Here is a 56,154-nt window from a genome sequence, read left to right as displayed (position 1 = left end):
AGACGGGCAAGGAAATGCGCGAGCGGCTGAACCGGGTTTAGCCGTGGAACCGGCTGAAAGGCGTCCGGCATGATCAAGAGCATCGTCAACTGGCTGGTCCTGGTGCCCGTCGCCATCGTCGTGGTGGTGCTGGCCGTGGCCAACCGGACGCCGGTCACTTTTTCGCTCGATCCGTTCTCGCGCGACATGGCGGCTGCGGCCGTGACCGTGCCGCTGTTCGTGCTGGTTCTGGCCGCCGTCGCGCTCGGCGTGCTCATCGGCGGCATCGTCTCCTGGTTCAAGCACAGCCCGCAGCGCCGGCTGGCCCGCAAGGCCGAGGCCGACCTCGCCGCCGCGCGGGCCGAGATCGAACGCCTGCGCGCGGAGATCGCCCGGGCCGGCGGGACACCGCCCGTCTCGCACGGCGGTCCCCTTTCCTTCTTCGGCCGCCCGGCCGCGTGAGCTGACATGCGCATCATTTCTGCCGCCGACATTGCCGGCCTCCTCACCCATTCCGCGCTGGTCGATGCCCTCGGCGAGGCCTTCCGCACGGAGATCAGCGTACCGCTGCGCCACCATCACCGCATTCCGCAGGCCGACGGCTCGCCCGAGGCCATGCTGCTTCTGATGCCGGCCTGGACGGCGAGTGCCGGGCGGCAGTTCGTCGGCACCAAGATCGTTTCGGTCTACCCGGGCAACGGCGCCCGCAACCTGCCGGCGATCTACGGCAGCTACATCCTGTCGAGCGGGGAGACCGGCGCGCCGCTCGCCGTGCTCGACGGCACCGAGCTGACCGCCTGGCGCACCGCCTGCGCCAGCGCCCTCGCCGCGCGCTCGCTTGCCCGCAAGGATGCTGTCCGGCACGTGATGGTCGGCGCCGGCGCGCTCGCCCCGCATCTCATCCGCGCCCATGCCGCGGTTCGGCCGATCCGCCATGTCGCGGTGTGGAATCGCTCGCGCGAACGCGCGGCTCACCTCGTCGAAGGGCTGAAAGGCACCCTGCCGGGCGTCACCCTCACCGTTGCGAGCGATCTCGAAGGAGCCGTGCGCGAAGCCGATATCGTCTCCTGCGCGACCATTGCGACCAATCCGGTCGTTTCCGGCGACTGGCTGAAACCGGGAGCGCATCTCGATCTCGTCGGCGGCTACACCCCGTCCATGCGCGAGACGGACGATGCGGCGGTCCAGCGCGCCAGCCTGTTCGTCGACACCCGCACCGGTGGCCTCCACGAGGCCGGCGACATTGTCGACCCGATCCGGCGCGGCGTGATCACCGAGGCCGACGTCAAGGCCGACCTGTTCGATCTCTGCCGCGGCAAGCATCCCGGCCGCGGCGCCGACGACGAGATCACCCTGTTCAAGTCCGTCGGCACGGCGCTCGAAGATCTTGCCGCCGCCATGCTGGTCTGGCGCTCACTCGACCGCTGAACGATGAGCGCGCGCGGCCGCATGTGCTATAGGGGCAAGGGCCCGGCCGGCCGCCAGCCGCGGCCTTTGCGGCTTGCCAGATGCCGGCGCCCCGGCTATGCGGCTGTCTCGATGACGCCGACCGACGACCCGACCGCGGATCATCCGGCCATGCCCATGCCTTGCGGCAGGGACTGGCGGCCGATCCGCCGATCGCCTGCCCCGGGAGCCTGAGATGCGCCGTATCGTCGTCACTGGACAGGGCCTCGTTTCGCCGCTCGGCTGCGGCGTCGATCTCGCCTGGTCGCGCCTCACGGCCGGCCGCTCGGGAATTCGCGCGCTGCCGGAGGCGATCGCGGCCCAGTTGCCGGCCAAGATCGCCGGCCTGGTTCCGGACCGCCAGCAGGATCCCGAGGGCGGATTCGACCCGGACCGCGCGGCGCCGCCCAAGGACCAGCGCAAGATGGATCGCTTCATCCTGTTCTCGCTGCTAGCGGCGGAAGAAGCGATCAATCAGGCCGGCTGGGTCGCCGAAACGCCGGCTCAGCAGCATCGCACCGCGACCATCATCGCCTCCGGCATCGGCGGCTTCCCCGCCATGGTCGAAGCGGTCCGGACCGTCGACACGCGCGGCGTGCGCCGGCTCTCGCCGTTCACCGTGCCCTCCTTCCTGGTCAATCTCGCTGCCGGCCAGGTTTCGATCCGCCATGGCTTCAAGGGACCGCTGGGCGCGCCGGTGACCGCCTGCGCGGCCAGCGTCCAGGCGATCGGCGATGCCGCACGCATGATCCGCGCGGGCGAGGCCGACATCGCCCTGTGCGGCGGCAGTGAAGCCTGCGTCGACGTGGTCAGCCTCGGCAGCTTCGCCGCCGCGCGGGCGCTCTCGACCAGCTTCAACGACACACCGGAGCTTGCCTCGCGCCCGTTCGACAGCGACCGCGACGGTTTCGTCATGGGCGAAGGCGCGGGCATGCTGGTCATCGAGGCTCTCGATCACGCCCTTGCGCGCGGCGCGACGCCGATCGCCGAACTCGTCGGCTACGGCACGTCGGCCGACGCCTATCACATCACCTCCGGCCCGGAGGACGGCGACGGTGCCCGCCGCTCGATGGAGGCTGCGCTGGCGCAGGCGGGCCTCACGCCCGCCGACATCCAGCACCTCAACGCCCATGCCACCTCCACGCCGGTTGGCGACCAGGGCGAACTCGAAGCCATCAAGACCCTGTTCGGCCGCGACAAGCGCGTGGCGGTCACCTCGACCAAGTCGGCGACCGGCCACCTGCTCGGCGCGGCCGGCGGGCTGGAGGCGATCTTCACCATTCAAGCCCTGCGCACCCAGACGGTGCCGCCGACCCTCAACCTCCACAATCCCGATCCGGCCGCGGAAGGCGTCGACCTCGTCGCCCGCACCGCCCGCCCCATGGCGCTCACCCATGCCATGTCGAACGGCTTCGGTTTCGGCGGCGTCAATGCCAGCGTGATCTTCAAGCGCTGGGCGTGAGCCGCGGGCGGGACCGGCCCCCGCGAGGAGCCGACGCCCGCGCCTGGGGCACTGGCGCGCGCTCGCGGCAGTCTCTAAATAGCCGCATGCCCTTGCTGGTGAAGATCTGCGGGATCACGACGATGCCCGCCATGGAAACGGCGCTCGACGCCGGCGCCGACATGGTCGGGCTGGTGTTTTTCGAGAAGAGCCCGCGCAATGTCTCGCTCGCGACCGCCTGCACCCTGTCGGGCCGCACCTGCGGGCGGGCCGGCGTCGTGGCGCTGACCGTCGATCCGAGCGACGATTTCCTCGCCGACGTGATGGCCAATCTCAAGCCGGACCTCATTCAGCTTCACGGCGCCGAAACGCCCGAACGGGTCGCCGACATCAGGCAGCGCTTCAAGGTCCGCGCGATGAAGGCCATCGGCGTCGCCGAAACCGCCGATCTCGCGCCCGTGCCGGCCTATGCCGCGGTTTCGGAGCTGATCCTGCTCGACGCCAAGCCGCCGAAGAGCGAAACTGCCCTGCCCGGCGGCAACGGCCTGACATTCGACTGGCGCCTGGTCGCCGGCCTTGACCCCGGACGCCCGGTCATGCTTTCCGGTGGCCTCGATCCCGCGAACGTCGCCGATGCGATCAAGCTGACCCGTCTTGGCGGCGTGGACGTCTCGTCCGGCGTGGAAAGCGCCCCCGGCGTCAAGGATCCGGTGAAGATCAGGGCCTTCGTGGCCGCCGCACGCCAGGCCGCGGCCGAGATGGCGGCCGGCGCAGGAGACAAGCGATGAACAGCCAAGTCAAACCGAATTCCTACCGGTCCGGTCCCGACGACCGCGGGCGGTTCGGCGATTACGGCGGCCGCTTCGTCGCGGAAACGCTGATGCCGCTGATCCTGAACCTCGAAAAGGCCTATGCCGAGGCCAAGGCCGATCCGGCCTTCGCGGCCGAGATGTCCGGCTACCTCAAGCACTATGTCGGCCGGCCGAGCCCGCTCTATTTCGCCGAGCGCCTGAGTGAGCACCTCGGCGGCGCGCGCATTTACCTCAAGCGCGAGGAGCTGAACCATACCGGCTCGCACAAGGTCAACAATGTGCTGGGCCAGATCATGCTGGCGCGCCGGATGGGCAAGAAGCGCATCATCGCCGAGACCGGCGCCGGTCAGCACGGCGTTGCGACCGCGACGCTGTGCGCCCGCTTCGGCCTGCAATGCGTCGTCTATATGGGCGCTGTCGACGTCGAGCGGCAGGCCCCCAACGTGTTCCGCATGAAGATGCTGGGCGCGGAGGTCGTGCCGGTCCAGTCGGGCGCCCGCACGCTCAAGGACGCGATGAACGAGGCTCTGCGCGACTGGGTCACCAATGTCGGCGACACCTTCTACTGCATCGGCACCGTCGCCGGCCCGCACCCCTATCCCGGCATGGTGCGCGACTTCCAGTCGATCATCGGCAACGAGACGCGCAGCCAGATGCAGGAGGCCGAAGGGCGGCTGCCCGACAGCCTCATCGCCTGCATCGGCGGCGGCTCCAACGCGATCGGCCTGTTCCATCCCTTCCTCGACGACCCCGGCGTCGAGATCTACGGCGTGGAAGCGGCCGGGCACGGCCTGACCAAGCTGCACGCGGCATCGATCGCCGGCGGCCGGCCCGGCGTGCTGCACGGCAACCGCACCTATCTGCTGATGGACGAGGACGGCCAGATCCAGGAGGCTCATTCCATCTCCGCCGGGCTCGACTATCCCGGCATCGGGCCTGAACATGCCTGGCTCAACGATACCGGGCGCGTCACCTATCTCTCGGCGACCGACGACGAGGCGCTCGCCGCCTTCCAGCTGCTGTCGAAGATCGAAGGCATCATCCCCGCGCTCGAATCGGCCCATGCGCTCGCCAAGGTCGCCGAGCTCGCCCCGCAAAAGCCCCGCGACCACCTGATGGTCGTCAATCTCTCCGGTCGCGGCGACAAGGACGTCCCGCAGGTCGCCGAAATTCTGGGAACCAAGCTGTGAGCACCCGCCTCGACACCCGCTTCGCCGATCTCGCGCGCGAAGGCCGCGCCGGCCTCGTCACCTATGTGATGGCCGGCGATCCGGACCGCGAAAGCGCGCGCTCCATCCTCAAGGCCCTGCCGGGGGCCGGCGCCGACGTGATCGAATTCGGCATGCCCTTCACCGATCCGATGGCCGATGGCCCCGCCGTGCAGGCCGCCGGCCTGCGTTCACTCGCCGGTGGCCAGACGCTGAAGAAGACGCTCGAGGACATCGCCTGGTTCCGCCAGGGCGACCAGACGACCCCGATCGTGCTGATGGGCTACTACAATCCGATCTATATCTACGGCGTCGAGGCCTTTCTCGCCGATGCCAGGGCTGCCGGCATCGACGGCCTGATCGTCGTCGACCTGCCGCCGGAAGAAGATGACGAGCTCTGCCTGCCCGCGTTGAAGGCCGGCCTCAACTTCATCCGGCTGGCGACCCCGACGACCGACGACAAGCGCCTGCCGACCGTGCTGAACAACACGTCGGGCTTCGTCTACTACGTCTCGATCACCGGCATTACAGGCATGGCGACGCCGAACTTCGACCAGACGGCGCAGGCCGTCGCCCGGATCAAGCGCCATACCGCACTGCCCGTGGCGGTCGGCTTCGGCGTCAAGAATGCCGACCATGCCGCGGCGGTCGCCCGGAGCGCCGATGCCGTGGTCGTCGGCTCGGCCATCGTCGATACCGTCAAGGCCTCGCTCGACGGCTCCGGCAAGGCGGGACCGCGGACCACCGAGGCCGTCGCCGAGCTCGTCGCGGCGCTGGCCGCCGGCGTGCGCGGCGCCCGGCGCGCCGCCGAATAGCCGCAGCCGGAAGCGGCGCCGCCTCGCGGACGCCGCACCGCCCTCCTATATTGGTGCCGCCCACCGCCCGTGGCGGCCGTCTGGCCGGAACAACAAGGTATCGGACCCTGCCATGAACTGGATCACCGACGTCCTTCCCCCCAAGATCCGCTCCTTCCTGAAGCGCGATACGCCGGAAAACCTCTGGATCAAGTGCCCGGAAACCGGCCAGATGGTGTTTCACAAGGACCTGGAGAGCAATCTCTTCGTCATCCCGGGCTCGGGCGTTCATATGCGCATGGGCTCGACGGCGCGGCTGAAGTCGGTCTTCGACAATGGCACTTGGTTCGACGTGCCGCTGCCCGAGGTCGCGCTCGATCCGTTGAAGTTCCGCGACGAGAAACGCTACGTCGACCGCATCAAGGATGCCCGGGCGAAGACCGGCATGAACGATGCGATCAAGGTCGGCTACGGCAAGCTCGAAGGCCTCGCGGTCACGGTCGCCGTGCAGGACATGGACTTCATGGCCGGCTCGCTCGGCACCGCTGCAGGCGAAGCCATCGTCAAGGGCATGATGACCGCCGTCGAGAAGAACACGCCCTTCATCATCTTCACCGCGTCGGGCGGCGCGCGCATGCAGGAAGGCATCCTGTCGCTGATGCAGATGCCGCGCACGACGGTGGCGGTGCAGGCGCTGCGCGACGCCAGGCTCCCCTATATCGTGGTCCTGACCAATCCGACCACCGGCGGCGTGACCGCGAGCTATGCCATGCTCGGCGACGTGCATCTCGCAGAGCCCGGCGCGCTGATCGGCTTCGCCGGTCCGCGCGTGATCGAGCAGACCATCCGCGAGAAGCTGCCCGAAGGCTTCCAGCGCTCGGAATATCTCAAGGATCACGGCATGGTGGACATGGTCGTTCACCGGCACGACCTGCGCGCAACGCTCGCCCGCCTCTGCCGGGTCCTGACCAAGACGGCGCCCGCCGGCGAAGCCGAGGCCGCCTGACATGATTGCCGTCGCCGGAGCGCGCCAGCAGAGCGCCGGCGGCTGAACTCCAGTCCGTCCAGGACGGCGCAATCCGGCCCGCGAGCATGTCCGCCATGACCCCCATCGACGCCATCCTGGAACGGCTGACCAAGCTGCATCCGAAGCTGATCGACATGTCGCTCGACCGGATGCACCGCGTGCTGAAGGCGCTCGGCAATCCCGAACAGCACCTGCCGCCGGTGATTCACGTGGCCGGCACCAACGGCAAGGGATCGACCACTGCCTTCGCCCGCGCCCTGCTCGAGGCCTCCGGGCGCACGGTGCATGTCTATACCTCGCCGCATCTGGTGCGCTTTCACGAGCGCTACCGCATCGGTCGCCCGAGCGGGGGGCGGATCGTCGACGACGAGACGCTCGCCGCGGTCCTGCTGGAGGTCGAGCGGCTGAACGGCGGCGAGCCGATCACCCAGTTCGAGATCACCGCTGCCGCCGGCTTTCTCCTGTTCGCGCGCAATCCGGCCGATGCCGTGATCCTCGAGGTCGGTATGGGCGGCCGGCTCGACGCGACCAATGTCATCACCCGGCCGGCCGTCACCGTCATCACCCCCGTCTCGATGGACCATGCCGACTATCTCGGCGACACCGTCGCCAAGATTGCGGGCGAGAAGGCGGGCATCCTGAAACGTGGCCGGCCCTGCGTCGTGGCGCGGCAGACACCGGAAGCGCTCGCCGTCATCGAAGCCATGGCGGCGAGCCAGCGTGCCAGGCTCCTGGTCTCCGGCCTCGACTGGGTCTCGCGCGAGGAGAACGGCCGGTTCGTCTACCAGGACGAGGACGGCCTGATCGATGCCGCCCCGCCGAAGCTGATCGGCGCCCACCAGTTCGAAAACGCCGGCACGGCGATCGCCGCGGTGAAGACCGCGGGCTTCTCGCTCAACGCAGCGGACATCGAGCGCGGCCTGACCACCGTGGAATGGCCGGCGCGGCTGCAGAATCTGACCAAGGGCCGGATCGCCAAGGCCCTGCCGGCGCAGTGCGAGGTCTGGCTCGACGGCGGCCACAATCCCGGCGGCGGCGAGGTGCTGAGCGAAGCGGTCCGGCGGATGGCCGCCCGCGATCCCCGGCCGCTGGTGATGATCATCGGCATGATGTCGACCAAGGACCCGCGCGGCTTCCTGGCGCACTTCACCGGGCTGAACCCCACAGTGTTCACCGTGCCGTTCAGCCATCCGGCTGCGCTGACGGCCGACGATCTTGCCGCGGCGGCCCGCTCGATCGGGCTCGACGCCACTGCGACCGGCAGCCTCGCCGAGGCGCTGGCCGCCGCATCGGCGCTTCCCTCCGGTCCCCTGCCGCCGCGGGTCCTGATCACCGGCTCGCTCTATCTCGCCGGCGATGTCCTCGCCGAGGATGGCTGGCAACCGCACTGACGGCCGGCCCGATGCCGGCATGCCCATGGTCGCGACGGGCCTCCCACGAAAAGTGCTGGAAACAAAGGACCATTACCCGGTGCTGGCCTTTGCGCCGCAGATGACGGCACACGGAACGGGAGGTGAAGCATGACATGGCTCAGCCGCTGGAGCGCTCTGGTTATCGCGGCCATCGTCATGGCGGCAGGACCGGCCCGTACCGAGGTCTCGCCCGGCGCGGTCTCGGGTTTCAATGCGAATTATGCAGCGTTCGAAGCCCTGCTCGCCGAGACGCGCGCACGGGGTACGCTACCGCGCCTTGCAGTGCCACGGGAGGCTGAGGTCCTGAACCGCCTGTGGGACGTCGGCATGCTGTTTGGCCGCCCGCCTTATACGCTCGCCGATCTTTCACCCCTGCTCGACGTCATGGACAAGCAGCATGTGGTCCTGCGGACCTATCTTACCCACGCCAGCGATCCCGCGGCCCGCCCCAATCTCGCCGCCAATTTCGTGACCTTCCAGGATGAAGTGGCCCAGGCCCTTGCCGCGCAGATCAATGGCTGGGGTGCGGTCATTGCCGCACGCGGTGACATGGTGCGCTACCCCTCGCCCGAAACCCTCGCACCCGACGACCAGACCAAGCTCAGGGACTTCCGCGACAGCGTCCTCGAAGTGATCGGCCGTGCGGCCCTGCTGCTGCGGGTGCCGGAGATCCGGCCGGCGGCCCAGGTGACGATCGCGACGGCACTTGGCGACAACGCCGATGCGATTGCCGGGCTCATGACCCGCCGCAACCGTGTCATGCTGGCGACGGCGATGGAAACCGCGCTGCCGTCGCTGCCGGCGGAGGCGCAAAGGCCCGCGAAGCTCTTGATGGCGGCGGCGCGCGAAAGTCCCTGCCGCGGGCTATGCGCGCTCGACTGACGGAGCGAGGGCCGCATCCATCCGCTGCAACCAGAGGTGGCTGGACCTTCCGGGGCGATGCCGGCACCGTCCGACGCGGCCCCCGTCGCGCCGGTCCGCGCAAGGGGACGATTTGCCGGAGGATGAAAGCGCATGGCCCGACGGGTTGCGATCGCTTTTCTTGCCGCCGCGATGACCGCCTTCGCGACCGGTGCCGCGACGCGGGCCGAGGTACCGCCATCTGCCCCGGCCGAGCTCGCCGCCGCCTCGGCCGCCTTCGACACCCTGGTGCGTGAAGCGCGCCAGCGCGACACCCTGCCGCGCCTGTCGGTTGCGGGCGATGCCGCCATTCTCCAGCGCCTCTGGGACGCCGATGCCCTGCTCGGCCGGCCTCCCTATGCGGCCGCCGACGTGCCAAGGCTTCTCGCCATCGTCGAGCGGCAGAGCAGAATCATCAAGACCTACGCCCTGTTCAGCGCCGATCCGGCGGCCGCGCCCGATACCGCACGCAACGTGGCGACATTCCAGGATGAAATTACACGCGCGCAGGCCTTTCTCATCATGGTCTTCGGGGCCGCCGCTCCGGCCTTGAACGACCTCGTCAGCCGTCTTCCGCCCGGCCAGTTCGACGAAACGCGCAAACAGGGCCTGCGCCAGATGCGGCTTGGCATTCTCGAATATGTCAGCGGCATCGTCCTCGCCCTGCGGAGTCCCGCCCTGTCGCCGGCGAACCGGCAGCGCGTCACCCAGGCCTTCGCCGACAATGCGGTGGCTCTCGCTGCTCTCGTGAGCGGCGACGACCGGGTGGCCCTGAGCGCGGCGATGATAACGGCCCTCCCCGCGCTGACGGGGGAAGCCCAGGCATCGGCCAAACGGTTCATCGCTGCGATGCAGGAGACCCCATGCGAGGGGCTGTGCGCGCTCCGTTAGCCGCTTGCAGGGCGCCTGCGCGCCGCCGCCAGCAGCACGACCGCGATCATCCCGGCGAGCCCGGCGCATAGCATCGCCATCTGGAAGCCACCGGCGACCGCGGCTTCCGCCATGGCCTGGAAGCGGCCGGGGTCGACGGCGAGGCCCGCGGCAACCTCGTGGCGGACGAGCGCGAGGTTGGCCACATGAGCCGCATCGGCAATGCCGGCACGCTCAAGCGTCGCTGTCAGAAGCCCGACGGCCTTCAGCGTCATGACCGTGCCCAGCAGGGCGACCCCAATGGTCATGCCGGCCTGGCGCAGCGCGTTCATGGTGGCCGACGCCATCCCGGAGCGCCGGCGGGGCACCGATAGCATGATCATCGCGCCGGTGGCCGGCACGGCGAGCCCCATGCCGACGCCGAGCCCCGCCAGCAGCAGCGCGAGCACGAGATACGGCGTGACTTCCGTGATGGTCGCCATGCCCAGCATGGCGAACCCGACCAGGGCATAGCCGAGCATCATCAGCCGGGCGACGCCGTGGCGCGCCGCGAGCCGGCCGAACAGGGCGGAGACGCCGGCCATCAGGACGAATTGCGGCGCCATGGCCCAGCCGGCGCCGGTCGCGCTCCAGCCCTGGGCGCGCTGCAGCAGCAGCGAGATGAAGAACAGGCTGCTGTAGCCGGCGAATCCGAGGATGAACGAGGCGACATTGGTGGCGGCGAAGGCCGGGTCGCGGAACAGATCGAGCGGCAGGAGCGGCCTTGCCGCCCGCGTCTCGACCGCGACGAACCCCATGAAGGCCAAGAGGCCCGCCGTGAGGGCGACCCATGTGGCCGTGCCGGTCCAGCCGGCGCTGCCGGCGGTGATCAGGCCGTAGGTCACGAAGCCGAGCACGGCCATGCTGAGCACCTGCCCGGCCGGATCAAGGGCGGCATGGTCGGGGTCGGCACTCTCGGCAATGCCGGCAAGGCCGCAGCCAAACGCGACGAAGCCCAGCGGCAGGTTGATGAGGAAGATGCTCGGCCAGCCCCAGTGGTCGACGAGAAGCCCGCCGAGGATCGGGCCCAGAACCAGCGAGATCGCGCTGAACGAGGACCAGCCGCCAATGACGTGCGCCCGCTCGGCAGGCTCCGGAAAGGCCTGCGTCAGGATCGACAGCGCGCCCGGAATGAGGAAGGCGCCGGCAATCCCCTGGATCGCGCAGCCGGCCACCAGCACCAGGAGGTTCGGGGCGGCCGCGCAGACCGCCGAGCCGGCCATGAAGATGACGACGCCCGCGAGCCATGCGCGCTTGCGACCATAGCGATCGCCGATCGGTCCGGCCGACAGCATGAAGGCGGACAGGCACAGGGCATAGGCGCCGACCACCCATTGCAGGCCGGCGAGGTCGGTATGCAGCGCGGTCTGGATCGATGGCAGGGCGACGCTGACGATCGAAATGTCGAGCGCCGCCATGAACGTGCCGAGATAGACGGCGGCGACCAGCAGGAAGCGGTTGGATTGGGTCATGACGGCTCTGCGAGAAGGGTAACGAGCCGCTTGAATAGATACTGACCGACCGTCAGTCAATTGATCCGATGTAGTTGAGATCAATTATAAATCATGGCACCAAGGGCGGTGCGCTCGACAAGGCCGGGCGCGATGACGGAGTGGCGATGATCAGGCAGAATCGGGGGATGAAGCGCGACAGGGCCACGGCCGTTCCACGCACCAAGCCGGCCGAGGAGCGGCGCGACGACCTGATGGACGCGGCCGCACGGCTGTTCATCGCACAGGGCGTGGAGGCGACGACCGTCGACGACATCGTCGCGGCGGCGGGAGTCGCCAAGGGTACCTATTATCACTACTTCCCAGCGAAGACGGATGTCGTGCTCGCCCTGCGCGACCGGTTCACCGCAGGGTTTCTCAGCCGTATCGCAGGGGCCCTCGCAGCCGCGCCCGCGGAGCCTGCGGATGCGCGGCTGACGGCCTGGATCCGGGCCGCGGTTGCAACCTATCTCGACAATGTCGCCCTGCACGACGTCGTGTTTCACGACTTTCGCCATGACAACCGGCGCTCGCGCGAGAAGGACGCCGTGCTGGAGCAGTTGCAGGCCGTGCTGATGGCCGGCCAGGATGCCGGCTCCTGGCGGCTCGGCGACGCGCGCGCCGCCGCCATCGTCCTGTTCGAAGGCATGCATGGCGTCGTGGACGATGCCATCGCACGCGCAGCCGCCGAACACCGACCCGTCGATCGCGCCGCCATAGCCGAGACGCTCGCCGGCCTGTTCCTGCCCATGCTCGGACAGCCGGATCCTGGCAGGCCCCACCCCTGACTCGACGGCCTTGCGCAAGAACCGGACGCGTGCGCTGATCCCGCCATGCGCCCATCCCTCGTTCCCATCCTGCTGCTTGCCGTGCTGTCGCCGGCGAAGGCCGTCGAGCCCTTCACATCCCAGGAGTTGGCCGCCATCGACCGCCTGTGTCGAACGACGGCCGCCCTGCCGCCCTCCCCGCTGGCCATCGAGGTCGCGGCGACCGCCGTGCGCGAGCACGAGGCTTTCGGCGGTCACGTCATCGATCGCGACGGCCGCTTCCTGCGTTTCGGCGCCGTCGAAGCCGAGGCCTTCCGGAACGACCCTGCGGGCCACGGCGCGCCCTGGCGCCAGGTGATGCGCTACTGGCAGACCCTCGGCGCCCTGGAGCGCCTGCCGCTCGAGGTCAGGCGCCTTCCGGGCCTGATCGACAACCCGGCGGCGACGACGGCCGGCGTCGCCGTGCCGCTGGCCGGCCTGAGGGAGGCCGCGGACCAGGCTGGGGGTTCGGCAGAGGACCGCGAGGCCATGCTGCAATCGGCGATCCGCGCCGCCCTCGTCGACGTGCCGTGGTCCGCGGCCTTCGCATCCCATGTCGCGCTGAGCGCCGGCGTCGCGCGCTCGCGCTTCGCCGCCAGCCAGGCCCATGTCGACTATGTCGCCGAAGCCGCCGGCCGCTCACGCGAGGAGGCCGCCGGGCACGCAGCGACGGCCTTCTATCGCGCCTGCGATCCGCGCCGCACTCCCATGCGTCCAGGCGATCTCATCTGCAACCATCGTCACCCGCCAGCGGAGATCGACGCGCTCGGTCTTTCCGGCAGCCTGTTCGCAAGCCTTGCCGGCGCTCTCGCGCGCGGCGAGCGGCCGGTCTGGAACCTGCATTGCGACATCGTGATCGGCGTCGACCGCCCCGGACGCGTCGCGACGATCATCGGAGGCAATGTGCTGCAATCGGTCACGCGGCGTGGCCTGCGCGCCGACCGGCGAGGGGCGCTGGCGCCGGCCAGGCAGCGTCCCGCCTGTCTGGACAATGCCGAGCCCGGCCCGGTCTGCCGCCCGGAGGCCGCGCCCTGGTTCGTGCTGCTGCAATCGGTCGACGCGCCGATGCCGTGACCGTTAGGCCGCGCACGCCGCCAGCCGGTGGTTGTCCGGCCGGACCGGAGGCACGATCGCCGACGCGCTCACCACCTGGTCGCGGCCCCGCGCCTTGGCTTCATAAAGGCATTCGTCGGCCCGCCGCATGATGAGGTCGGGCCTCGCCCCCTCGGCCACCATCGTAAAGGCGCCGACGCTGACGGTGACCCGCCCTTTGGGGCTCGACCTGTGCGGCACGGCAAGCCGCGCCACCGCGGCGCGGATCTCCTCGGCGACGGCGGCGGCACCAGACGCATCGGCCGCCGGCACCAGCACGACGAACTCCTCGCCGCCGTAGCGGCTGACGAAATCCTGACGGTCCGGGCTGACCCCGATCAGCGCCAGCCCGACCGCGCGCAGGCAGAGATCACCGACCTGGTGACCATAGGTGTCATTGTAGCTCTTGAACCAGTCGATATCGATCATGATCACCGAAATCGCCTGGCCCGATCGGCTGGCAAGCCCCCACTGTTCCGCGAGCTGCTCGTCGAAGTGGCGCCGATTGAAAAGCTGCGTCAGCCCGTCGCGTTCGGCGAGGCGGCGGAGCACTTCGTTGGCCTTGGCGGCATTGAGATAGAGCCTCGTGATCTCCAGGCAAAGCGCGGCCAGCACCGCCACCGACGCCGTCAGGCCGAAGACCTTGGCGGCATACCAGCCGGCCGAATATTGCGGGCCGCCGTAGAAGCTCAGCCAGATGTCGAGGCAGGTCGCCCCCAGGCCGACGGCGAGGCCGGCATCCTCGGCCGTGTGCGCCCGCTGGACGGACAGGACGAAGCCGGCGAGAGCCAGCGCCAGCAGCGATACCGGCACCAGTTTCAGGGCCGGCGAGCCGAAAGCGACGCCGTCGACGAAGATGTCCGGCAGGCGCTCGGCCCCGAGCGTCACACCGACGACGGTGGCGGCGGCAACGGCGAGCGTGCCGAGAAGGATCGGCCCGGCGCGATAGTGGTCCGCGCCGGACCGGGTCAGATACCAGACGGCGGCAAGCCCGAAGCCGTAGTGCCAGGCGATCCAGAGGTAGATCGCGCTCATGCGGTTGCCGATGATCGAGCCCGCGACGATGGCGTCGGGAAAACTGAAGACCGCCGGCATCATCATGAGCACGACGAAAATATAGGCCGCGGCGAGGATGTTGAGCCGGCTCTGGCCGCTGGCGGTCGCCTTGCACAGGAACAGCGTCGCGAGCAGAGCGTTGAGCACCACCATGGTCACGCCATAGGCCAGCATGAAGGCCGGCAGCCGGCTGACCGGCCGGGCCGCCAGGGGCATGATCAGCGCGCCGATGGCGAGCAGAAGCGCGAGCGCGCCAAGGCTCCAGGTCAGGCGAAGGCGTGGCGCCGCCTGGATCCGAATGGCCGATGCCTTGAGAAAGTCCATGGTGCGCCCGTGCCGCCAGCGGACCGTATTTCACGGCGCACGCGCTAAAATTTCCTCAACGTTTTCGGTCTCCTGGCCTTTTTCTACCGCAAGGGAAGCGAGGACCGGCGATCGACGAGCAGCATGCAGGCCCAGGCGCCGATCGCCGCGGCCAGAATCAGGGCCACCATCGGCGTCGCGCTGACATGAAGGCCGACCAGGCTGCCGGCAAGCTGCGCCGCCACCGCCCCGAGGCCCATCTGGGCGAAGCCGACAAGGCCCGAGGACGAGCCGGCGGCCTGCGGATTGATGCTGACCGCCCCGGCCACCGCGCCGGGCAATTGCAGGCCATTGGCAAAGGCGATGCCCGCCTGTGGCAGGAACAGCATGGCGGGGTGGGTCATCAGGCCGGTCAGGGCAATGCCGAACTGGATGAGCGCCGCGCCGATCATCAGGACGCAGCCCCAGGCGATCAGCCGGTCGCCCCCGAAGCGCATGGAATAGCGGCCGGACACGGCATTGCCGATCATGTAGCCTGCGGCATTGGCGATGAACCAAAGCCCGTAGGTGGTCGAGCTTTCGCCCATGACGCTGACCACGACATGCGGCGCGCCGCCGACAAAGGCGAAAAAGGTGACCGACGACACTGCCCCGATGCCGAGATAGCCGAGAAAGTTGCGATCGGCGAGGAGATGGCGCGCGTCGCGCAGGATCTCGCCCGCGGAAGGCGAGGCCGCGCCGGCACGCGTTTCCGGCAGGCCGACAACGGTGGCTGCGAGGGCCAATCCGGTGATGACGGCGGTCGCCACGAAGATCCAGCGCCAACCGACGGTCTCGTTGAGCACGCCGCCGATCGAAGGCGCGACCATGGGTGCGACCATCATGGCCATGGTGACCCAGCCGATCATGGAGGCGGACCGGTCACGATCGAATACGTCCCGGATCACCGCCCGGCCGACGACGAGCCCTGCGGAAGCGCCGAGCGACTGCAGCACCCTTGCCGCGATCAGCCAGCCGATGCTGGCGGCAGCCGCGGCCGCGAGGCTCATCACCGTCGTCAGCACCAGCGCGCCGATGATGACGGGGCGCCGGCCATAGCGGTCGGACAGGGGTCCGTGCAGCAGCTGCGCGCCGGCCATGCCGGCGAGGTAGAGTGTGACGGTGAGCTGGACGAGCCCCGGATCGGCGTCGAAATAGCGGGCGAGCGCCGGCACAGCCGGCAGCGGCAGGTTGAGGGCGATCGGGCCGATCGCCGTCAGGATCACCAGGAGCGGCACGAGGATGCGCGGAGACAGGCGGGGATCGGACATGGACTGCTCCGCGTCGAGACGGTCATGTCGCCCGCGAGGCGCCCGAGGTCAAGCGGCGAGGACGCCGCTCCGCCATGCAGCCCGCCTGCGTCACTGCGCCGCGCTGACCCCGGCCGCGCGGATGACCCTGCCCCATTTGGCGACCTCGCGCTCGAGCTGCGCACGCGCTTCGGCGGGCCCGCGCCGGCCGCGCGGATAGACGACCGTGCCGAGCTCGTCGAACCGGGCGAGGATCAGCGGATCCTCGAGCGCCTTTTCCAATGCACCATGGAGCGCCTCGACCACCGGTCCGGGCGTGCCCCGCGGCGCGTACATCGCGTGCCAGACCGTCACGTCGAAACCCTGCAGACCCGCCTCCTGCAAGGTCGGGATTTCCGCGAGCTGCTGGACTCTCTCCGGTACCGTCACGGCATGGGCGCGGATCCGGCCGCCGCGGATCTGGGGAATGGAATTGGTGGTCTGGTCGCACATCATGTCGATCTGGCCGCCAACGAGATCGTTCATGGCCGGACCGGCGCCGCGATAGGGAATTTCGTTGACCTTCACGCCGAGCATCGCCTGCAGCAGCATGATGCACAGATGCGAGCCCGCACCAACGCCCGAATGTCCCATCCGGACGTTCTCGCGGTTGGTCCTGACATAGGCGAGCAGCGCGCCGATGTCGCGCGGCGGCAGATCCGGCTTGGAGACGATCACATAGGGGCCGGAATTGACGAGGCCGATCGGCGCGAAGTCGGCCAGCGTGTCGTAGCTCAGGCGCGGATAGAGCGTTGCTCCCGCGGCAAGCGCCAGGTGATGGATCAGCAGCGTATAGCCATCGGGTGCTGCCCGTGCGACGCGGCTCGCCGCCACCGTGCCGCCCGCCCCGGCCGCATTCTCGACGATGACCTGCTGGCCGAGGGTCTGCGACATCGACTGGCCGACGAGGCGGGCGAAGACGTCGGTCGAGCCGCCGGCCGCGAAAGGCACGATCAGCGTGATCGGCCGCTCCGGATAGCTGCCGGCACGGGCCGGCGCGCCTGCAATCGTCGCCGCGACGAGCGCGGCGGCCAGACAACGCAACATCCGATCCTCCCCAACGGCAGAGCGCCCGGCCCTTCTTCAAGGGGCCTGGCGCCGATGCTGCGTCATGGGACGCGATCTGTCACGGGGTCAGTTGGCGACGACGCCGGCCTCGCGGATGACCCGGCCCCATTTGGCGACCTCGCTTTCAAGCTGGGCCCGCGCCTCGGCCGCTCCGCGCCGCCCCTCGGGATAGGGCGTCGTGCCGAGATCGGTGAAGCGGGCGAGCACCTGCGGATCCTTCAACGCCGCCTCCAGCGCCGCGCCAAGCTTGGCGAGCGCCGGCGCCGGTGTTCCCCGCGGTGCATAGAGGGCGTGCCAGATGGTGATCTCGAAACCGGCCAGGCCCGCCTGCTGCAGCGTCCGCAGGTCGGGCAGTTGCGCGACACGCTCGGCCGAGGTCACGGCATAGGACCTGACCCGGTTGCCCTGGATCTGCGGCATCGAATTGGTCGTCTGGTCGCACAGGACATCGACCTGGCCCGCGAGGAGATCGTTCATGGCCGGACCGGTGCCGCGATAGGGAATCTCGTTGACCTTCACCTGGAGCGCCGACTGGAGAAGCATGTTGCACAGATGCGCGCCCGAGCCGATGCCGGCATGGGCGAGCGAGACGCTGCGGCCATTGGCTTTCAGATAGGCGAGGAGTTCGGCAATGTTGCGCGGCGGCAGGTCGAGCTTCGAGATCATCACGAAGGGCCCCTGATTGACGAGGCCGATCGGCGCGAAATCCTTCAGCGTGTCATAAGGCAGGTTCGGATAGAGCGTCGCACCTGCCGCCAGAGCCACGTGATGGATCAGGATGGTGTAGCCGTCGGCCGGCGCACGCGCCGCGCGCGCGGCGCCGGTCGTTCCGCCGGCGCCGCCGACATTCTCGATGATGACGGTCTGGCCGAGCGTGCGCGACATCGACTGGCCGATGAGACGGCCCAGCACGTCCGACGGTCCGCCGGCGGCAAAGGGCACGATCATGGTGATCGGGCGGTCCGGATAGGTCTCGGCCACAGCGGGTGACAGAAGACCGGCCAGGGCGGCCAGGGCGGCACCCAGAACAGCGCGACATGACGCGCCGATCATTTCACGACAAAGCATTCCTTCCTCCAAAAACTTGGACGGTATTGTCTTTCGTGAATGTCCGGCCCGTCGATCCGGCACTCATCGTAGATCCGATAGATAATGAAAGCTGTCGGATCGGCATAAAGAGACACGCCATTCTACGGGCGCGCCCTGAACGTCGGCGGCGATGCGGTCGATCAACAGGACCGGCGCGCCGGGATCGAGGCCGAGAAGGGCCGCATCCTCCGCCGGGCAGGCGATCGCCTTGAGGCTTTCGGTGGCCCGCGCGACCGGCACGCCGTAGCGCGCGGCGTAGAGGCCGTAGAGATTGTTCGGCATGGGCTCCTCGCGCTCGAGCCCGGGAAAGCGCGCCGCCGGTACGACGATCGCCTCGGAAATGGCCTTTTCGCCGCCGAGCGAGCGCACTCGCCGGATCGACACGACCGAGGCCCCGGCCCCGAGCGCCAGCTTCGCCCGCATGGTGGCGTCGGCGCGCTGGCGCGCCACCGCATGGACCTCGCTGTCCGGAAAGACGCGCGCACCGCCGTCGCGCGACAGCTTGAAGAACTGGAACAGCACCCGGTCCTCATCGTGGGACGCGACGAAGGTGCCGCGGCCCTGGCGACGCACGAGCAGGTTCTCGGCCGTCATCTCGTCCAGCGCCTTGCGCACGGTGCCCTGGCTCACCGCCAGTTCATGAGCGATCTGGAATTCGCTCGGGATGATCTGCCCCGTCTGCCAGCGGCCGTCGGCGATACGCCTGACCAGCATGTCCTTGACCTGCCGATAGAGCGGCCGAAAGCCGACGACATCGCCGTCGCCACCGTCGCGCTCGTCCCGTTCGTGAGCCATCGGCCTGCCTCGCTTCCGTTGACACTGTATCTGCTCTTATGTCTTATACAAGACCTATGCGCGAAGAGCGCGACAGCGGCGAGGAAGGCTGGCAATGGCAGGCACAACGGGCGCCCCCCATCTCCTGGTGCACGAAAAGAAAGACACGGTCGGCGTGGTCGTCGTGGAAGGCCTGAAGGCCGGTACCGACATGCTCGCCGTGGTCACTCACGACAATTCGGATTTCCGCATCACTGCGAAGCAGGACATTCCGATCGGCCACAAGGTGGCGCTGAAGAACATCAAGAAGGGCGACACGATCTGGAAGTACGGCCAGGACATCGGCAAGGCCGTCGCCGACATCAAGGCCGGCGAACACGCCCACGTGCACAACATCAAGACCAAGCGCTGGTGAGGACTTAAAGACATGTCGCTGATGGTGGCGAATTTCGAACTCGTCCAGCGCAAGCTGAAATCGGTCAAGGGCCGCAGGATCGACGCCGAGGGCTTCAAGGCTCCGGTGGTCAAGCGCCCGAGCGGCCGCTCGCTCGACAGCTTCATGGGCTGGCGCCGCGAGAACGGCCGGGTCGGCGTGCGCAATCACGTCCTGCTGCTGCCGCTCGACGATCTCTCCAACGCCGCCTGCGAGGCGGTCGCCAACAATATCAAGGGCACGCTCGCCATTCCGCACGCCTATGGGCGCCTGCAGTTCGGCGAGGACCTGGACCTGCATTTCCGCACTCTCATCGGCACGGGCGCCAATCCGAACGTCGCCGCCGTGGTGGTGATCGGCATCGAGGACCAGTGGACCAAGCGCGTGGTCGACGGCATCGCCAGGACCGGCAAGCCGGTCGTCGGCTTCGGCATCGAAGGCCATGGCGACATCGCCACCATCGCCAAGGCGAGCTATGTCGCCAAGGAATTCGTGCAGTGGGCCACCGAGCTCGCCCGCGAGAAATGCGCCATCGAGGAATTGTGGATCTCGACGAAGTGCGGCGAGAGCGACACCACGACCGGCCTGTCGTCCTGCCCGACGGTCGGCAACATGTACGACAAGCTGATCCCGCGCGGCATCTACGGCGTTTTCGGCGAGACCTCCGAGATCACCGGCGCGGAACATCTGTGCAAGGCCCGCGCGGCGACGCCCGAAGTCGGCGAGCGCTGGTACAAGATGTGGAAGGCCTATCAGGACGACGTCATCGAAGCGCACAAGACCGACGATCTGTCCGACAGCCAGCCGACCAAGGGCAATATTGCCGGCGGCCTGACGACGATCGAGGAAAAGGCCCTGGGCAATCTCGAGAAGATCGGCCGTGAATGCCGCTACATCGACATTCTGCAGCCGGCCGAGACGCCGGCGAGCGGCGCCGGCCTCTACTATATGGACACGTCCTCGGCGGCGGCCGAATGCGTGACGCTGATGGCCGCCGGCGGCTATGTCATCCACACCTTCCCGACCGGCCAGGGCAATGTCATTGGCAATCCGATCGTGCCGGTCATCAAGATCTCGGGCAATCCGAAAACCATCCGGACCATGCCCGAACATATCGACGTGGACGTGTCGGGTGTGCTGAAACGGACCATGACGATCCCGCAGGCCGGCGACGCCCTGATCGAGAACATCGTCCGCACGGCGAACGGCCGCCTGACCGCAGCCGAGGCGCTGGGCCACCGCGAGTTCTCGATGACCAAGCTCTATCGCTCGGCCTGATCATTCCCTGTTCCGGCGCGCCGCCCGGCGCGCCGGACTGCCCCGATGGCAGCCATGGCCGCAATGCCGCTCACCCTCGTCGCGCCGAGCCTCGACAAGGTCGAAGGCTATGTCGATGCCCTGCGCCAGGGCTGGTCTCCGAACAATCTGCGCGACGTCAGCGCCGAGCAGATCACCGCCTATGAAGCCGACCCGGCAGCCTTCGTGGCGAGCCTGACCAGCCGCGAGGGACTGATCCTGCTGCCGGACGGATCGCGCGTGCCGAAGCTGCCGTTCATTGCGCGCTGGCTGTGGGACGGTGAATTTGCCGGTGTCATTTCCCTGCGCTGGCAGGAGGGCTCCGATGCCCTGCCCGCCCACGTCTCCGGCCATGTCGGCTATGCGGTCGTGCCATGGAAACGCCGGCGCGGCTATGCCCGCGCGGCGCTCGCCGCGATCCTGCCGGAAGCGCGCAGCGTCGGCCTCGACCAGGTCACGCTGACCTGCGATCCCGACAATGCCGCCTCGATGGGCGTGATCGAGGCCAATGGCGGCCTCCTCGCCGCGCGCATCGACGCCTCGCCGCACCGCGACGGCCCGACACTGGTCTATGCGATCCGGCTCGGTCCCATTCTCGATACGGAGCGGCTCGTGCTCAGTCCGATCGGGCTCGGCGATTTCGATCAGCTCGCGCGCCTCAATGCCGATCCCGAAGCCGGCGGCCGGCTCAAGCATGGCGTGCTCGATGCGGCGGCGACGCGCGATCAGCTCGACGGCTATCGGCGCATCTGGGTCGACCACGGCCATGGCATGTTCGCGATGCGCCGCCGCGACACCGGCGCCTTTGTCGGCATAGCCGGCCTCTGGCAGCACGACGACGGCCTCGGCCTGGCCCTGCGCTATGCCGTCATGCCGGAACAGCGCGGCCAGGGCTTTACGCTTGAAGCCATGCGCGCCGTGCTCGACTTCGCCGCCCGGCGTGATCTTGGTCCGGTCGTCGCGGTCACCCGCGAGACCAATGCCGCCTCGCGCAGGATTCTCGACGCGCTCGGCTTCACCCTGCGCGAGGTGCGCCAGCGCGACGACCGCCGCTCCCTCGTCTATGCGCAATCCGCCGCACTCGACGCCACGGCGCAGCGGCGCAGGCAGGCCCCCTCATGACGCTCGTTTCTCCCGCCGCCGCACGGCCGCTGCTGCCCGGCATGGCGCTCGCATCCGCCGTCTCGATCGCCGCCGTGTTCGCCGAGCCGCTGGTCCGGACGGCGAGTGGCGGACGCCTCGCCCTGCCCGGCATGGTCATCGCGCTGATCATCGGCATAGCCCTGCACGGTCTTGCCGCCCGACCGCTGTTCGAACCCGGCCTGACCTTCGCCGTGAAGAAGCTGCTGCGCTGGGCGATCGGCCTGCTTGGGCTACGGGTCGCGCTGGGCGACATTGTCGGGCTCGGCGCCGGCACGCTGGTGCTCGTCGTCACCGCCATGGCGGTCACCATCGCAACCGGCATCTGGCTCGCCCGCCGGGTCGGAGCCCATGACGGCTACGGGGCTCTCGCGGGCGCGGCGACCGCGGTCTGCGGCGCCTCGGCAGCCCTCGCCACCACCACGGTGCTGCCGCACTACAAGGCGCGCGCCGCCGACACGGCCTTCACCGTCGTCGCCGCCAATGCGCTGTCGACGCTGGTCATGCTCGCCTATCCGCCGCTCGCCATCCTGGTCGGCTTCGACGCGACCAAGACCGGCATCCTTCTCGGCGCCACCATCCACGACATGGCGCAGGTGGTCGGCGCCGGCTATGCCGTGTCGGACCCGGTCGGCAACACGGCCGTGGTGGTCAAGCTGTTCAGGGTGTTCCTGCTGCTGCCCGTCGTCCTCGTCATCGGCTGGTGGTTCATGCGCCGCGGCGAAGCGGCCCACGAAGCCAAGGTGCCCGTGCCGGTCTTCGCGCTGGTCTTCCTCGCTCTCGTCGTTGTCAATTCGATCCTGCCGAACACGGCCCTCGCCGCCCCCTATGCGCAGGTCAAGGGCTGGCTCGTCGCCATCTCCAATGCCGGCCTTCTGATCGCCATCGCCGCGCTGGGCCTCGGTACGTCGATCACCGCCATCCTGTCGATCGGCTGGCGCCACGTCGCCGTCTTCATCGGCACCACCGTCACCATCCTGGCCGTCGTCATTGCCGGCCTTCTGATCAGCTAGCGCGAGCGGACATGGCCGATATCGTCATCAGCGAGTTCATGGACGAGACGGCCGTGGCCGAGCTCGCGAACCGGCACACGGTCGTCTACGACAAGACGCTCGTCGACCGGCCCGAGGAACTGCTGCGCCATGCCGCCGCCGCGCGGGCCCTGATCGTGCGCAACCGCACCCAGGTGCGCGGCCCGCTGCTCGAAGCGGGCCGCCGCCTCGTGGCCATCGGCCGGCTCGGCGTCGGGCTCGACAATATCGATGTCGCCGCCTGCAAAGCGCGCGGCATCGCCGTGCTGCCGGCAACCGGCGCCAACGACATAGCCGTCGCCGAATGGGCCGTGACGACCATCCTGATGCTGCTGCGCGGCGCCTATGCCGCCAGCGCCGAGGTGGCCGGCGGCACCTGGCCGCGCGAGCGGCTGATGGGCCGGGAGGTTTGCGGCAAGACACTGGGCCTCGTCGGTTTCGGCGCGATCGCCCGCGAGACTGCGGCACGGGCGCGCGCCTTCGGCATGACCGTCATGGCCGCCGATCCGTTCGTCGCCGACGGCGACCCGGCCTGGCGGGCCCACGGTGTCGCCAAAGTCGGTCTCGACACGCTCGTCGGCTCGGCCGATGCGGTCAGCCTGCATGTGCCATTGACCGAGGAGACCCGTGCCCTCTTCGACGCGGCGCGGCTCGCGGCCATGAAACCCGGCGCGGTTCTGGTCAATGCCGCACGCGGCGGGGTGGTCGACGAAGCGGCGCTGGCGGCCGCGCTCACGGCCGGCCAGCTCGCCGGCGCCGCGCTGGACGTGTTCGACACCGAGCCCTTGAAGGCGGGCTCGCCGCTCGCCGGCGTGCCCAATCTCATCCTGACGCCGCATATTGCCGGCGTGACCGTCGAGAGCAATGTCCGGGTCTCCGCCGTCACGGCGGCGAATGTCCTCAAGGCTCTCGAGGAGTGCCCGTCATGAACCGCGTTTCCATTGCGGCCGCCGAGGCCTATGTCGCCCGCATCTTCCGCAGCCACGGCGCCTCCGCGCTCGCCGCCGCCTCCGTGGCTCGCGCTCTGGTCGGTGCCGAGGCCGACGGCCTCAAGGGCCATGGCCTGTCGCGCATCCCGACCTATCTCGGCATGCTTGCCGCCGGCAAGATCCGCGGCGATGCCGTGCCCACCGCGGCGCGGATCCGGCCGGCAACGCTGATGATCGACGCTGCTGACGGCTTCGCCTATCCGGCCATTGATCTGGCCTGCGCCGAGCTCGCCGTCATCGCGCGCGAAACCGGCATCGCCGCGGCGGCGATCACCCGCTCCAACCATGCCGGAGCGCTCGGCCATCATGTCGAGCGTCTCGCCGAGCAGGGCCTGATCGCGCTGTTCTTCGCCAATACGCCGGAAGCGATCGCGCCGGCGGGCGGCACCCGCGCCGTCTACGGCACCAATCCCATTGCCTTCGCCGCGCCGCTGCCGGGACGCCCGCCGGTTGTGGTCGACCTCGCGCTCTCCACCGTCGCACGCGGCAATATCGTCGCCGCCAGGCAGAAGGGCGAAGCGATCCCGGAAGGCTGGGCGCTGGATGCCGAGGGCCGGCCGACCACCGACGCCGGAGAGGCGCTGAAGGGGACCATGGTGGCGCTCGGCGGCGCCAAGGGAACGGCGCTCGCGCTGATGGTGGAGGTGCTGGCGGCCGCCCTGACCGGCGCGCATCTGTCGATGGAAGCCTCCTCCTTCCTCGACGACAAGGGGCCTCCGCCCGGAACCGGGCAGACGATTCTCGCCATCGATCCGGCCGGCTTCGGCCACGCCGCGCTCGGGGCGCGCATGACGGCGCTTGCCGCCGCCATCGAGGCGCAGCCTGGCGCGCGGCTCCCCGGCCAGCGGCGCCTGGCGCTGCGTGCCGCAGCAGCTGGCGGCGGCATTGTCCTTCCCGATGAACTGGTTGCGCGCTTTGGTGCTATAGGGTGATCCGGCCGGGCGACGCGAATACGGCTTCATCGGTCGAATCCGGCCCTGTCCGAGGAGTTGAGATGACCAAAGCCTTTGCCAACGACCTGAAGAGCAATACGCGCAACGCCATGATCGCCCTGCTCAACAAGCGGCTTGCCGATGCCGTTGATCTGAAGCTGGCGATCAAACAGGCCCACTGGAACATCAAGGGCCCCGGCTTCATTGCCGTGCACGAGCTGTTCGACGCGGTGGCCGCCCGCATCGAGGATCACGGCGACACGCTGGCCGAGCGCATCGTGCAGCTCGGCGGCATTGCCGCCGGCACGACGCAGGCGGCGGCGGCAGCCACGTCGCTGGCCGCCTATCCGCTGGACGCCAGCGCGCAAGCCGACCATCTCAAGGCGGTGAGCGACCGGCTCGGCGCTTTCGCCAAGTCCTGCCGCGAAGGGATCGACGAAGCCGATACGGCGGGCGATGCGGTCACCGCCGACATCTTCACGAGCGTTGCCAGGGCGGTCGACAAGGACCATTGGTTCGTCGGCGCGCACCTCGCCTGAGCCGCTGCCTCGAAACAGCGCGGCCCGGACTCTGCCAGCCCGGGCCGCCTTCACGTGAGCAGGCGGTCAGGCGACCTTGATCACCAGCTTGCCGAAATTGCGGCCCTTGAGCAGGCCGATGAAGGCCTCCGGCGCATTGTCGAGCCCTTCGACGACATCCTCCCGGTACTTGACCTTGCCGTCGCGTATCCAGGCCGACATGTCGGTGAAGAAATCCTTCGCCTGATCGGCGAAGTCGCGCACGATGAAGCCGCGGAAATTCAGGCGCTTGGTCAGGATGTCGCGCAGGATCAGGGGCGTCCGGTCCGGCCCGTCGGGCAGGCTGGTGGCATTGTACTGTGCGATGACGCCGCAGACCGGCACCCGGGCGAAGAAGTTGAGCAGCGGGAAGACGGCGTCGAAAACCGCCCCGCCGACATTCTCGAAATAGACGTCGATGCCATTGGGGCAGGCCGCCTTCAGGTCCGCCGCAAAGGTCGGCGAGCGGTGATCGACGGCCACGTCGAAACCAAACTCCTCGATCAGCGCCCGGCACTTGTCGGCGCCACCGGCAATGCCGACCGCGCGCGCGCCCTTGATCCTGGCGATCTGGCCGACCGCCGAGCCGACCGGACCGGTCGCCGCGGCGACCACCACGGTCTCGCCGGCCTTCGGCTGGCCGATGGTCAGAAGCCCGGTATAGGCCGTCATGCCGGGCATGCCGAGCACACCGAGCGCCGTCGAGATCGGCGCGGCCGACGGGTCGATCTTGCGCAGCGTCTTGGCGTCGGCGACAGCATGGGACTGCCAGCCCGAATGCGACAGGACGATGTCGCCGGCGCGGAAACGGTCGCTGCGGCTCTCCACCACTTCGCCGACGGTGCCGCCTTCCATCACGCCGCCGATCTCGACGGGCGCGGCGTAAGACTTGGCATCGCTCATCCGGCCGCGCATATAGGGATCGAGGGAGAGGTAGCGGATCTTGAGAACCACCTCGCCCTCGCCCGGCGCGGCGACCGGCGCCTCCTCGATGCGAAAGTCGGAGGGCTTCGGTTCACCATGCGGACGGGCGGCGAGAACAATGCGGCGGCTAACGAGACTGGTCATCGGACGGCTCCCAGGGGAACGAGGTATCGCGTGAAGTGCTAGCCCGGATTTGCCGTTCCGGCTACGCCACGACCGCAGCGCGACACGCTGCGTAACGCACGAAACAACGACGAGTTCCCGCCGTAGAGTGCATATGTTCTATTCGCCGGAAGCGCGCGTCGAACCCTGTAACACTGCTTATCCGCCGGCCATCCCATCAATGCCGCGTCTTGCTTCAATATCTGAGAAATTTCAACTGATTGACGCAAGAATTAAGCGAGGAAACAACGTCCTTCAACCAAATAGGCCATACGGAAATTAACGCGATGGGGTTGACGGGAACGGCAAGTTACAGCATTTAAAGCAAACATCGTCGTGATAGCGCTGCGCCGCCTTTGTTAGTTCCCGGGCGTCGATAACCGGAGATCGGTGCGACAACGAGTCTGATCCGCCCCGGCGCGCGGCTCATGACCTCCAGACTGGGGACCGTAGAGACGGTATTTCCGGTAGACTTGAAAGACACATCTTCTTGAACTCCTCTGATTTCGTTTCGCTCGGCCTGGCCGAGCCGCTCTTGCATTCTCTGAAGGATCACGGCTTTACCCGCCCGACGCCGATCCAGGCGAAAGCTATTCCTCACCTCCTTGAAGACCACGACCTGATCGGCATCGCCCAGACCGGCACCGGCAAGACCGCCGCCTTCAGCCTGCCCATCCTTCAGCATCTCAGCGAGGAGACGAGCCGCCTGCCGGCCAAGGGCGTGCGCGCCCTGATCCTCGCCCCCACCCGCGAACTGGCGCTGCAGATCGGCGATACCATCGCCAAGCTGTCGCGCCGGACCAAGCTGCGCCACACCGTCATTTTCGGCGGCGTCGGCCAGAACCCGCAGGTTCAGGCCCTGGCACGCGGCATTGACATCCTCGTCGCGACTCCCGGCCGGCTCATCGACCTGTCGAACCAGGGCGCTGTGCGGCTCGATACCGTCACCCATCTCGTCCTCGACGAAGCCGACCGCATGCTCGACATGGGTTTCATCCATGACGTGATGAAGATCATCAACAAGCTGCCCGAGCAGCGTCAGTCGATGCTGTTCTCGGCGACCATGCCGAAAGAGGTGGCCAAGCTCGCCCGCACCATCCTGTGGGAGCCGGTGAGCGTCGAGGTGACCCCGGAAGTCGTGACGGTCGAGGCCATCGAGCAGCACGTCTATCACGTGTCGACGGCCGACAAGCGGGCGCTGCTGGAGAGCCTGCTGAAGGATCCCGGCCTCGCCCGCGTCGTGGTGTTCACGCGCACCAAGCACGGGGCCAATCGCCTGGCCGGCCAGCTCGCCAAGGCGGGCATCGCGGCCGATGCGATCCATGGCAACAAGAGCCAGAACGCACGCCAGCGCGCGCTGGCCCAGTTCAAGGCCGGCAACGTGCGCGTGCTGGTGGCGACCGATCTGTTCGCCCGCGGCATCGACGTCGCCGAGATCACCCATGTGGTGAATTTCGACCTGCCCAACGAACCGGAAAGCTATGTCCACCGCATCGGCCGCACTGGCCGTGCAGGTCGGGCTGGCATTGCCTACGCTTTCTGCGATCCTTCCGAGCGCAGCTACCTGACCGCCATCGAAAGGCTGACGCGCGTACCGTTGACGGTGGTGCCGCATGCATCGCAGGCCCCGCGGCGCGACCCGCGCCCCGTGGCCAACCAAGCTCGTCCGCAGCCCAAACGCCGGGCTGCGTGACATCCCATCCCTCCACCGCCAAACATGAGGAGCTTCCATGGCGACCGGGACTGTAAAGTGGTTCAACCCCCAGAAAGGCTACGGCTTCATCCAGCCCGCCGACGGCGGCAAGGACGTGTTCGTGCACATTTCCGCCGTGCAGCGCGCCGGTCTCAACGACCTGCGTGAAGGCGAGAAGGTGTCGTACGAGCTCGCCACCGACCGCCGCACCGGCAAGCAGTCGGCAGACGACCTGAAACTCGACTGACGCAAACGACTGATTTGGGCTCGAAGCGACACGTGTGAAACAGCGTCGCTGTCCTCAGGCGATCCGGCGGGGTCGCCTCGTGCGACAGCGGCCTGATACTTCAGACCTTTGGCCTTGCATCAATGGACCGTCGCGGTGGCACTTGCGAGCCCCGCGCCGATCTGTTCCAGAACGACGATTTCCGGATCCTCGTCGGCCCGCGCCGAGGAGACCGAAAGAATGATCACCCCCGGTCGCTTCCGGGCAACGAACTTGGCGACGACCTGCGCCTGTTCGTAGGTATCGAGGTAATGAACATCCTCGGCCACCATGCGAGACCCCCGCTGAACGAAGGGCACGACGGCAAAATTCCGTTGGGGCATGGCCTGCTCCCCCTGAGACGACAGGGGCGAGTATAAGCCCGAAGCCGAGCGGCTGTGATCGGGCATCTCCCCATCGTGTCATTCCCTATACGCGCCGCATGCAGGGCTGGCGCCCGGCAGCGCTTACCGCGGCCCGGGGGCTGGCCCTGTCTTCGACGCGACGCCGGCCAGCGCCTTCCAGCAGCCGTCGGCCGCCTGCCGCGCCGGGCCGGAAGCGAAGCGGACGCCGGGTGTCCGGCGCCCTCGCCGCGACCGTGTCAAAGGGCGTGGCGCGCCTTCCATTCATGCATCGCCTGCGCGTCGCGCGGCGTGATGTCGGGATAGGCGGGGTCGGCGGTCTCCGGGTCGAAATATTTCCAGCTCCGGGCGCATTTGACGCCCGGCGCCTTGACCGGCACGACCGCGACGCCCTTCACCTCGTCGAGGCGGAAGGCGTCCGCCGGCCCCTCGCCCGCTGCGATGGTCGCGCCGGAAGTGATCGCCACCTCGGCCATGTCGATGCCTTCGAGGGCGGCGGCGAGATCGGCATCGGCCACGTGGATGACCGGCGCCGCTTCCAGCGACGATCCGAGCCGCTTGGCCGCCCGCTCGACCTCAAGCGCGCCGGTGACGACGCGTCGGACCTTGCGGATCTTGTCCCATCTCGCCGCCAGGTCCGGCGCGAGCCAGGCCGGGTCGGCGGCATAGAAGCCTGCGAGATGAACGCTGCCCTCGCGGCCATAGCGCTCCCACCAGGCCTCTTCCGTGGTGAAGGACAGGATCGGCGCGAGCCAGGTCGCGACCGCGCGGAACAGCTCCTCGATGACCGCAAGCGCCGTCCGGCGCACCGGCGAGGAATAGGGATCGCAGTAGAGCGTGTCCTTGCGCACGTCGAAATAGAACGCCGAGAGATCGACCGTCATGAAGTGGCTCAGCAGCGCGAAGACCTTCTTGTAGTCGTAGGCGCGATAGGCCTCGTGCACCGCCGGCGACAGTTCGGCGAGCCGGTGCAGCATCAGTTGCTCCAGCTCCGGGACACCGCTTGCCGGCAGGGGCGCGCCGTCGTGATGCTTCAGGGCGCCCAGCATCCAGCGGATGGTGTTGCGCAGCTTGCGATAGGTGTCCGAGGTGGTCTGCAGGATCTCCTTGCCGATGCGCAGATCGTCGGAATAGTCGGAGGCCGCGACCCAGAGCCTCAGGATGTCGGCGCCGGACTGCTTGATGACGTCCTGCGGCGCCACGGTATTGCCGAGCGACTTGGACATCTTGCGGCCGTCACCGTCCAGCACGAAGCCGTGCGTCAGCACGACGTCGTAGGGCGCCCGACCGCGCGTGCCGCAGCTTTCCAGAAGCGAGGAGTGGAACCAGCCGCGATGCTGGTCCGAGCCTTCCAGATACATGACCGTGTCGTTGCCGCCGTCGACCTTGCGCTTCAGCCCGGCGAAGTTCGGGAAGGCCTGCGGATCCTCGAGCGTGAAGGCGTGGGTGGAACCGGAATCGAACCAGACGTCGAGCACGTCGTCGATCTTGTCCCACTCCTTCGGATCATATTCGGGCTGCAGGAAGCGCGCGCCGTCGGCCGAAGCGAACCAGGCATCCGCGCCCTCCTGCGTGAAGGCGTCGCGGATGCGGTGGTTGACGACCTCGTCCTTCAGGATCTCGTTCGTGCCCTTCCTGACAAAGACGGCGATCGGCACGCCCCAGGCACGCTGGCGCGAGACCACCCAGTCCGGGCGGTTCTCGATCATGCCGTTGATGCGGTTCTCGCCCGAAGCCGGCACCCATTCGGTGTCGCGGATCGCCTTCAGCGCACGTTCGCGCAGCGTCGTGCCATCCGCATAGGGCTTGTCCATCGCAATGAACCATTGCGGCGTGTTGCGGAAGATCACCGGCTTCTTCGAGCGCCAGGAATGCGGATAGGTATGCTTCAGCCGGCCGCGCGCGACGAGCCGGCCGGCCGCGGCAAGCGCCTCGATCACGGCGCCGTTGGCATCGCCCTTGTCGCCCTTGTCGGTGATCACCTGGCGCCCGGCGAAGCCCGGCGCCTCTTGCGTGAAGCGGCCGTCGCCATCGACGGTATAGGGAATCGCCGTGTCGATGCCGCGCGCGGCAAGCGCCCGGCCATTGGCCATCCAGATGTCGAAGTCCTCCCGGCCATGGCCGGGAGCGGTATGGACGAAGCCGGTGCCGGCATCGTCGGTGACATGATCGCCGTCGAGCATCGGCACGTCGAAATCGTAGCCTCGGCCGCGCAGCGGGTGGGCCGCGGTGTAGCCGGCAAGCTCGGCCGCGGTGACATCGCGCAGCCGCGCGAAGCCCTCGACCTTGGCTGCCTTGAACATGTCGGCGGCGAGCTTGTCTGCAACGACATATTTGGCGCCGACCTTGGCCCAGTTCGTCTCCGGCGCGGCCGTGACCTCATAGAGGCCGTAGGCGACACGCTTCGAATAGGAGATCGCCCGGTTGCCGGGGATGGTCCAGGGCGTGGTCGTCCAGATGACCACGGCGAAATCCTGACCGAGGACCGGGAAGGCAGCGAAGATCGTGTCGCTCTGGTAGTCGTGATATTCGACCTCGGCCTCGGCCAGCGCCGTGCGCTCGACCACCGACCACATGACCGGCTTGGACCCGCGATAGAGCTGGCCGTCAGCCGCGAACTTCATCAGCTCGGTGGCGATCTGCGCCTCCGCCGCGAAGCTCATGGTCTGGTAGGGATGATCCCAGTCGCCGATCACCCCGAGCCGCTTGAACTCGCCGCGCTGAACGTCGAGCCAATGACTGGCGAAAGCCCGGCACTCCTTGCGGAACTCGACGATGGGCACGTCGTCCTTGTTCAAGCCCTTGGCGCGATACTGTTCCTCGATCTTCCATTCGATCGGCAGGCCGTGGCAGTCCCAGCCAGGGACATAGTCGCTGTCGAAGCCCGCCATCTGCTGCGACTTCGTGACCATGTCCTTCAGGATCTTGTTGAGGGCGTGGCCGATATGGAGGTGGCCGTTGGCATAGGGCGGGCCGTCATGCAGCACGAAGCGCGCACGTCCCCTCGCCTCGCGCCGCAGCCGGCCGTAGAGGTCCATCGCCTCCCAGGCCTTGAGGATCTCGGGCTCCTTCTCCGGCAGGCCGGCGCGCATCGGAAAGGCCGTCTCGGGCAGCAGCAGCGTCTTCGAATAGTCAAAGGGTTCGGACATCGGTCTCGACCGGATCAAGCGGCGGCCAGCGCCGCGCGGGGAAAAGGCGTTCGTCTTGGCTGAGAGAACCCGGACCTCCGGGCGCGCGTCACCGCGGCCTTGGGGAGGCCGGGCCGGTAATTCGCGAGGCGGCCGATGCCGCAGGGCGCAGACGACAGAGCATGCGGTCTCTTAAGGGGAAGAGGGCAGCCATGGCAAGCGCTTCGCGCGACTGCGGCCGCCCGCCCACGGATGGAGAGCGCCGTCGCCGGCCCCAAAAAGACGAGGCGGCTCGAAGGCCGCCTCGTCTCGATCATCGTATCGCCGCGCCTATTCGGCGGCCTCGGCATAGGGCGCCGGGGGTGTCCAGCGCAACACCGGGTTGCGCGCGGCCCGCGTCTCGTCGAGACGCCGGCGCGGAGCATGGTAGGGAGCCCCCTTGAACCGCTCGACGTCGCCCTTGACCGCACTCATGGCGAGATCGCGCAGGGTGGCGATGAACAGGTCGAGGGACGCCTTCGATTCCGATTCGGTCGGCTCGATCAGCATGGCGCCGTGGACGACCAGCGGGAAATACATGGTCATCGGGTGATAGCCCTCGTCGATCATCGCCTTGGCGAAATCGAGCGTGGTGACACCGGTATCCTTCAGCCAGGTATCGTCGAACAGTGCCTCGTGCATGCAGGGCTGATCGCCGAAGGGCAGGCTCATCAGGTCCGACAGGCTGGCCCTGATGTAATTGGCGTTGAGCACGGCATCTTCGGACGCCTGCTTCATGCCGTCGGCGCCGTGCGACAGCATATAGGCGAGCGCACGCACGAACATGCCCATCTGGCCGTGGAAGGCGGTCATGCGGCCGAATGGCTGCTCTCCCTTGGCGATGCCGCTCGCTTCCTCGACCAGCTCGAAACGCTCGCCGACATGGACGAAGGGATAGGGCACGAAAGCGGCGAGCCGCTCCGACAGCACCACCGGACCGGCACCCGGACCGCCGCCGCCATGCGGCGTCGAGAAGGTCTTGTGCAGGTTGATGTGCATGGCATCGACGCCGAGGTCGCCGGGCCGGGCCTTGCCGACGATGGCGTTGAAATTCGCGCCGTCGCAGTAGAAATAGGCGCCCGCCTCGTGGATCGCGGCCGCGATCTCGACGATCTCCTTCTCGAAGATGCCACAGGTATTCGGGTTGGTCAGCATGATCGCGGCGACTTCGGGCGTCAGCGCCGCCTTGACGTCGGCAACGTGCACCGTGCCGTCGGCCTGGGCCGGCACCGCCTTCACCTCGAAGCCGATGAGCGCCGCGGTCGCGGGATTGGTGCCATGCGCCGATTCCGGCACCAGCACGATCTTGCGGTGGCCCTCGCCCCGCGCCTCGAGCGCGGCCTTGATCGCCATCATGCCGCACAATTCGCCGTGGGCGCCCGCCTTCGGGCTCATGGCGACCGCCGGCATGCCGGTCAGCTCCTTCAGATAATGGGCGAGCCGGTCGATCAGTTCGAGCGCGCCCTGCACGGTCGACTGGGGCTGGAGCGGATGGACGTCGCCGAGGCCCGGCAGCCGCGCCATCTTCTCGTTGAGGCGCGGATTGTGCTTCATCGTGCAGGAGCCGAGCGAGAACAGCCCGGTATCGATGCCGAAGTTCTTCTGGCTGAGCCGCACGTAGTGACGCATCGTCTCCGGCTCTGAGAGGCCGACGAGACCGATGGCCCCCTCGCGCGCGAGGCCGCCGAGGCGCGACTTCGCGGCCTTCGGCTCGGGCAGGTCGACGCCGGTGGTCTCGGCGCGGCCGATTTCGAACAGCAGCGGCTCCTCGATCTCCAGGCCGTAATTGCCGGTGAAGGTCGGGTGGGCCTGGGCGGAGGCATCGCCTGCGGCGGTGGGGCGGCCCTGACGGTTCATCATGATCTCGCGTCCTTCAGTTCGACGGCCGAGTGGAGTTCGCCTGGCAGCGGTGCCAGCGCATCTGATAGCTCATCTCGCCGCGGCGGCCGTAGCACCAGCCGAGCGCGGCAAGGCGCCGGCCGTAGCCCTGGCGGCGATCGCAGGCCTGGCGGGTCGCGGGCGCATCGCCGCTGCCGCCACGGCAGAGGGTGTTGGCCTCGGTCCAGAGGCGGACGAGGCCGCGGGCATCGCTGCGCGGGCCGGCGGCGGCATGGCCCGCAAAGCCGGTGCAGACGACGGCAGCCGCCGTCAAGGCCAGGGCGCCCCTCATGCGAGCGCCGCCTGGAGCGCCGCGACGAAGGCCGCGCGGTCCTCGTCGGTGTTCACTTCGGTGCTGGCGACGATGATCAGGTCCTTCTCGGCCTTGTCCGAGGGCCAGAGCCGCGAGGCCGGCACGCCGGCGAGCACGCCCTTCGCCGCCATCTTTTCGACGACCGCCGCAGCGTCGCCGGCGACGCGAATGGTGAACTCGTTGAAGAAGCTCTTGTTGAGAAGCTTGGCGCCCGCGACCCCTTCGAGCCGCTCGGCGAGGTCGCAGGCATTGGCGTGGTTGATCGCGGCGAGGCGCTTCAGCCCCGCCTCGCCGAGCAGGCTCAGGTGGATGGTGAAGGCAAGGCACATCAGCCCGGAATTGGTGCAGATGTTGGAGGTCGCCTTTTCCCGGCGGATATGCTGCTCGCGCGTCGACAGGGTCAGAACGAAACCGCGTCGGCCTTCGGCATCGACGGTCTCGCCGCAGAGCCGGCCCGGCATCTGGCGCACGTATTTCGACCGGGTGGCGAACAGGCCGACATAGGGGCCGCCGAAATTCAGGCCGACGCCGATCGACTGGCCCTCGGCCACCACGATATCGGCGCCCATGGCGCCGGGCGAGGTCAGCGCGCCGAGCGACACGACCTCGGTGACGACGGCGATCAGCAGGGCGCCCGCGCCCTGCGCCTTCTCGGCGATCGCTCTCAGGTCGTGCAGATTGCCGAACACGTCGGGTGTCTGGATGACGACGCAGGAGGTCTCGCCGTCGATGGCGTCGGCCACGGCCTTCAGGTCCGCGCCGGCATCGTCGGGATTGGCCTTGAGCGAGACGATCCGGTCGGAGGCCATGCGCGACACGGTCTCGATCGTGTCGCGGTAGTGCGGATGCAGGTTGCCGGCGAGGATCGCCTTGTTGCGCCGGGTCACCCGGTGCGCCATCAGCACCGCCTCGGCCGCGCCGGTCGAGCCGTCATACATGGACGCATTGGCCACATCCATGCCGGTCAGCAGCGCGACCTGGGTCTGGAACTCGAACAGATATTGCAGCGTGCCCTGGGCGATTTCGGGCTGATAGGGCGTATAGCTCGTCAGGAACTCGGAGCGCTGGATCAGATGGTCGACACTGGCGGGCACGTGGTGCTTGTAGGCCCCCGCCCCGACGAAGAAGGGAACCGAGGAAGCCGGCACGTTCTTCGCCGCCATCGCCCCCATGATCCGCTCGACCTCGAGCTCGCCCTTGGCGGTCGGCAGGTCGGCCAGGCCGGTCATCAGCTTGCCCTTGGGCACATTGGCGAAGAGCTCGTCGACCGAAGCGGCACCGATCTTGGCGAGCATGTCGGCGCGGTCTTCGGCGGTCAGCGGCAGGTAGCGCATGAGGCGTCGGGTCCAGTTCAGGCGATGATCGGATCGGAGGCTTCGACCACGACCTCGGCACGGACCGAGTTCGCGATGTAGCACTCCTCATGGGAGCGGTGATGCAGGTGGTCGATGTCGGCGCGGCTCGGCAGGCGGTCGCCGGAGAAGGTCACCGCCGGCCGCAGCGTCACGGTCGAAACGTAGAGCTTGCCCTTGTCGTTCGGGCTCATCACGCCTTCCGCCTTGTCGACGTAGGAATCGACTCGGAAGCCCTGCTTGGCCGCGAAGGCCAGGAAGAACAGCATGTGGCAGGACGAGACGGAGGCGACCAGCGCCTCCTCCGGGTCGACCGCGTCCTCACGGGAGAACGGCACGCGCACGCTCGACGGCGCCGACGAGGCGGGCACCGCGACGCCGCCGTCGAAGCGCCAGACATGCGCCCGCGAATAGCGGTTGTCGGTGAAGACGGCAGCCGCCTCCCGGTTCCAGGCGACCTCGGCGGTGTAGCTGTGCGCCATGACCTGCGCCCCGTGTCAGGAAATCGAGGACAGGAACGCCTGGTAGGCCGCCTCGTCCATCAGGGCGTCGAGCTCGGCCGGATCGGCGATCTTGAGCTTGACGAACCAGCCCTTGCCGGCCGGATCCTCGTTGACGGTGCCGGGGGCGGCCTCGAGCTCGGCGTTGACGGCGATCACCTCGCCGCCGACGGGCGCGTAGATGTCGGAGGCCGCCTTGACGCTCTCGACCACAGCGGTGCCGTCGCCCTTGGCCACCTTGCGGCCGATCTCGGGCAGCTCGACGAAAACGACGTCGCCGAGCTGCTGCTGGGCATAGTCGGAAATGCCGATCGTGCCGGTATCGCCTTCGACGGCGATATATTCGTGGTCCTTGGTGTAGCGGATCGTGGCCATGGGAAGTTCCTCTGGATGGCTATCATGTGAGGCACGGTGCCGGCCGGGCCGGATGCTTGAGCTTCGCCCGACGTCAGCCGCGGAAGTAGCGGTGCGGCGCGAACGGCATGGTGACCACCTTGGCGGGCAGGTCCTTGCCGCGCACCTCGAGCAGCACCGGCGTGCCCGGCTCGGCGAAACGGCTGTTGACGTAACCCATGGCGACCGGGCCGTTGACGGTCGGTCCGAAGCCGCCCGACGTGACCATGCCGATGGCGGCGCCGTCGGCCGCCTTGATCGGGGTGCCCTCGCGCGCCGGCGCCCGGCCGTCGGGTACGATGCCGACCCGGCGGCGCGACGGTCCCTCGGCAAGCTCGCGCTGGATGCGCTGGGCGCCCGGGAAGCCGCCTTCGGTGCGGCGGCGCTTCTGGATCGACCAGGTGAGCCCGGCCTCCACCGGCGAGGTGGTGGTGTCGATATCGTGGCCGTAGAGGCAGAGGCCGGCCTCCAGGCGCAGGCTGTCGCGGGCGCCGAGGCCGATCGGCTTGACCCGCGGGTCGGCGGTCAGCCTCTGCCAGATAGCAGCCGCGTTCTTGGCTTCGATGCAGAGCTCGAAACCATCCTCGCCGGTATAGCCGGAACGGGAGGCGTGGACGAACATGCCGTCGAGCTTGGCCTCGATGAAGGTCATGAACGGCGTTGCGGCAATGCCGGGAATGAGATCGTCCAGCACGGCCGCGGCCTTCGGGCCCTGCAGCGCGACCAGCGCCAGGGTCGGGTCCGGCTTCAGGCTGACACCGGCGGGAAGCCGCGCGGCGATATGGGCGAAATCCTGGTCCTTGCAGGCGGCGTTGACCACCATATAGGCCCAGCCTTCGTAACCGGCGTAACCCGACCGGGTGATCATGAGGTCGTCGAGGATGCCGCCGTCCTCGGCGGTGAGTTGGCTGTAGCGCTGCTGGCCGGGCTTGAGGTTGAGGATATCGGCCGGCACCAGCGCCTCGAGCGCCCGCGCCGTGGTCTCCCAGTCCGGTCCGACGACGAAGGCCTGGCCCATATGGCTGACGTCGAAGAGGCCGGCGTCGCTGCGCGTCCAGTTGTGCTCGGTGAGCACGCCGGTCGGATATTGCACCGGCATGTCGTAGCCGGCGAAGGGCACCATCTTGGCGCCGGCATCGACGTGGAGCTGATGGAGCGGGGTCTTGTGCAGCGGCCCGGAAACGGTCTCAGCCATTGGTCATCCTGCATCGGCGCGCGAACAGGCCCGGGGCGATGGCCCGGACACGCTCGAAACGCGGGCTTGTCGCCCGCTCGCGCCCCTCTGTCGCAGGAACCTGAGAGATTCACCGGGGCCCGAAGGCCAGAGCACCCCGGCAGGGCGCCCTATCGGCTTACTCCGTCGGTGGGCCGGGTTTGGACGCCAGGCCGCTTTCCAGAATGCCGATCCCCCGGCGGTCCTTTTGCCTGAGAGGTTCCGGGGCCGTTGCTCCTTCGGCGCCGGGAGATCTTCAGAACGTAACAAGACCACCCGGACTCTCCCGCCGGGTTCATAAGGCACACCTTGGCAATGACCGCATCGGCAGCCGGAGTCAAGGCGCGGCTGTGGGCCGCGCGCCGTTGGTCCGCAGCGCGCGGGCGTCAGTGGCCGCGGCGGGCCTGGCGGCCGCGCTGACGCTGCTGCGGCTGGGCCATCGTGTCGAAACCGACGAAGATGATGTAGTTCTGTAGCTCTTCCGGCGGCGGCAGGGCGAAGGCGACCTGGTCCTCGATCTGGGTGAAGGAGACGTTCGGCGAGCCGGCCGGCACATCGATCGGCACCGTGTAGAGCCGCGACCAGATCGGCTGCGACAGGCCGCGGGTCACCGCGATGCGGATCGGCAGGCTGAGCCGCGCGCTGCCCTCGGCCTTCGGGCCGGACAGCACGCGTCCCTCGACGCCGACCTTGACGATCATGGTCTGCCCGTCGATGCGGCATTCGCGCGCAAGATCGGTAATGGTCGCCTGGTACCGCAGCTCGGTCGGTCCATCGCCGCCCTGGCGCCAGACGTTGGAGCCGTCGCGCACTTCGATGCGCGGACACAGGTTCTCCTGCAGCGCCTGCGGGCCGGCCTGCACCGGCTGGCCGAACAGCGCATTGTGGACAGGCGAGCCGACGCCCGGCGCCGGCTGCGCCGCAGCCTCGGGCGACTGGCTCTGACCGCCGCCGAAAAGATTGCCACCACTGGTGCCACAGCCCGCGAGACCGGCCGCAAGACCCATTACCAAGGCGATTCGGGCCGTTGCCCGGCCCGTCAAACCAAATCTGCGCAGCACGTAAGGGCCCCTGATAAGCTTTTGCGACCGGGGCTTATAGCAAAGCCAGTCGGGCGGAACCAAGGCCTGATGACGGACCCCGTCCAGGAGCACCATCGCCTTTGGTGATGGACTTCCGTCGTGATTTTCATGAGAAGGGCAGCTTCGCCGCGGCTATGCTGCGCAAACGCCCTTTTTGAAAGCCAGCGCCTGCCCATGACCTCATCCCTCCTCGCCTCGCTCCGCCCGGAAGCCACGGAAGCGCCGGCCAGCGGCATCGTCGAACTGTCGAAATATGCCCGGGCGGCCGGCGACGTGATCCAGCTCTGGGTGGGTGAAGGCGACATGCCGACGCCCGCCTTCATCAGCGAAGCCGCGACCCGCTCGCTGGCCGCGGGCGAGACCACATATACGTGGCAGCGAGGCATTCCCGAGCTTCGCCAGGCGATCGCCGCCTATGCGTCCAACCTCTACGGCCGCCCCCTGTCCCCGGAGCGCTTCTTCGTCTGCGGCTCCGGCATGCAGGCGATCCAGATCGCCATGACCATGGTGGCCGGCCCCGGTGACGAGGTGATCATCCCCTCACCGACCTGGCCGAACGCGCCGGCCGCCGCGGGGCTGCGCGGCGCAACGCCCGTTCTGGTCGAGCTCACCCACGGCAATCGCGGCTGGCAGATCGACCTCGAGCGGATCGCCGCGGCGATCACGCCGCGGACGAAGGCGCTTTTCGTCAACACGCCGTCGAACCCGACCGGCTGGACCGCGACGCGCCAGGAGCTCGTCGACATTCTCGCGCTGGCCCGCAAGCATGGGCTCTGGATCATCGCCGACGAGATCTATACCCGCTTCGTCTGGACCGGCGAGGCCAAGCGCGCGCCCTCGTTCCACGACGTGCGCGAGGACGGCGACCGCATCCTGTGGGTCAACACCTTCTCCAAGAACTGGGCCATGACGGGCTGGCGCATGGGCTGGGTTGAAGCCGACCCTGCGCTCGGCGACGTGATCGAGAACCTCATCCAATATTCGACCTCGGGCTCGCCGATCTTCATCCAGCGGGCCGGCATTGCCGCGCTCGAGCGCGGCGAGAGCCTCGTCGAGCACCAGATCGCCAAGGCCCGCAGGGCGCGCGACATCGTTTCAGCCGCGGTGGAGCGGACCGGCCGCTGCCATTTCTCGCGGCCCGACGGTGCCTTCTACCTGTTCTTCGGCATCGAAGGCGTGACCGACTCCATGGCCGCCGCCATGCGCCTCGTCGATCTCGCCAAGGTCGGCCTTGCGCCAGGCTCCGCCTTCGGCGCCGGCGGAGAAGGCCATCTGCGGCTCTGCTATCTGCGCTCGCCGGAGCAGATCGAGATCGCTGCGGGCCGGCTCGCCGACGCTATCAGGCAGCTCTGATGGGTGGCCTGCCGGTGACGAGCCGCAACCAGCCCTTGCGTACATGACCTAACGGAAAATACCATGAATGCGCCTGACGCGACAGGCTCATTCGGTGTTGCGTGACATCCGGGGCCGTAGCATGCTCTGCGCGCTGGGGCGTATCGGCGCCGTCGCCGGAGGTGCCTTCGCCCCCTTGGTGATGCGTCCGGAGCCGATGCCGCCGTGAGGAGGTCCTCCATCGAGCAGATCAAGAAGGCGTCGCTGACGGTCTCGGAAGCCCGTCTGTCCAGCGTGCTGGACATTGCCGCCGACGGCATCGTCGTGGTCGACGAAAGCCGGACCATGCTGGTGTTCAACAAGGCTTGCGAGACGCTCTTCGGCTGGACCGCCGCGGAGGCCATCGGCCGCCGTGTGGACCTGATCCTCGGCCCCGTCCTTCAGGGCGCGGGCGACGACGCGGATGCGGGCCTTGCGGTCGAGCCCATCGTCGGCGGCGGCCGCGAGGTGGCCGGGCGACATCGCGATGGCACCGCCTTCCCGGTCGAACTGTCGGTGGCGGAGGCGGCGACGCCCGACGGGCGCCAGTTCATCGCCATCCTGCGCGATCTGCGCCCCCGCAAGGAGGCGGAAGAGCGGCTGAACCAGTTGCAGACCGACCTTCTGCACATGGCCCGCGTCTCGGCGGTCGACGAAATGGGGGCTGCGCTGGCGCACGAGTTGAATCAGCCGCTGACGGCGGTGATGCTGTATCTGCAGGCTGTCGGGCGGGCCCATGACAAGGCGACCGACGCGCACCGGCGCGGCGAGATCGGCGCCCATCTCGACGACACCATCCGGTCGATCCTCGGCAAGGCGCAGCGGGAAGCGGAACGGGCCGGCAACATCATCAGGCGCATGCGCGATTTCGTCGAAAAGCGCGAGCCCGAGCGCCGCCTCGTCGATCTCAACGGCCTGGTCGAGGAGGCGGTAGAACTGACGCTGCTCGGCTATCGGCCGGGCGCGCGCGTCGTCCGGCACCTGCGCAGCCCCCTGCCCGCCGTGCGGGTCGACGCCGTGCAGATCCAGCAGATCGTCGTCAATCTCATGCGCAACGCGCTCGAGGCGGTGCGCGGCGGCGGCCAGGAGCGGATCTGGATCGAGACCCAGGCCAAGGACGGCACGATCCGCTTTTCCGTGCGCGACAGCGGCCCCGGCGTGCCGCCGGAAGCCATGCCCCACCTGTTCCGCGCCTTCGCAAGTACGAAGAGAACCGGACTGGGCCTCGGTCTTGCGATTTCCCGGGCGATCGCCCAAAACCATGGCGGGGATCTGACCGTGGATCCCGGCGGCAATGGACGGGGCGCGTGCTTCTCCCTGGTGCTTCCGGAACCGGCGGACGAGGATGCCGGACGCGACGGGATGCGGTGAACCATGGCGACTGCGGCCAAGACCATCTATGCGCATCGGGACATCTTCGTCGTCGACGACGATCCGGCCGTGCGCGATGCGCTCGGCGTCGTCCTGTCGATGGAAGGCTTCTCGGTGACCGGCTTCGCCGACGGCGCGAGCTTTCTCGCCACTGCCCGCAGCCAGGTGCCGGCCTGCGTCATTCTCGACGTGCACATGCCCGGCCGCTCGGGCCTCGACATCCTGAAGGAACTCAACGCCCATCACTATCCGGCGCCGATCTTCATCATTTCGGGCCAGGGTGACATTCCGATGGCGGTCGATGCCATCAAGCATGGCGCGCTCGACTTCATCGAAAAACCCTTCGATGCCGACACCGTCGTCTCGCGGGTTCGCGAAGCGATCGACCTGTCGGCCCGGCGCGCCGCCGCCCCGACGACGCCGATCCTGCGCCAGAGCTTTCCAGGCGCCGAACTGCTCACGCCGAGAGAGCGTGAGGTTCTCGGCCAGATTGCCGGAGGCGCGTCGAACAAGGAGGCGGGCCGCCATCTCGGCATCAGCCCGCGCACCATCGAGGTGCACCGCGCGCGCATCATGGAAAAGCTCGGGGCGAAGAATGCCGCCGACCTCGTGCGCATCGTCCTGACCGAGATCAGGGCCAGCGCCTGACCGCAGGCCGGGCGGCGACCGAACGGGCCGCCATGCCGAAGCCACCCGTCTTCACGATTGCGTGTCGCGTTGCGTCCGCGCGCGCAACCGCCCTATTCTGTCGCCAGTCTCGTTTCCCTCCCACTTCGCCTGGCGAGGCCCCATGCTGACCCTCGACATCAATGGCCGGTCGGTCACGATCGACGCGGAGGCGGACATGCCCCTGCTCTGGGCCATCCGCGACCATGCCCAATTGACCGGCACCAAATTCGGCTGCGGCCAAGCCCTGTGCGGGGCCTGCACCGTCCATGTCGACGGCCAGCCGACGCGCTCCTGTTCGCTTCCCGCGGGCGAAGCCCAGGGCCGCAAGATCACCACCATCGAGGGCGTCTCCGGCAGCGTCGCGGAAGCGGTGCAGGCGGCCTGGCGCAAGCTCGACGTCGTCCAGTGCGGCTATTGCCAGTCCGGCCAGATCATGAGCGCCATCGCCCTTCTGACCGAGAACAAGGCCCCGAGCGACAGCGATATCGACGCCGCGATGGACGGCAATATCTGCCGATGCGGCACCTATGTCCGGATCCGTGCGGCGATCCACGACGCCGCCCGGACGCTGGCGTGAGGGAGGCGGCCATGAGCACTGCACCCAGGACCGGCCGCGGCGATCCCGCCCTTCTGTCGGCGGCCGCCGCGGACGAGGCCTTCGCCGCGACACGGCGTTCGTTTCTCGCCGGTGCGGCCGGCACGCTGATCGTCGCGGCGCTGGTCGGCCCCCGCGGGGCCGAGGCTGCGGACGCCTGCCAGTTCAGCAATGTCACGGCCAATCCGAACGCCTTCGTCAGGATCGGCGCCGACAATACGGTGACCGTGCTGGTCAAGCATCTCGACATGGGCCAGGGTTGCGCCACCGGCCTGACCACCATCGTCGCCGAAGAGCTCGACGCCGACTGGAGCCAGATGCGCGCGGCCTTCGCACCCGCCGATCACCGGCTCTACAACAATTTCGCCTTCGGCCCGATGCAGGGCATCGGCGGCTCGACCGCGATCGCCAATTCCTGGACGCAGTTGCGCAAGGCCGGGGCTGCCGCCCGGCAGATGCTGATCGCCGCCGCGGCCAGCGAATGGAACGTCGCCGCCGGCGAGATCAAGGTCGAGCGCGGGGTCGTCCGCCACGGCACGCGCCAGGCCACGTTCGGCGAACTCTCGGCCAGGGCCTCGACCATGACCGTGCCGGCCGACCCGCCGCTGAAGGAGCCGGCGAACTGGGTGTTCATCGGCAAGGACAAGGCCGTCGGCCGGGTCGACAGCCTGGGCAAGACCTCCGGCCAGACCGTGTTCTCGATCGACGTGCGCCGCCCGGGCATGCTGACCGCGGTGGTGGCGCATGCGCCGAAATTCGGCGCCAGGGTCAAGGCCTTCGATGCCGGCGCGGCCCGCCAGGTGAAAGGCGTCGTCGATGTCGTGGAAATCCCGAGCGGGGTCGCGGTCGTCGCGCGCGACACCTGGTCGGCGATCAAGGGCCGCCAGGCCTTGAAGGTGGTCTGGGACTTTGCCGGTGCCGAGACGCGCTCGTCCGACGCCATCATGGCCGAGTTCCGGCGCCAGGCCGGCCAGCCTGGCCTCAGCGCCGGTCGCCGCGGCAATGCCGAAGGGGCGATCCGCGGCGCGGTGCGGATGCTCGAAGCCGAATTCACCTTCCCCTATCTCGCCCATGCCCCGATGGAGCCGATGAACGGCGTCATCGAAAAGCGGGCTGACGGCGTGATCGAGGCCTGGGCCGGCTTCCAGATGCAAACGCTGGAACAGGCCGCGATCGCCGCGATCTGCGGCGTGTCGACGGCAAAGGTCCACCTCAACACGCTCCATGCCGGCGGCTCGTTCGGCCGGCGCGCGACGGCGGCGTGCGACTATGTCTCGGAAATGAGCCATATCCTCAGGGCGGTCGGCTATCGCGCGCCGATCCATCTCGTCTGGACGCGCGAGGACGACATGACCGGCGGCTACTACCGCCCCATGGTCTATCACCGCATTCGCGCGGGACTGGACAGCCAGGGACGGATCGCCGGCTGGGACCACCGGATCGTCGGCAAGTCGATCCTGATCGGCACGCCGCTGGAAGCCTCGCTGGTGGCCAACGGCGTCGATGCGACGACCGTCGAGGGCGCCCGCAACACCCGCTACGCGATCGACAGCCTCGCCGTCACGGTCAGCAATGGCCGCGAAGGCGTGCCGGTGCTGTGGTGGCGGTCGGTCGGCCACACCCATACCGCCCAGGCGATCGAGGTGATGATGGACGAACTGGCGGAGGCCGCCGGCAAGGATCCCCTCGCCTATCGCCTGAGCTATCTCGACAGGGCGCCGCGCGATGCAGCCGTCCTGAAGCTCGCCGCGGAAAAGGCCGGCTGGGGCCAGCCGCTGCCGGCCGGCCGCGGTCGCGGCATCGCCGTGCACGAGAGCTTCAACACCCATGTCGCCATGGTCGCCGAGGTGACCGTCACCGGCACGCAGGTAAAGGTGGACAGGATCGTCGCCGCCGTCGACTGCGGCATCGCCGTCAATCCCGACGTGGTCCGGGCCCAGATCGAGGGCGCGATCGGCTTCGCCCTGTCGTCGGTGCTGCGCAACCGCATCACGCTGAAGGACGGCGAGGTGCAGGAGCGCAATTTCGACGCGTTCGAGCCGACCCGCATGTCGGAAATGCCGGTCGTGGAGGTGCATATCGTGCCCTCCACGCTGTGCCCGACCGGCATCGGCGAGCCGGGCGTGCCCCTGGTCGGGCCGGCCATTTCCAATGCGGTGTCGGCGGCGACGGGCAAGCGCATGCGCTCGCTGCCGCTCGATCTTGCCGGCATCGGCGGCGCCTGAACCGGGACGCCGCGCAGGTCTTCGCCGTCAGTGCGCCCGGCGGCTGACCGCGGCCTGCTCGAAGGTCGCCATGCCATTGTGCACGGCGACCGCGTTCTTGACGATGCCGCAGGCGAGCGCCGCGCCCGACGCCTCGCCGAGGCGCATGCCGAAATCGAACAGCGGGCGCTTGCCGATGCGCTCCAGCACCCGGCCATGGGCCGGCTCGGCCGACCGGTGGGCGGCAAGGCAATGATCGAGGCTGGCCGGCTCGAGCGCATGCAGGATGGCTGCGGCCGCGGTGACCACATAGCCGTCGAGCAGGACCGGGATGCGCTGCAGCCGGGCGGCGAGGATGGCACCGACGAGCGCGGCGATCTCGCGGCCGCCGACCCGGCGCAGCACTTCCAGCGGGTCGGACAGGTGGTCGCTGCTGCGCTGGACGGCGCGGCCGACCGCCTCGGCCTTGCGCTTCAGTCCCTCGGCATCGACGCCGGTGCCCGGGCCGATCCAGTCCTCCGGGCGCCCGCCATAAAGCGCGAGATAGACGGCCGCGGCCACCGTCGTATTGCCAATGCCCATTTCGCCGAGGCACAGCAGGTCCGTGCCGCCGGCGATCGCCTCCATGCCGAAGGCGATGGTGGCTGCGCAGCCGGGCTCGTCCATGGCATCCTCGACGCTGATGTCGGGCGTCGGCAGATCGATGGCGAGATCGAACACTTTCAGGCCAATATCGTTGGCGACGCAAAGCTGGTTGATGGCGGCGCCGCCGGCAGCGAAATTCTCCAGCATCTGGCGGTTGACGCTGTCCGGGAAGGCCGAGACGCCCTGGGCGGTGACGCCATGGGCGGTGGCGAAGATGGCGACCAGCGGCCGGTCGACGCGCGGCTTCGGATTGGCCGACCAGGCCGCGACCCATTCGACGATCTCTTCGAGGCGCCCGAGCGAACCGGCAGGCTTGGTCAATTCGGCATCGCGCGCCTTCACCGCCGCGACGGCCGTCCTATCGGCCTCCGGCAGGCGGTGCAGGAGGTCGCGGATATCGTCGAAGGGAAGGCCCGACGGATTGGGGGGCGGCAAGGCCATGGCATGGGGTCCTGAAGCTGCGAACGCGCCGGACGGTTAAAGGCTCAGGCCCGCCAAGACAAGCCGGCCGGGCGAGGCATGGCAGGGACCATGGCCCGGCGCGCCGTTCCGGGCTAAGTCATGCCGCCATGACCGACCCGACACTCTGGCGCGACACGCTCAAGGCCCTGCGCTTCTTCTCCCGCCTGCCGCTGCCGCCGCTTCCCGGCGAGGCGGACGCCCATGGCCCGCCGGATTTTTCTGCCCTGGCCCGCGTCGTGCCGCTGGTCGGACTGGTTCTCGGCGGCCTTGCGGGCCTCGCCCTGGTGCCGGCCGCCCTCGTCTGGCCGCCGGTCGTCGCGGCGCTGATCGCAGTCGGCCTCGGCATCGTCATGACCGGTGCCTTCCACGAGGATGGACTGGCCGACACGGCCGACAGTTTCGGTGGCATGACGATCGAGCGGCGCCTGGAGATCATGAAGGACAGCCGCATCGGCACGTTCGGCGCCGCCGCACTGATCATCGCGCTGTCGCTCAAGACCGCGGCGATCGCAAGCCTGATCGCCGATGTCGGCGCCGGCCGCACGGCCCTGGCGCTGGCTGCCGCCGGGGCCGTCTCGCGCATGGCGGCGATCGCCCTCGTCGTCTACCTGCCGCCCGCCCGCACCGATGGCGCCGGCCAGGCGGTCGGCGCGCCCTCCGCCGATGCCTGGCAGACCGGCTGCCTGCTCGCCGCCGGGCTCGGCTTTCTGGCATGGCCCGCGGCGGGTTTCGTCGGCGCCGTCCTCGGGCTTGCCGCCGCGGCCGGCCTCGCCAACCTCGCCTTGCGCTTTGCCCGCACCCATGTCGGCGGGCAGACCGGCGACCTCGCCGGCGCCACCCAGCAATGTATCGAGATTGCCCTTCTCCTCACTTGGCTTATCTTTGCCTGAGCCATGCCGGATCCCCAGACGCGCCCCCGACCGATCGAGACGCCCTGCGTGAGGATCTGCGTGATCCACCCGCTTCACGGCATCTGTGAAGGCTGCGGCCGGACGCTCGCCGAGATCGGCCGCTGGTCGACATTCTCGACCGAGGAGCGCCGGCGGATCATGGCCGAGCTGCCCGACCGCCTCACCGAGATCGCGAGCGACTCATGACCTCACGTGCCCTGTTGTGGATCCTGCTCGGCGCCGTCGGGCTCGCCGTGCTGGTCGCCGCGATCCGATCGAACGGCATCGAGGCCGGCACGCTCGATGCCGGCGACTATGCCTCGCTTCTCGGCCTGACCATGCTCGCCGCCCTCACCGGGGCAAGCGTGATGGGCATGTTCCGCGGCCGCGCCGGCGATGCCGTCCAGGCGGCGATCGCCTGGCTCGCCATCTTCGCCTTTCTCGGCGTGATCTACACCTATCGTTTCGAATTCGAGGCCGTCGGCCGCCGCCTCGCCGCCAATCTGGTGCCCGGCCTCGCCACCGAAGGCGTCACCGGCGCGCGGGAGGTCACCATACCGCGCGGCCCGGGCGGTACCTATTCGGTGCGCGTTTCGGTCAATGGCGCGCGGGCCGTGCCCATGCTGGTCGATACCGGCGCCTCCTCGCTGGTGCTCAGCGATGCCGATGCACGGCGCGCCGGCATCGCCGTCGACAGTCTGTCGTTCAACATCGCGGTTTCGACCGCCAACGGTCAGGCCATGGCGGCGGCGATCATGCTCGACAAGGTGGAGGTCGGGCCGATCGTCGCGCGCCAGGTCCGCGCCCTCGTTGCCCGCCCGCAGGCGCTCAATGCGAGCCTGCTCGGCCACACCTTCCTCGATCGTCTCGACGGCTACGAGGTGCGAGGCGGCCGCATGGTGCTGCGTGGGGCGAACTAGCGAATGGCGAATGGCGAATGGCGAATGGAGGGATGCGAGCGATCGAAACTCCTGACGAGCCCGTAGGACGCCCCCGGCGCCGTCGCACCCCTACTCGCTAATTCGCCATTCGCTCCTCACCAGACCTTGCGCAAGCCCAGAGTGCCGCGGATCGCCTGATGGCGCTCGCCGAGCTCGGCTTCCATCGACGAGGTCAGGCTGAGCCCGCTTGCGAAGCGCAGCTCGGCTCCGGCGGCGGCGAGCGCCGTGTGCATGGACGGGCGCGCGCCGAAGACGGTGAAGGCGGAATTGGGAAGGGACTGGAAGCTCGCTTCGACCGAGCGCTGGGTGGTCGGCTGATAGGCCCAGGCGAGGCGGCCATAGGCAATGAGGTCGGTCCCCTCGGCGAGCTGGGTCTTGCCGTCCAGCCGGATGCCGAGCTCGGTGCGCGCCGTCGTGTGGCTGCGGGCGGCGAAATCGAGGCCGAAGACACCGCCGGCGGGCCGCGTCGCTTCGCTATAGCGCGGCGCTGAATAGCCGATCACCTCGACGGCGCCATAGGGCGTCAGCCCGAAGCCCTGCCAGCCGAAACGCCAGCCGGCTTCGAGCCGGCCACCGAAGGTGTGGGCAGTCAGGCGCGAGCGATAGACCTCGGGACCGGCGAGATCGACATTGCGGTTGATGTCGAAGCTGTTCCAGCCATAGGCCATGGCCGCCGAGACATAGGCCGGGCCGAGCCGAGTCGAGCCGTAGAGGCCGATCTGGAACAGGTCGCCCGTGCCGCCGCCCCGGCCGCCGAGGCCATAGGAGGTGCCGCCGCCGGCGAGCGCAAAGCCGACGAGCGTATCGGGCGTCAGCCGGCGGTCGGCACCGGCCGCGACGCCATAGATGCCGCTGCTATGGGCATTGGCGCCGGTCGCCGGATCGGCATTGAGCCGGCTCGCCTGGCCGAAGGCTTTCGTCCAGAGGCTCCAGCCCTGGACGGTGCCAGGCATGCCGGGTCGGCCCGCCGGCGGATCGGCCATCTGGATCAGCGAGGGGCTCGCTCCGTTCGCGAGAGCGCCGCGCGCACCCGCCATCGGATCGAGCATCAGATTGAGGAAAAGGCTCGCCGCCCGCAGCGCCGTCTCTTCCGTGCCGGTCGCGGCCTCGCCGCTCAACCGGCTCAGGGCCTGCGGCAGCGCCGACTGGGACAACAGATAGAGCGGGATGAAGGCCGAGACGTCGGCGCCGCCGACCAGGGCGCGGTCGATCGCCGCGGCGACATTGGTGGGATTGATCGGCGTGCCCGGCGGCAGCAGCGGCACCAGCCGGTTGGCGCTCAGCGACAGTTCGACATCCGTGGCCGTATAGCTGACCGTTGCCGCGATGGCCGGCGTGAACGTGCCGCTGGTGGAAACCGCGTCGAACGTGCCGCTGCGCCCGCCGGCGGCCGAAAGCAGCGTATAGGTCGTGCCGAAGCGGAGGCCACGGTCGATGCCGACCAGCGAGAGCGTGCCGGCAAGGCTCGCCGCGCCCGTCACGTTCAGCCGGTCGGCCGATGTGCCGGAGACTTCGATGACCGTGGTGCTGCCGGCATTCAGGACGGCATTGCCGGCAACCGTCATCGTGCCGATGGAATTGCCCGGTGCGAGCGTGCCGTTGAGGACGAGCCCGCCGATCGTGCCGGTGCCGCCGAGCGTGCCGGCGGTGTCCACGGTGACGGCCGAGACCAGCGATCCGTTGACGACCAGCTTGCCCCCCTCGACGATGGTCGGGCCGGTATAGGTGTTGGTGCCCGACAGGGTGAGCGTGCCGGTGCCGACCTTGACGAGCGAACCGCCGCTGCCCGCGCAGCCGCAGCCGTCGGTGATGGTGCCGCTGACTTCGGTCGAGAGATTGTTGCCGCCAACGGTAAGCTGGACTGGTCCGAGAATGAATTCGCCGGCGCCGGCGATCGAGCCGACCGACAGCTTGTCGTCGTTGTTCGGGCCATAGCTGCCGCTGAAGTCGACGACGCCGCCGGCCTTGGCGGTGATCTGGGCATTGCCGCCGGTCGTATTGTCGAAGAACACCAGCTGGGCGCCGCCTTCCACCGTGATCGTGGCGCTGGCGGCCGTGGCAAAGCCCTGGAAGAAGAGGAGCGAGCCGCTCTTGTTGAGAATGACGGCCTGCTCGGCGGAGGTGACTTCGTCCGGCGACGGGGACTGACCGAAAGCGATCACCCCGCCGTTCTCGTTGATGATCATTGCGGAGCCGGCGCGCGCGGACAAGGCAAAGCCGATGAAACCGCCATTGACGATCCGCGCCTGCCCCGCTGTGCTGTTCTCCACGAACAGGAGACCGGCACCGGCCTCGTTGACGATCGAAGCCTGCCCGGCGCTCGACGATGCGAAAAAGAGCAGGACCTGGGAGCCGGCCTTGTTCAGAATGGTCGCCTGATCGGCCGAGGGCGTATCGGTGGCCCAGCCCGTCGGCGTGCCAAAGATCAGGGCGCCGCCCACGTCGTTGACGATATGCGCCGTGCCGGCGCGCGCCTGGCCGCTGAACAGGATCTCGCCGAAATTGCTGATGGACGCAGCGCCGGCCGTGCTGTTGTCGGTAAAGGCGAGTGTGCCGTTGTTGACGATCGCCGCCGTGCCGGCGCTGCTGGACTCGCGGAAGGTCACGCCGCCCGGGGACAACCCATTATTGGTGATATTGGCATTGCCGGCCGTGCTGGTGCCGTAAAAATTGACTTCGCCGCTCGTCGCCACGGTGGTGCCGGCCAGCGTGCCGTTGACGATGTTGAACGTGCCGTCATTGACGAGATTGCCGACGAGCGAGCCGGCGCGCGCCGCAGTGCCGAGCTGGAGTATCGCATCGACATCGATGGTCGTGCCGCCGGTATAGGTATTGACGCCCGACAGGATCGACAGGCCGGTCATCGGCCCGTTGAGGATCTGCACCGCACCCGCGCCGGTGATGGCACCGGCAAAATCGGCATTGACGAGCTGCAGCAGCATGGCCGGGTTGGAGCCGGTCGCGAGCGTGCCGGCGCCGGACAGGTTCTTGAGCGCCGCGTCGAAGCCGTTGAGGTCGAGCGTCGCCGCCGCGTCGATCCGCGTGGAGGCAAGGGTCGGGCTGTTCGTTCCGAATGCGGCCGTGTCGGTTCTGAGCGTGCCGCCGGCAATGTGCAGATTGACGTTGGCGGGCGGCGACATGCCGATCGACGCGAGGACAACCGTGCCGGTATCGCCGGTCGAGCCGAAGGTGACGGTGCCGTTGGTGCCGAGATCGATATTGGGGCCAGCCAGGGTGAGCGTGGTCCCCGTCGCGGCCGAGATCATCGCATCTATATTGGCCTCGACCTTGAAATTCCCGGCCAACGTGGCATCGACCGCCGCGCGCAGCCCGCCGCCATTCAGGACCACCGACGTCCCACCGATCGCATCGGCATGGCCGATTTCGATCGTGCCGGCATTGACGGTGAGCGAGAGGCCGAGAAACGGATTGGCCGCCGTCAGGGCGAGCGTACCAGCTCCCGCCTTGGTGAGCGTGGTCCAGAAGAACGGATTCGAGATTTCACCGGCCTGCACCGCCCGCCCGGACGCGACGTCCAATGTGAGGCTTCCTCCCGCCAGGGGCGAAATGAGGTCAATCGCATTGTTCAACGTGACGCCGTCGCGATAGCCGATGGTGACGACCGGGGCCATCACTTGCACACGTCCGGTTCCGAACGCCGTGCTGCTGCCTGCGATCAGTGTCCCACCAGCGATCTGAGTATTGGCGGTATAGGTATTGTTGCCCGACAGGAGCAACGAACCTGGCCCCCATTTGACCAGAACATCGGCAAGGGGGTCTCCTCCAGAAACCACACCCGCCTGCTCGGCAGAGCCGACCGGAACATCGAGCATAGTCGCACCCGGCCCGACCGTGAGCCCGCCCGCATTGACCTGGCCATCCGTATAGGTGGTCGACTGCGCCGATGCTGCGCCCGCCAGTCCAACCGCCAAGACTGCCTGCGCCGCCGCCAGTGCCATAGCACGTGGAACGCGCCTGCCATGCCGCCGCGCTTCGTACGGCTTTTCCAGCACCAGCATGTCGCGTCTCCCCCAGGCGCTACAACTGGAAATAGCCTATAGATTCACACCCGTGGCAAGCGAAATGTAAGCTTGATGTCGCTGGGGAAGTCGGGCTGTTTCATTTCCGCAACGGCGCCTTTTGTGATCATCCGGCGGAACACAGGCCGCGCTCCGCCGCGTCACAAGGCGGCAACCTTCCGGCGAGACGATCAGCGCCTGCCCGTTCGCCCACGCCTTGCCGAAACGCCTGATCGCTGCGCATTGTCCGCGCCGACCTGTCCCGATTGCCCCGGAGCTTCACATGCCGCTCATCTCCCGCCGCGACACGCTCTCCGTCGGGCTCGGCGCCGCCGTGACCGGCTTCGCCGGGGCGGACCAGGCCGCGGCCGAGCGGCGCGCGCCGACGCTGACCCTGCTGCTGGTCAACGACATCTACAAGATGGGGGAGGAGAACGGCCGCGGTGGCTTTGCCCGGCTCAATGCCGTCGTCAAGGCCGAGCGGGCGCGCGGTGTGCCGATGCTCTACGTCCATGCCGGCGACATGTTCTCGCCCTCGCTCATGTCCGGCTTCGACCAGGGCGCGCATACGGTCGAGCTCGTCAACCTCGCGCCGCCCGACGTCTTCGTGCCCGGCAACCACGAATTCGACTTCGGGCCGGAGGCCTATGCCGCGCGCCGGCGCGAGGCGAAGTTCGCCTATTTCGCCGCCAATATGCGCGACGCCGACGGCGCGCCGCTGCCCGGCCACGAGGACGGCCGGATCTTCGACCTCGGCGTCGCCAAGCTCGGCGTCTTCGGCGTCGCCCTGCCGAACACGGCCGAGGTCTCCTCGTCGGGCGACATCCGGTTCAGCCCGACCATGGAGACCGTGCAGCGCGAGGCGGCGCGGCTGCGGCGCGCCGGCGCCGACCTCGTCGTCTGCTGCGCCCATACCGACCGCGCCGACGACCTGAAGATCGTGCGCTCGCGCCTCGTCGACGTGCTGCTGACCGGGCACGATCACGACCTGGCGCTGACCTATGACGGCCGCACGGTGATGGTGGAGAGTTCCGAGGAGGGCTATTACGTCACGGCGATCGACCTGACGCTGGGCACGACGGGCGAAGGCGCGGAACGGCGCACCACCTTCACCCCGGCCTTCCGGGTTCACGACAGCCGCAGCGTGACGCCGGACCCGGCGACGCTCGCCCGGGTGCAGGAATACGAAAAGCTGCTCGCCCAGGAGCTCGACGTGGTGATCGCGGTTCTGTCGGGCGAGCTCGACAGCCGCACCGCCATCGTGCGCTCGCAGGAGACCGCGATCGGCGACCTCATCGCCGATGCCATGCGCGAGGCGACCGGCGCCGATGTCGCGGTCATCAATGGCGGCGGCATCCGCGGCAACCGGGTCTATCCGGCCGGCCACCAGCTCACCCGCCGCGACGTGCTGAGCGAGCTGCCCTTCGGCAACCGCACCGTGGTGGCGCCGGTTTCGGGCGCCGACCTGAAGGCGGCGATCGAGAACGGCGTCAGCCAGGTGGAGCATCGCGCCGGCCGCTTCCCGCAGGTCTCCGGCCTCACCGCCATCGTCGACCGGTCGCGGCCGGCCGGCGACAGGGTGGTGGCGATGACGGTCGGCGGCGCGCCGCTCGACCCTCAAAGGATCTACCGCGTCGCGACCAACGACTTCATGCTCAAGGGGGGCGACGGCTACGGCATGCTCGGCGCGCGCGTGCAGGACGCCGACCTCAAGGGCAAGCTGGTCGCCTCCGACGTGATGGTGCATGCCCGCCGGCTCGGCACGATCGCGGCGACCACGGGCGGGCGGATCCGCTTCCTGTGAGCCTCGAGCCCGCGGCCGGCGGAGCCGCCGTCACGGCCCCCGTCCGCGCGCGCCCTCGAGGATCTGCCTGATGACGCGGATGTCGCCCTGCATGGTGGCGATGGTGTCGCGGTCGCGTTCGGTGCGCTCCTCGATGCGGCGCACCCGCTCGGTGATCTCGCTCTTGTCCGCGCGGATGCGCTCGATCAGCCTGACATCCTCCGCCTTCAGTTCGCGCACGTCCGCCTGCATATAGGCGATGCCCATGCTGACGCCGACGATGGTCGTGGCGATGGACCAGAAATTGAGATCGAGATTGATCTTCATCGCGCCCTCGGCCGCCGCCAGCCGCAGGCGGCGATGCCGCTCTCGACCGTCTCGTCGATCCAGATCTGATCGCGCGTCGTCTGCCCCCTGACCGGAAAGCCGGGATCACCGAAGACCCGGCACTCGCCGCGGGCGACACTCGCCGGCCGTGACGTCCCACAACCCGCCATCGTCATAACAAGCGCGGACAGGACCGCGAGCCTTGCGTGCCGCATCTTCGGCCTCCCTGTTTGCCGTGTCGATTTCGGTGAGGACCTCGCGCCGGCCGGTTTCCCTGATCCGGTCGACGGCGAGCCAGCCCGCGGCGAGCGCGAGGCCGATGCCGGCTGCGGCGGCGATCGGCCGCCAGTTCGCAAGGAGCTGCAACATCACGCGGGGCTCCGGCTGATCGTGACGCGGCCGGACAGGACCAGCCAGGCGACGATGCCGCCGGCGGCCAGCACCAGGCCGAGGGCTGCCAGCGCCCAGCCATTGGCAATGCCGCCGAGCGCGGGCAGGGCCGCGACGCCGCCGGCAAAGAGGCCCCCGGTGGTGAGCGCGGCGGCGCTCTCGGCCGGCTTGACCTCGTCGGGGCGCGCCGCGTCGGGCGCGACATCCGCCGGCTGCGGCCCGGCCTTGTCGGCAGCCTTCAGCGCGTCGAGGAAGTTCCTGTGGTAGCCGGCGATCAGCCGGGCCTTGTCGGTGCCGTTGACGATGCGCCGGGCGCCGACCGGATCGTCCTTCACCGCGCTGAAGAAGTCGGCGAGGCGCTTACCCGTGAACAGCCCCTCCTCCATGCCCCGGAACAGCGCCGGCAGGGCCTTCTCCCAGGTCAGGAGCTGGCCCGGCCGGCGTGCGCCGAACAGGCGGTGGTTGCGCTCCCAGGTGACCTGGACGAGCCCTTCGCCGACCCAGGGGTAATAGGGCTTGGACCTGAGATAACCCTCCCCGCCCCGCTCCCGGATCGGCTGCAGCGCGGCGCCGGTCTCATGGAAGGCGGTCGCCAGCATGTAGGCGAGCCACCTGACATCGGTGAGATGGGAGGCGTCCCACTCGTCGAGGATCCGCGTCAGGCCGTCGACCTGAGCGGAAGACAGCCGGCCGCCGAACGGCGCCCGGCGCGCATAGGCAAAGAAGGTCCGCCGGTCGAACATGGACCGCTTCCTTGTGGTTGGGGTGGACTGGGAAGGCGAACGCCAAAAGCCCGGCGCGGGCGGCGCCGGGGTGGGTGGGCTCATTGGTGAGGTGTCAGGTCAGGTCGCGTAGGCCGCGTCGATCTCGGCCGTCGTGGTAATTGTGCCGGCGGCTACGGCATCGTCGATGTCGCGGTTTTTGGCGAACATGGACTGCACGTAGGCGGAAAGGGCGTCGCCGATCGCGATCACCTGCGCCGCGGTCAGCGTGACGTAATGGCCGGGAGAGATTTTCCAGGGATCGATCGTGAAACCGGAAGCGGCCACCGCCTGGACATAGGCCGCCGTCACCACCGCGCGAGTCGTCGCATCCGCCGGCACCGCGACGCCGCCGACATCGACGGTCGCCGCCTCGATGATCTCCCAGCGCCGGCGGGCGGCATAGGCGACCAGGTCGACCGGCGGCGGTTCGTAGGGCGCGATCGGGATCTCGCGCGCGATCAGCTCGTCATATTCGCGGTTGCCGGGGGCGACGGGGATGGAGATTTCGGTAGGGCCGGCGAAGCCGGCCGAACCGCTCACCATCAGCTAATACAACATGGACTGATTGTCCGTTGGCAGAGTCCCGCGCGATTATGCTCACATCCTCGCCTTAGCTACATACTCAAAACAGCCGATAAGACCTCCAACTATGTTCGCTTGAACAAATAATGCATTTTCGTTTGCGAGAACCCAAGAGTAATTTCCACCGTTCCGCCAATCAGTATCGTAGTATGTAATTCGACCGACATTTCCTGCAGTGTCATAAATCGACACAGTGGGACTGGCTCGCATTTGGACTTTAAATCGAACAGTCGCATACATGCCACCATTGGGCATGGGATACTGGTTGAACAAATTGGTGGGTGAACCGGGATTTTTATCGGCCGGGAGGCTCTTTTCGTAGTATCGTAAGCAACGCAGAAGCTCGGCAGCAGGATCGGGCACGACAAATGGTCTTACTGAACCGATACCCGAGATATCCGGATAAAGATCAATATCTCCGATTTCAAAGACGTTGCTTGTTGAGCCCAGACCGTTGATTTGTGCGGCGGTCGACATCGTATCGGCAGTGTTCCAACCGAGCGTGCCGAAAAAATTGGCCCCGCA

At 68.4% G+C, this 56,154-nt stretch carries 54 protein-coding genes, 1 pseudogene and 2 riboswitches (2 of these 57 only partly in view); of the genes and pseudogenes, 31 read left to right on the top strand and 24 right to left on the bottom strand.

Annotation, left to right across the window (positions count from 1 at the left end; translation table 11 throughout):
• From ihfB to OZ671_RS10375, 11 genes are all read left to right on the top strand, one after another.
• A protein-coding gene (ihfB, locus tag OZ671_RS10425) for an integration host factor subunit beta (RefSeq protein ID WP_038310099.1) crosses the window boundary here: on the top strand, positions 1-41 show its end. It extends 241 nt beyond the left edge of the window; the window shows 41 of its 282 coding nt (coding positions 242-282); its start codon lies beyond the left edge, outside the window; the stop codon is at positions 39-41.
• A gap of 28 nt (positions 42-69) precedes the next feature.
• Positions 70-441: a LapA family protein gene (locus OZ671_RS10420; protein WP_268860698.1), complete on the top strand. Its 372-nt coding sequence runs from the start codon at positions 70-72 to the stop codon at positions 439-441.
• A 6-nt stretch (positions 442-447) separates the two neighbouring features.
• On the top strand, positions 448-1,407 hold the full coding sequence (locus tag OZ671_RS10415; RefSeq protein ID WP_268860697.1) for an ornithine cyclodeaminase family protein: 960 nt from the start codon (positions 448-450) through the stop codon (positions 1,405-1,407).
• Positions 1,408-1,621: 214 nt separating this feature from the next.
• Positions 1,622-2,887: a beta-ketoacyl-ACP synthase II gene (gene fabF, locus OZ671_RS10410; RefSeq protein ID WP_268860696.1), complete on the top strand. Its 1,266-nt coding sequence runs from the start codon at positions 1,622-1,624 to the stop codon at positions 2,885-2,887.
• An 86-nt stretch (positions 2,888-2,973) separates the two neighbouring features.
• Positions 2,974-3,654 carry a phosphoribosylanthranilate isomerase gene (locus OZ671_RS10405; protein WP_268860695.1) on the top strand — a complete coding sequence of 227 codons (681 nt, stop codon included), beginning with the start codon at positions 2,974-2,976 and terminating at the stop codon, positions 3,652-3,654.
• Positions 3,651-4,868 carry a tryptophan synthase subunit beta gene (gene trpB, locus OZ671_RS10400; RefSeq protein WP_268860694.1) on the top strand — a complete coding sequence of 406 codons (1,218 nt, stop codon included), beginning with the start codon at positions 3,651-3,653 and terminating at the stop codon, positions 4,866-4,868. The genes OZ671_RS10405 and trpB overlap by 4 nt, the downstream gene beginning before the upstream one ends.
• Positions 4,865-5,701, top strand: coding sequence for a tryptophan synthase subunit alpha (trpA, locus tag OZ671_RS10395; protein WP_268860693.1), 837 nt, complete (start codon positions 4,865-4,867; stop codon positions 5,699-5,701). Before trpB ends, trpA begins: the two co-directional genes overlap by 4 nt.
• 112 nt (positions 5,702-5,813) lie before the next feature.
• Positions 5,814-6,686, top strand: a complete 873-nt coding sequence (gene accD, locus OZ671_RS10390; RefSeq protein WP_268860692.1) for an acetyl-CoA carboxylase, carboxyltransferase subunit beta — start codon at positions 5,814-5,816, stop codon at positions 6,684-6,686.
• A 95-nt stretch (positions 6,687-6,781) separates the two neighbouring features.
• Positions 6,782-8,098: a bifunctional folylpolyglutamate synthase/dihydrofolate synthase gene (locus tag OZ671_RS10385; protein ID WP_268860691.1), complete on the top strand. Its 1,317-nt coding sequence runs from the start codon at positions 6,782-6,784 to the stop codon at positions 8,096-8,098.
• Between the two features lie 129 nt (positions 8,099-8,227).
• Positions 8,228-9,001 carry a hypothetical protein gene (locus OZ671_RS10380; protein ID WP_268860690.1) on the top strand — a complete coding sequence of 258 codons (774 nt, stop codon included), beginning with the start codon at positions 8,228-8,230 and terminating at the stop codon, positions 8,999-9,001.
• Positions 9,002-9,133: 132 nt separating this feature from the next.
• Entirely contained in the window at positions 9,134-9,910 is a 777-nt protein-coding gene (locus tag OZ671_RS10375; RefSeq protein ID WP_268860689.1) for a hypothetical protein, read from the top strand.
• On the opposite strand, the gene OZ671_RS10370 is transcribed toward OZ671_RS10375, so the two are convergent.
• Complete coding sequence (locus OZ671_RS10370) at positions 9,907-11,400, bottom strand: MFS transporter (protein ID WP_268860688.1); 1,494 nt, start codon at positions 11,398-11,400, stop codon at positions 9,907-9,909. The two genes, OZ671_RS10375 and OZ671_RS10370, sit on opposite strands and share 4 nt — an antisense overlap.
• Positions 11,401-11,567: 167 nt before the next feature.
• Between OZ671_RS10370 and OZ671_RS10365 the strand changes: the two genes are divergently transcribed.
• Positions 11,568-12,206: a TetR/AcrR family transcriptional regulator gene (locus OZ671_RS10365; RefSeq protein WP_268860687.1), complete on the top strand. Its 639-nt coding sequence runs from the start codon at positions 11,568-11,570 to the stop codon at positions 12,204-12,206.
• A gap of 45 nt (positions 12,207-12,251) precedes the next feature.
• Positions 12,252-13,298, top strand: a complete 1,047-nt coding sequence (locus tag OZ671_RS10360; RefSeq protein WP_268860686.1) for a DUF2272 domain-containing protein — start codon at positions 12,252-12,254, stop codon at positions 13,296-13,298.
• A gap of 3 nt (positions 13,299-13,301) precedes the next feature.
• On the opposite strand, the gene OZ671_RS10355 is transcribed toward OZ671_RS10360, so the two are convergent.
• From OZ671_RS10355 to OZ671_RS10335, 5 genes are all read right to left on the bottom strand, one after another.
• Positions 13,302-14,696, bottom strand: a complete 1,395-nt coding sequence (locus OZ671_RS10355; protein ID WP_268860685.1) for a sensor domain-containing diguanylate cyclase — start codon at positions 14,694-14,696, stop codon at positions 13,302-13,304.
• Positions 14,697-14,779: 83 nt separating this feature from the next.
• Positions 14,780-15,985, bottom strand: coding sequence for a multidrug effflux MFS transporter (locus OZ671_RS10350; RefSeq protein WP_268860684.1), 1,206 nt, complete (start codon positions 15,983-15,985; stop codon positions 14,780-14,782).
• Between the two features lie 90 nt (positions 15,986-16,075).
• Positions 16,076-17,050, bottom strand: a complete 975-nt coding sequence (locus OZ671_RS10345) for a tripartite tricarboxylate transporter substrate-binding protein (RefSeq protein WP_268860683.1) — start codon at positions 17,048-17,050, stop codon at positions 16,076-16,078.
• A gap of 87 nt (positions 17,051-17,137) precedes the next feature.
• Positions 17,138-18,139 (bottom strand): tripartite tricarboxylate transporter substrate-binding protein, encoded by a 1,002-nt coding sequence (locus OZ671_RS10340; protein WP_268860682.1) that lies wholly within the window; start codon positions 18,137-18,139, stop codon positions 17,138-17,140.
• 63 nt (positions 18,140-18,202) lie between these two features.
• Positions 18,203-18,955, bottom strand: a complete 753-nt coding sequence (locus OZ671_RS10335) for a GntR family transcriptional regulator (RefSeq protein ID WP_268860681.1) — start codon at positions 18,953-18,955, stop codon at positions 18,203-18,205.
• 94 nt (positions 18,956-19,049) lie between these two features.
• On the opposite strand from OZ671_RS10335, the gene OZ671_RS10330 reads away from it, so the two are divergent.
• The 7 genes from OZ671_RS10330 (at position 19,050) to dps (ending at position 25,294) form a co-directional block, all read left to right on the top strand.
• On the top strand, positions 19,050-19,349 hold the full coding sequence (locus OZ671_RS10330; RefSeq protein ID WP_038310070.1) for a UxaA family hydrolase: 300 nt from the start codon (positions 19,050-19,052) through the stop codon (positions 19,347-19,349).
• A gap of 144 nt (positions 19,350-19,493) precedes the next feature.
• Positions 19,494-20,645 (top strand): UxaA family hydrolase, encoded by a 1,152-nt coding sequence (locus OZ671_RS10325; RefSeq protein WP_268860735.1) that lies wholly within the window; start codon positions 19,494-19,496, stop codon positions 20,643-20,645.
• 54 nt (positions 20,646-20,699) lie between these two features.
• Positions 20,700-21,785, top strand: a complete 1,086-nt coding sequence (locus OZ671_RS10320; protein ID WP_268860680.1) for a GNAT family N-acetyltransferase — start codon at positions 20,700-20,702, stop codon at positions 21,783-21,785.
• Positions 21,782-22,816 carry a YeiH family protein gene (locus tag OZ671_RS10315; protein WP_268860679.1) on the top strand — a complete coding sequence of 345 codons (1,035 nt, stop codon included), beginning with the start codon at positions 21,782-21,784 and terminating at the stop codon, positions 22,814-22,816. The genes OZ671_RS10320 and OZ671_RS10315 overlap by 4 nt, the downstream gene beginning before the upstream one ends.
• 11 nt (positions 22,817-22,827) lie before the next feature.
• A complete protein-coding gene (locus OZ671_RS10310) occupies positions 22,828-23,763 on the top strand; it encodes an NAD(P)-dependent oxidoreductase (protein ID WP_268860678.1) in 936 nt (311 codons plus the stop codon).
• Positions 23,760-24,755, top strand: coding sequence for an Ldh family oxidoreductase (locus tag OZ671_RS10305; protein WP_268860677.1), 996 nt, complete (start codon positions 23,760-23,762; stop codon positions 24,753-24,755). Before OZ671_RS10310 ends, OZ671_RS10305 begins: the two co-directional genes overlap by 4 nt.
• 62 nt (positions 24,756-24,817) lie before the next feature.
• Positions 24,818-25,294 (top strand): DNA starvation/stationary phase protection protein Dps, encoded by a 477-nt coding sequence (dps, locus tag OZ671_RS10300; RefSeq protein WP_268860676.1) that lies wholly within the window; start codon positions 24,818-24,820, stop codon positions 25,292-25,294.
• A gap of 66 nt (positions 25,295-25,360) precedes the next feature.
• Here the strand turns inward: dps and OZ671_RS10295 are convergent, their stop codons facing one another.
• Positions 25,361-26,380 carry an NADP-dependent oxidoreductase gene (locus OZ671_RS10295; protein ID WP_268860675.1) on the bottom strand — a complete coding sequence of 340 codons (1,020 nt, stop codon included), beginning with the start codon at positions 26,378-26,380 and terminating at the stop codon, positions 25,361-25,363.
• A 508-nt stretch (positions 26,381-26,888) separates the two neighbouring features.
• Here OZ671_RS10295 and OZ671_RS10290 point away from each other — a divergent pair.
• Both OZ671_RS10290 and OZ671_RS10285 read left to right on the top strand, forming a co-directional pair.
• Positions 26,889-28,091 carry a DEAD/DEAH box helicase gene (locus tag OZ671_RS10290; RefSeq protein ID WP_268860674.1) on the top strand — a complete coding sequence of 401 codons (1,203 nt, stop codon included), beginning with the start codon at positions 26,889-26,891 and terminating at the stop codon, positions 28,089-28,091.
• 37 nt (positions 28,092-28,128) lie between these two features.
• Entirely contained in the window at positions 28,129-28,338 is a 210-nt protein-coding gene (locus OZ671_RS10285; protein ID WP_038310056.1) for a cold-shock protein, read from the top strand.
• Positions 28,339-28,457: 119 nt separating this feature from the next.
• On the opposite strand, the gene OZ671_RS10280 is transcribed toward OZ671_RS10285, so the two are convergent.
• From OZ671_RS10280 to OZ671_RS10240, 9 genes are all read right to left on the bottom strand, one after another.
• Complete coding sequence (locus tag OZ671_RS10280) at positions 28,458-28,700, bottom strand: hypothetical protein (RefSeq protein WP_038310054.1); 243 nt, start codon at positions 28,698-28,700, stop codon at positions 28,458-28,460.
• A gap of 257 nt (positions 28,701-28,957) precedes the next feature.
• On the bottom strand, positions 28,958-31,867 hold the full coding sequence (ileS, locus tag OZ671_RS10275) for an isoleucine--tRNA ligase (RefSeq protein WP_268860673.1): 2,910 nt from the start codon (positions 31,865-31,867) through the stop codon (positions 28,958-28,960).
• A gap of 309 nt (positions 31,868-32,176) precedes the next feature.
• Entirely contained in the window at positions 32,177-33,745 is a 1,569-nt protein-coding gene (gene gcvPB / locus OZ671_RS10270) for an aminomethyl-transferring glycine dehydrogenase subunit GcvPB (RefSeq protein ID WP_268860672.1), read from the bottom strand.
• Positions 33,746-33,758: 13 nt separating this feature from the next.
• The gene (locus OZ671_RS10265) at positions 33,759-34,055 is read right to left on the bottom strand and encodes a hypothetical protein (RefSeq protein WP_268860671.1); all 297 of its coding nucleotides are present in this window, start codon (positions 34,053-34,055) and stop codon (positions 33,759-33,761) included.
• Positions 34,052-35,410 carry an aminomethyl-transferring glycine dehydrogenase subunit GcvPA gene (gene gcvPA, locus OZ671_RS10260; RefSeq protein ID WP_268860670.1) on the bottom strand — a complete coding sequence of 453 codons (1,359 nt, stop codon included), beginning with the start codon at positions 35,408-35,410 and terminating at the stop codon, positions 34,052-34,054. The genes OZ671_RS10265 and gcvPA overlap by 4 nt, the downstream gene beginning before the upstream one ends.
• A gap of 17 nt (positions 35,411-35,427) precedes the next feature.
• Complete coding sequence (locus tag OZ671_RS10255; protein ID WP_268860669.1) at positions 35,428-35,910, bottom strand: OsmC family protein; 483 nt, start codon at positions 35,908-35,910, stop codon at positions 35,428-35,430.
• A 15-nt stretch (positions 35,911-35,925) separates the two neighbouring features.
• On the bottom strand, positions 35,926-36,303 hold the full coding sequence (gene gcvH / locus OZ671_RS10250) for a glycine cleavage system protein GcvH (protein WP_038310044.1): 378 nt from the start codon (positions 36,301-36,303) through the stop codon (positions 35,926-35,928).
• 73 nt (positions 36,304-36,376) lie between these two features.
• Positions 36,377-37,516 carry a glycine cleavage system aminomethyltransferase GcvT gene (gene gcvT, locus OZ671_RS10245; RefSeq protein ID WP_268860668.1) on the bottom strand — a complete coding sequence of 380 codons (1,140 nt, stop codon included), beginning with the start codon at positions 37,514-37,516 and terminating at the stop codon, positions 36,377-36,379.
• 77 nt (positions 37,517-37,593) lie between these two features.
• A riboswitch (glycine riboswitch) is annotated at positions 37,594-37,724 on the bottom strand.
• Positions 37,725-37,833: riboswitch (glycine riboswitch) on the bottom strand.
• An 87-nt stretch (positions 37,834-37,920) separates the two neighbouring features.
• Positions 37,921-38,541, bottom strand: a complete 621-nt coding sequence (locus OZ671_RS10240) for a hypothetical protein (protein ID WP_268860667.1) — start codon at positions 38,539-38,541, stop codon at positions 37,921-37,923.
• A 249-nt stretch (positions 38,542-38,790) separates the two neighbouring features.
• On the opposite strand from OZ671_RS10240, the gene OZ671_RS10235 reads away from it, so the two are divergent.
• The 5 genes from OZ671_RS10235 (at position 38,791) to OZ671_RS10215 (ending at position 44,847) form a co-directional block, all read left to right on the top strand.
• The gene (locus OZ671_RS10235) at positions 38,791-39,969 is read left to right on the top strand and encodes a pyridoxal phosphate-dependent aminotransferase (RefSeq protein WP_268860666.1); all 1,179 of its coding nucleotides are present in this window, start codon (positions 38,791-38,793) and stop codon (positions 39,967-39,969) included.
• 204 nt (positions 39,970-40,173) lie between these two features.
• On the top strand, positions 40,174-41,358 hold the full coding sequence (locus OZ671_RS10230; RefSeq protein WP_268860665.1) for a two-component system sensor histidine kinase NtrB: 1,185 nt from the start codon (positions 40,174-40,176) through the stop codon (positions 41,356-41,358).
• A gap of 3 nt (positions 41,359-41,361) precedes the next feature.
• Positions 41,362-42,006 carry a response regulator transcription factor gene (locus OZ671_RS10225; protein ID WP_268860664.1) on the top strand — a complete coding sequence of 215 codons (645 nt, stop codon included), beginning with the start codon at positions 41,362-41,364 and terminating at the stop codon, positions 42,004-42,006.
• 142 nt (positions 42,007-42,148) lie between these two features.
• Positions 42,149-42,604, top strand: a complete 456-nt coding sequence (locus tag OZ671_RS10220) for a (2Fe-2S)-binding protein (protein WP_038310034.1) — start codon at positions 42,149-42,151, stop codon at positions 42,602-42,604.
• A gap of 11 nt (positions 42,605-42,615) precedes the next feature.
• The gene (locus tag OZ671_RS10215; protein ID WP_268860663.1) at positions 42,616-44,847 is read left to right on the top strand and encodes a xanthine dehydrogenase family protein molybdopterin-binding subunit; all 2,232 of its coding nucleotides are present in this window, start codon (positions 42,616-42,618) and stop codon (positions 44,845-44,847) included.
• A gap of 27 nt (positions 44,848-44,874) precedes the next feature.
• Here OZ671_RS10215 and cobT read toward each other — a convergent pair whose 3' ends face one another.
• Positions 44,875-45,912: a nicotinate-nucleotide--dimethylbenzimidazole phosphoribosyltransferase gene (cobT, locus tag OZ671_RS10210; RefSeq protein ID WP_268860662.1), complete on the bottom strand. Its 1,038-nt coding sequence runs from the start codon at positions 45,910-45,912 to the stop codon at positions 44,875-44,877.
• Between the two features lie 128 nt (positions 45,913-46,040).
• On the opposite strand from cobT, the gene cobS reads away from it, so the two are divergent.
• Genes cobS through OZ671_RS10195 form a run of 3 tightly spaced genes read left to right on the top strand, consistent with a single transcriptional unit; the run spans position 46,041 to position 47,743 of the window.
• Complete coding sequence (gene cobS / locus OZ671_RS10205; protein WP_268860661.1) at positions 46,041-46,823, top strand: adenosylcobinamide-GDP ribazoletransferase; 783 nt, start codon at positions 46,041-46,043, stop codon at positions 46,821-46,823.
• 3 nt (positions 46,824-46,826) lie between these two features.
• A complete protein-coding gene (locus OZ671_RS10200; protein WP_328286351.1) occupies positions 46,827-47,030 on the top strand; it encodes a DUF1289 domain-containing protein in 204 nt (67 codons plus the stop codon).
• Positions 47,027-47,743 (top strand): retropepsin-like aspartic protease family protein, encoded by a 717-nt coding sequence (locus OZ671_RS10195; RefSeq protein WP_268860660.1) that lies wholly within the window; start codon positions 47,027-47,029, stop codon positions 47,741-47,743. Before OZ671_RS10200 ends, OZ671_RS10195 begins: the two co-directional genes overlap by 4 nt.
• A gap of 116 nt (positions 47,744-47,859) precedes the next feature.
• Here the strand turns inward: OZ671_RS10195 and OZ671_RS10190 are convergent, their stop codons facing one another.
• Both OZ671_RS10190 and OZ671_RS32075 read right to left on the bottom strand, forming a co-directional pair.
• Positions 47,860-51,396, bottom strand: coding sequence for an autotransporter domain-containing protein (locus OZ671_RS10190; RefSeq protein WP_268860659.1), 3,537 nt, complete (start codon positions 51,394-51,396; stop codon positions 47,860-47,862).
• A gap of 48 nt (positions 51,397-51,444) precedes the next feature.
• Positions 51,445-51,597 (bottom strand): annotated as a pseudogene (locus OZ671_RS32075) (autotransporter-associated beta strand repeat-containing protein); the annotation flags it as partial.
• Positions 51,598-52,066: 469 nt separating this feature from the next.
• On the opposite strand from OZ671_RS32075, the gene OZ671_RS10185 reads away from it, so the two are divergent.
• A complete protein-coding gene (locus OZ671_RS10185; RefSeq protein ID WP_268860658.1) occupies positions 52,067-53,587 on the top strand; it encodes a bifunctional metallophosphatase/5'-nucleotidase in 1,521 nt (506 codons plus the stop codon).
• A gap of 30 nt (positions 53,588-53,617) precedes the next feature.
• Here OZ671_RS10185 and OZ671_RS10180 read toward each other — a convergent pair whose 3' ends face one another.
• The 5 genes from OZ671_RS10180 to OZ671_RS10160 all read right to left on the bottom strand — a co-directional run.
• The gene (locus tag OZ671_RS10180; protein WP_268860657.1) at positions 53,618-53,893 is read right to left on the bottom strand and encodes a hypothetical protein; all 276 of its coding nucleotides are present in this window, start codon (positions 53,891-53,893) and stop codon (positions 53,618-53,620) included.
• 105 nt (positions 53,894-53,998) lie between these two features.
• Positions 53,999-54,265 carry a hypothetical protein gene (locus OZ671_RS10175; RefSeq protein WP_268860656.1) on the bottom strand — a complete coding sequence of 89 codons (267 nt, stop codon included), beginning with the start codon at positions 54,263-54,265 and terminating at the stop codon, positions 53,999-54,001.
• A complete protein-coding gene (locus OZ671_RS10170; protein ID WP_268860655.1) occupies positions 54,262-55,026 on the bottom strand; it encodes a hypothetical protein in 765 nt (254 codons plus the stop codon). Before OZ671_RS10170 ends, OZ671_RS10175 begins: the two co-directional genes overlap by 4 nt.
• Positions 55,027-55,125: 99 nt before the next feature.
• Positions 55,126-55,590 (bottom strand): DUF4376 domain-containing protein, encoded by a 465-nt coding sequence (locus OZ671_RS10165; RefSeq protein WP_268860654.1) that lies wholly within the window; start codon positions 55,588-55,590, stop codon positions 55,126-55,128.
• A gap of 54 nt (positions 55,591-55,644) precedes the next feature.
• A protein-coding gene (locus tag OZ671_RS10160; RefSeq protein WP_268860653.1) for a DUF2793 domain-containing protein crosses the window boundary here: on the bottom strand, positions 55,645-56,154 show its 3' portion. The gene runs 1,602 nt beyond the window's last position; the window shows 510 of its 2,112 coding nt (coding positions 1,603-2,112); its start codon lies beyond the right edge, outside the window — the gene reads right to left on this strand; its stop codon occupies positions 55,645-55,647.

Origin of the sequence: Phreatobacter sp. AB_2022a (assembly GCF_026847585.1) — a bacterium.
Lineage (GTDB): Bacteria > Pseudomonadota > Alphaproteobacteria > Rhizobiales > Phreatobacteraceae > Phreatobacter.
This window is presented reverse-complemented; position numbering and strand designations above follow the sequence as displayed.

Coding starts and splice junctions, on each gene's coding strand:
- OZ671_RS10420 (WP_268860698.1), top strand. CDS start 70: ATGATCAAGAGCATCGTCAACTGGCTGGTCCTGGTGCCCGTCGCCATC.
- OZ671_RS10415 (WP_268860697.1), top strand. CDS start 448: ATGCGCATCATTTCTGCCGCCGACATTGCCGGCCTCCTCACCCATTCC.
- fabF (WP_268860696.1), top strand. CDS start 1,622: ATGCGCCGTATCGTCGTCACTGGACAGGGCCTCGTTTCGCCGCTCGGC.
- OZ671_RS10405 (WP_268860695.1), top strand. CDS start 2,974: ATGCCCTTGCTGGTGAAGATCTGCGGGATCACGACGATGCCCGCCATG.
- trpB (WP_268860694.1), top strand. CDS start 3,651: ATGAACAGCCAAGTCAAACCGAATTCCTACCGGTCCGGTCCCGACGAC.
- accD (WP_268860692.1), top strand. CDS start 5,814: ATGAACTGGATCACCGACGTCCTTCCCCCCAAGATCCGCTCCTTCCTG.
- OZ671_RS10385 (WP_268860691.1), top strand. CDS start 6,782: ATGACCCCCATCGACGCCATCCTGGAACGGCTGACCAAGCTGCATCCG.
- OZ671_RS10380 (WP_268860690.1), top strand. CDS start 8,228: ATGACATGGCTCAGCCGCTGGAGCGCTCTGGTTATCGCGGCCATCGTC.
- OZ671_RS10375 (WP_268860689.1), top strand. CDS start 9,134: ATGGCCCGACGGGTTGCGATCGCTTTTCTTGCCGCCGCGATGACCGCC.
- OZ671_RS10370 (WP_268860688.1), bottom strand. CDS start 11,400: ATGACCCAATCCAACCGCTTCCTGCTGGTCGCCGCCGTCTATCTCGGC.
- OZ671_RS10365 (WP_268860687.1), top strand. CDS start 11,568: ATGAAGCGCGACAGGGCCACGGCCGTTCCACGCACCAAGCCGGCCGAG.
- OZ671_RS10360 (WP_268860686.1), top strand. CDS start 12,252: ATGCGCCCATCCCTCGTTCCCATCCTGCTGCTTGCCGTGCTGTCGCCG.
- OZ671_RS10355 (WP_268860685.1), bottom strand. CDS start 14,696: ATGGACTTTCTCAAGGCATCGGCCATTCGGATCCAGGCGGCGCCACGC.
- OZ671_RS10350 (WP_268860684.1), bottom strand. CDS start 15,985: ATGTCCGATCCCCGCCTGTCTCCGCGCATCCTCGTGCCGCTCCTGGTG.
- OZ671_RS10345 (WP_268860683.1), bottom strand. CDS start 17,050: ATGTTGCGTTGTCTGGCCGCCGCGCTCGTCGCGGCGACGATTGCAGGC.
- OZ671_RS10340 (WP_268860682.1), bottom strand. CDS start 18,139: ATGCTTTGTCGTGAAATGATCGGCGCGTCATGTCGCGCTGTTCTGGGT.
- OZ671_RS10335 (WP_268860681.1), bottom strand. CDS start 18,955: ATGGCTCACGAACGGGACGAGCGCGACGGTGGCGACGGCGATGTCGTC.
- OZ671_RS10330 (WP_038310070.1), top strand. CDS start 19,050: ATGGCAGGCACAACGGGCGCCCCCCATCTCCTGGTGCACGAAAAGAAA.
- OZ671_RS10325 (WP_268860735.1), top strand. CDS start 19,494: ATGGGCTGGCGCCGCGAGAACGGCCGGGTCGGCGTGCGCAATCACGTC.
- OZ671_RS10320 (WP_268860680.1), top strand. CDS start 20,700: ATGGCCGCAATGCCGCTCACCCTCGTCGCGCCGAGCCTCGACAAGGTC.
- OZ671_RS10315 (WP_268860679.1), top strand. CDS start 21,782: ATGACGCTCGTTTCTCCCGCCGCCGCACGGCCGCTGCTGCCCGGCATG.
- OZ671_RS10310 (WP_268860678.1), top strand. CDS start 22,828: ATGGCCGATATCGTCATCAGCGAGTTCATGGACGAGACGGCCGTGGCC.
- OZ671_RS10305 (WP_268860677.1), top strand. CDS start 23,760: ATGAACCGCGTTTCCATTGCGGCCGCCGAGGCCTATGTCGCCCGCATC.
- dps (WP_268860676.1), top strand. CDS start 24,818: ATGACCAAAGCCTTTGCCAACGACCTGAAGAGCAATACGCGCAACGCC.
- OZ671_RS10295 (WP_268860675.1), bottom strand. CDS start 26,380: ATGACCAGTCTCGTTAGCCGCCGCATTGTTCTCGCCGCCCGTCCGCAT.
- OZ671_RS10285 (WP_038310056.1), top strand. CDS start 28,129: ATGGCGACCGGGACTGTAAAGTGGTTCAACCCCCAGAAAGGCTACGGC.
- OZ671_RS10280 (WP_038310054.1), bottom strand. CDS start 28,700: ATGCCCCAACGGAATTTTGCCGTCGTGCCCTTCGTTCAGCGGGGGTCT.
- ileS (WP_268860673.1), bottom strand. CDS start 31,867: ATGTCCGAACCCTTTGACTATTCGAAGACGCTGCTGCTGCCCGAGACG.
- gcvPB (WP_268860672.1), bottom strand. CDS start 33,745: ATGATGAACCGTCAGGGCCGCCCCACCGCCGCAGGCGATGCCTCCGCC.
- OZ671_RS10265 (WP_268860671.1), bottom strand. CDS start 34,055: ATGAGGGGCGCCCTGGCCTTGACGGCGGCTGCCGTCGTCTGCACCGGC.
- gcvPA (WP_268860670.1), bottom strand. CDS start 35,410: ATGCGCTACCTGCCGCTGACCGCCGAAGACCGCGCCGACATGCTCGCC.
- OZ671_RS10255 (WP_268860669.1), bottom strand. CDS start 35,910: ATGGCGCACAGCTACACCGCCGAGGTCGCCTGGAACCGGGAGGCGGCT.
- gcvH (WP_038310044.1), bottom strand. CDS start 36,303: ATGGCCACGATCCGCTACACCAAGGACCACGAATATATCGCCGTCGAA.
- gcvT (WP_268860668.1), bottom strand. CDS start 37,516: ATGGCTGAGACCGTTTCCGGGCCGCTGCACAAGACCCCGCTCCATCAG.
- OZ671_RS10240 (WP_268860667.1), bottom strand. CDS start 38,541: ATGGGTCTTGCGGCCGGTCTCGCGGGCTGTGGCACCAGTGGTGGCAAT.
- OZ671_RS10235 (WP_268860666.1), top strand. CDS start 38,791: ATGACCTCATCCCTCCTCGCCTCGCTCCGCCCGGAAGCCACGGAAGCG.
- OZ671_RS10225 (WP_268860664.1), top strand. CDS start 41,362: ATGGCGACTGCGGCCAAGACCATCTATGCGCATCGGGACATCTTCGTC.
- OZ671_RS10220 (WP_038310034.1), top strand. CDS start 42,149: ATGCTGACCCTCGACATCAATGGCCGGTCGGTCACGATCGACGCGGAG.
- OZ671_RS10215 (WP_268860663.1), top strand. CDS start 42,616: ATGAGCACTGCACCCAGGACCGGCCGCGGCGATCCCGCCCTTCTGTCG.
- cobT (WP_268860662.1), bottom strand. CDS start 45,912: ATGGCCTTGCCGCCCCCCAATCCGTCGGGCCTTCCCTTCGACGATATC.
- cobS (WP_268860661.1), top strand. CDS start 46,041: ATGACCGACCCGACACTCTGGCGCGACACGCTCAAGGCCCTGCGCTTC.
- OZ671_RS10200 (WP_328286351.1), top strand. CDS start 46,827: ATGCCGGATCCCCAGACGCGCCCCCGACCGATCGAGACGCCCTGCGTG.
- OZ671_RS10195 (WP_268860660.1), top strand. CDS start 47,027: ATGACCTCACGTGCCCTGTTGTGGATCCTGCTCGGCGCCGTCGGGCTC.
- OZ671_RS10190 (WP_268860659.1), bottom strand. CDS start 51,396: ATGGCCCCGGTCGTCACCATCGGCTATCGCGACGGCGTCACGTTGAAC.
- OZ671_RS10185 (WP_268860658.1), top strand. CDS start 52,067: ATGCCGCTCATCTCCCGCCGCGACACGCTCTCCGTCGGGCTCGGCGCC.
- OZ671_RS10180 (WP_268860657.1), bottom strand. CDS start 53,893: ATGAAGATCAATCTCGATCTCAATTTCTGGTCCATCGCCACGACCATC.
- OZ671_RS10170 (WP_268860655.1), bottom strand. CDS start 55,026: ATGTTCGACCGGCGGACCTTCTTTGCCTATGCGCGCCGGGCGCCGTTC.
- OZ671_RS10165 (WP_268860654.1), bottom strand. CDS start 55,590: ATGGTGAGCGGTTCGGCCGGCTTCGCCGGCCCTACCGAAATCTCCATC.